We start from the raw sequence: 57,030 nt of genomic DNA, 5'->3' as shown, positions 1-57,030 counted from the left end.
GACTGCCACAAGGGCATCGCCCATCTGCTGCCCAACATGACCGGCATCGAGCCGGGCTGGAAGGAGGCGCCGGAGCTGCAGGGCAAGGGCAGCGCCTCCTGGCATGGTCCGGAGCGGGCGGTCAGCGCCTATCTGGCCGAGATCGAGCGGCGCTGAGGGTGCCGCGGACGGGCCTCATTCGTCCAGGCCGGCGAGCCTGCGCGTCAGGGCCGCCGACGACATCGCTCTGGCGAGCGGGAAGGCCTGCCCGGCCCAGAGCAGGGTGAAGTCGTCGCGGCCCGCCGCTTCGGCGGCGGCGCGCAGCGGCCCCAGCGCCGTGCCGGCGGTCGGGAAGGGCGGCGCGAGTTCGCTGAGCGGGCCGAGCTCCGCCATGGCGCGGTTGACGATGCCACGCGCCGGCCGGCCGGTGAACAGGTTGGTGATCGCGGTCGGGCGCTCGCCCATGCCGAGCGCCTTGCGATAGATCGGCGAGATGCCGGCCTCGGGCGTGAACAGATAGGCGGTGCCGACCTGCACGGCGGCGGCGCCGAGCGCGAAGGCGGCTTCCACGCCGCGCCGGTCGCTGATGCCGCCGGCGGCGATCACCGGCACGGACACGGCGTCGACGATCTGCGGCACCAGGGCGAAGGTGCCGACCTGTTCCGACATCCTGTCGGTCAGGAAGCTGCCGCGATGGCCGCCGGCCTCGGCGCCCATGGCGATGACCGCGTCGACGCCGCGCCCGGCGAGCCAGCGCGCCTCGGCCACCGTGGTCGCCGAGGCGATCACCCTGGCGCCGGTCCGCTTCACCCGCTCGAACAGCTCCGGCGCCGGCAGGCCGAAATGGAAGCTGACGATCTCGGGCCGGTAATCCTCGACCACGGCCGCCGAGGTCGCGTCGAAGGGCGCGCGCCCGCTCGGCGTCTTCGGCATATCCGGATCGAGCCCGGCCTCGGCATAGTAGCCGGACAGCCGCGCGAGCCAGGCCGCCTGGCGCGCCGGATCGTCCGCCGGGTTGGCATGGGCGAAGAAGTTGAGGTTGATCGGCCGGCGCGTCCCCGCCCGTACCGTGTCGAGAGCCGCCCGGAGGCCGGCCTCGTTGTACTGTGCGCTCGCCAGCGAGCCGAGGCCGCCGGCCTCGGCCACGGCGACGACCATCTCCGGCGTGGTCGAGCCCGCCATCGGCGCCTGGATGACCGGCAGCTCGACGCCGAGAAGGTTGAGCAGCCGGGACTGCGCTGTGCTGGTCATGAGATCGCTCCTCGTGCGGCGAGCGGCCAGTGTCCGTCCCGGCCAGCCGATTTCAAGGCGAAGGTCGGCGCATCCGGAGTGCGCAATTCAGCCGGCCCCGGTCCGGGCCCCTGACGGCCCATCGGCAAATCCCGAGCCCACCGAAATCCCGAGCCCTACGACGGATTCCGGCGCTCCGCTGCGCTGCGGCCGGAATGACGGCGCAAGATGGTGAAAGCGAAGCCATGCCGTGGGTTCGGCTGCCCTCAGGCCGGCTTGTGCGGCAGGACGAGGCCGTAGCCGCCGGCCGCGGGCTGCTCCTCCGTCTTGCGCAGCCGCGTGTCGCTGAGCTCGTCGGCGGCTTCCAGGATCGGATAGGCGATCGAGGTGATGTGAGCGTGGATGCGCTTCAGGTCGCGCAGCACGTCGAGATGGATCGAGGAGGTCTCGAGCGACTGTGGCACGCCGCTGCGCAGCCGCTCGTAATGGCTCTCGGTGGCCCGGCGCTCGGCGGCGCGCATCGCGCTCTTCTCGTCGAAGAGCTGGCGGGCGAGCGTGATGTCGCGCGAGGCGAGCACGTTGAGCGCGAGCTGCAGGCTGTTGCTGACGCGCCCATGCAGCTCGCGGATTTCGGCGAGGCCCTCGTCCGAGAAGCGGTAGCGCTTGCGGATCTTCTTCTCCGCCAGCTCGCGCAGGTTCTTGTCGATGATGTCGCCGATATGCTCGAGATTGGTGGTCAGGGTGATGATCTCGAACAGGCGCCGGCTGTCCGCCTCGCCCAGCGGGCGGCGCGAAAGCTGGACGAGATAGAGCTTGATCGCCTCGTGGATCGTGTCGACGCCGTCGTCCGCCGCGGCGATCTCGCGCGAGAGCGCGAGCTTGTCGTGCTCCAGCAGCGGCAGCATGTCCTTCAGCATGGCGCCGACCCGGTCGCCGAGATGCAGCGTCTCCCGCATCGCGCTGGCGAGCGCCTCGGACGGGCTGTCGAGCAGTCCGGGGTCGAGGTAGAGCGGCCGTGTCCGCTGCTCGGCCGCCGGCGTGGTCGGGGTCAGCCGGGTGACCAGGGCGGCGATCGGCCCGGTGAAGGGCAGGAAGACGAGCGCGCCGAGGATGTTCAGCGCCAGGTGGATCTCGACCGCGAGCCGCGTCGGATCCGCCGACCACTGCGCGAACCAGGCGGCGAGCGGTTTGGCGAAGGGGATGACGGCGAGCGCGATCACGACTCGCGTCAGGAGGTTGGCGAGGGCGACGCGGCGCTGGACGGCCGGGGCGCCGAGCTGGTCGACCACCGGCACCAGCGCGTTGCCGAGATTCGCGCCGACGATCAGGACGAGCGCGGTCGGGGCCGGGAACAGGCCGCCGGCCCAGAAGGAGGCGACCAGCAGGACGATGGCGAGGCTGGAATGGGTCAGCCAGGTCGCCGCGATGGTGATCGCCACCGCGAGCAGCGGCTCGCTCGCCAGCGCCTCGAACACGGAGCGGAAGACGGGCGACTGCGCCAGCGGGGCCGAGGCGGTCTTGAGCTCGGCCAGCGAGAGCAGGATCAGCCCGATGCCGACGATCAGGCGGCCGATATTGCGGGCCCGGTTCATCGCCTCGTTGGCGAGATAGAGCGCGACCCCGACGGCGAGGCAGGCCCCCCAGAGCCAGCCGAGCTCGAACGAGACCAGGAAGGCGGCGAGCGCGGTGCCGATATTGGCGCCGAGCAGCACCGCGAAGGCCATGGGCAGGCCGATCAGCGCCTGACCGGCGAAGGAGGAGAGCAGCAGCGTCGTCGCCGTCGAGCTCTGCAGGATCAGGGTGACCACCGCACCGCTCGCCATCGCCGAGACCCGGTTGCCGGCGAAGCGCGCGAGGCCGTGCCGGAGCGACGGCCCGAAGGCCCTGGTCGCCCCTGTGCGCACCAGCCGGACCGCCCAGATCAGCAGCGCCACCGCGCCGGCGAGGTGGATCAGGATGGCGGTGGTGCTCTCGGCGGCGTTCATCGTCGGAAGTGTGCTCCGTCGCGGGATTCGGAGGAGTGAAACGGTGGATAATGCCACCAAATTGATTAGCCGTCTTATAAAATCGGTGCGATGGCGCCGCCTTTGGACGGAATTGTCAAACTGCGGATAAGCTGTGCGCTTCCAATGATTTCGAGCGTTCTGGGAAACGTCGTTGCCGCTTTTCCGCCGGAGGCTCGGCTCCGACGACCGGCTTTGCCGAGCATCGGGCGGAGCGGAAACGCTCATCCAGCGAGCAAACGCGCGACGGCCGGCGATGGATCCAGGCTGCGACGTTTTCGACAGGGATGGAGCGCATGCGAGGCCCCGCCGGCTTCGCCCGACGCCCGGCTCGGTGCGCCTGCAATGCCGGCCGTGCGGGTGGCGGCGAGGGCGTCACGGCTTTTCGGCGGCGGAGGCCGCCGATCCGAAGCGGCTGCGGCGCCGGCCCGCCGCCTCGATCGGGATTTGGTCCAGGCCGGGCTCGCTCAGCCGGTCTTGGCCTGGTTGAAATCCGAGATGCCGCCATGCGCGGCCGACCATTTGGCCGGCTCGTTGAGGAAGCTCTCGACCTCCTCCAGCACCTTCGGCTCGAAATGGCCGCTCGCCTTGGCGACCTTGAGCACGTCCCACCAGGTGGTGAGATAGTGCAGGCCGACGCCGATCTCCTTCATCATCTCGCGTCCCTGCGGGAAGATGTCGTAGTAGAACAGCACGAAGCAGTGATCGACCTTGGCGCCGGCGTCGCGCAGCGCCTTGCAGAAATTGACCTTGCTGCCGCCGTCGGTGGCGAGATCCTCGACGAGCAGCGTGCGCGCGCCCTCGACCACCTCGCCCTCGATCTGGGCGTTGCGGCCGAAGCCCTTGGGCTTCTTGCGGACATACTGCATCGGCAGCGACAGCCGGTCGGAGATCCAGGCGGCGAAGGGGATGCCGGCCGTCTCGCCGCCGGCGACGATGTCGATCGATTCGTAGCCGATGTCGCGCACGATCGTCGTGGCGGCGAAGTCGATCAGCGAGGAGCGCAGCCGCGGAAAGGAGATGATCTTGCGGCAGTCGATATAGACCGGGCTCGCCCAGCCGGAGGTGAAGATGAAGGGCTTGTCCTGGTAGAAGTGGACCGCCTTGATCTCGAGCAGCATCTTCGCCGCTTCGAGGGCGATGGTGGCCCGGTCGACCGGCATGTAGAGATTGGGCATGGTCTTGTTCTCCAGGGCCAGCGCGCGCCAGCCTTCGCCGTTCGCAGGCGTTGGCGCGGGCTCGTGTCGACTTCGCAAACGGCCCCTTCTCGACAGGTTGCCGGCGAAGGTCAATCCCCGCGGCGCGCCGTCCCCGGATGATTGCGCGCGATGCTCGCATGGCTCGGGCAAGGCAGCTATGGAAAGGGCGGCCCTCGCGCGGATTCGGCGGGGCAGGTCAGCACAGGGGCAGGGTATGAGCGTCACGGAACTCTTCGGCGGCACGCAAGCCAGGGCAGCGGGTTCCTTCGAGACTCTGACGATCCGCCGTCCGGACGACTGGCACGTGCATCTGCGCGACGGCGCCATGCTGAAGGCGGTGCTGCCCTTCACCGCGGCGCAGTTCCGGCGCGGCATCGTCATGCCGAACCTGGTCCCACCGGTGACCGGCATCGCGGCGGCGAGCGCCTATCGCGAGCGCATCCTGGCGGCGCGGCCGGAGGGCAGCGACTTCACCCCGCTGATGACCTGCTATCTGACCGACATCACGGCGCCGGACGAGATCGAGCGCGGCTTCCGCGACGGCGTCTGGGCCGCCGCCAAGCTCTATCCGGCCGGCGCAACCACCAACGCCCATTACGGCGTCACCGATATCGCGAAGCTCGCGCCGGTGCTGGAGCGCATGGAGCGGATCGGCATGCCGGTCCTCGTCCATGGCGAGGCGACCGACCCGGCCGTCGACATCTTCGACCGCGAGGCGGTGTTCATGGAGCAGGAGATGCTGCCGCTGCTGCGGCGGCATCAGGGGCTGAAGGTCGTCATCGAGCACGTCACCACCGCCGAGACGGTCGATCTGGTGCGGGCCCATGCCGGCCGCGCCGCCGGCACGATCACGCCGCACCACCTGATCATCAACCGGACCTCGCTCTTCCAGGGCGGGCTCAGGCCGCATCTCTATTGCCTGCCGGTCGCCAAGCGCGAGCGCCACCGCCTCGCCTTGCGCAAGGCGGCGACCTCCGGCGACGGCAACTTCTTCATCGGCACCGACACGGCCCCGCATCTGCGTAGCGCCAAGCAGGCCGAATGTTGCTCGGCCGGCGTCTTCGGCGGCGCCACCGCCTTGCAGACCTATGTCCAGGTCTTCGACGAGGAAGGCGCGCTCGCGCATTTCGAGGCCTTCGCCGCGGAGAACGGCGCGCGCTTCTACGGCCTGCCGCTGAACGAGGGCACGCTCACGCTGGAGAAGCGGCCTTGCCGGGTCTCGCCCGCGGTCGCTGTCGGCGATGAGGACGTCGTCGTCTTCCGCGGCGGCGAGGAACTGCCCTGGTCGCTGGGCGAGGTGAGGGGCTGAGCCTCGCCGTCATGCTCGCCCTTGTGGCGAGCATCCACGTCTCGAACGCCGCCTTCGATTGTTGAAGCAAAGACGTGGATGGTCGGGACAAGCCCGACCATGACGGGAAAGCTGTGCCGTCGAGGCGACATTCGGCCCCCGGCCCCCCTCCCTCAACCGGTGAACACCACCGTCTTCTTGCCGTTGAGCACGATCCGGTCCTCGAGATGGTGCGAGACGGCCCGGGCCAGCACGCGCCGCTCGATGTCGCGGCCCTTGCGGACGAGATCGTCGGGCGTGTCGCGATGGCTGATGCGCTCGACGTCCTGCTCGATGATCGGGCCCTCGTCGAGGTCGGGCGTGACGTAGTGCGCGGTCGCGCCGATCAGCTTCACCCCGCGCTCATGCGCCTGATGATAGGGCTTGGCGCCCTTGAAGCCCGGCAGGAAGGAATGGTGGATGTTGATGCAGCGCCCGGCGAGCTTGGCCGAGAGCCCGTCCGAGAGGATCTGCATGTAGCGGGCGAGCACGACGAGGTCCGTCTGCGTCTCCTGCACGATCCGCCAGATCTCGGCCTCCTGCTCCATCTTGGTCTGCCGCGTCACCGGCAGGTGATGGAAGGGGATGTCGCCGATATCGGTCGAGGCGATCGCGGCGCGCTCATGGTTCGAGACGATGCCGACGATCTCCATCGGGAGTTCGCCGATGCGCCAGCGATAGATCAGGTCGGCCAGGCAATGGTCGAACTTCGAGACCAGGAGCAGCACGCGCTTCTTCGTCGCCTGCTCGCTGAGGTTGATCGTCATGGCGAAGCGCTGGGCCAGCGCCTGGATGCCGGCGGCGATGGCCGCCTGCGGCTGCGCGTCGTCGAGGCGCGCGAAGACGACCCGCATGAAGAAGTGGCCGGTTTCGGTGTCGTCATATTGCTGGGCGTCGAGGATGTTGCAGCCGGACTCGAACAGCAGGGTCGAGACGGCGGCGACGATCCCCGGGCGGTCGGGGCAGGAGAGGGTGAGCACGCTGGTGCGGTCGAGCATGGCACGATGCCGCCGGTCGGGCGGCCCTTCGATCTGGAAAGCCGGGTTCTGGGGCGACGAGGGGGGCGCGCGACGCGCTGCCGTCAACCTCGGCCGGTCAGGCGCGCGCAGCCGCGCGCGGCCACGAGGGCGGCGGCGGGCGATCCGTAATGGCTGCGCACGATCATGGCGGCTGAAGGGCCCGTTCCGGCAGGATTTGTCAAGGCGGTCGGGTCGACCAAGGAATTTCTCCCCCGCCGCAAGCGGGGGGCTTGCGGTCAGAGCCCGGCCGCCGCTGGCTCGATCAGCTTCGCCAGATTGAGCAGCTGCGCATCCCGCCCGGCGACGGCGCTCAGCATCAGGCCGCCGGAGAGCCCGTCGCCGAGCGGCATCGGCAGCGAGATCGAGCACAGGTCGAACAGATTGCAGAAGGCCGGATTGCGCAGGACGAGGCGGTTGGCCGTATGGAAGGCCTCGTCATCGGCCTCCATCGCGGCGATCGTCGGCGCCTCGATCGGAACGGTCGGCGCCAGGAAGCCGTCGAGCCCGTCGAGCATGGCGGCAAGGCGCGCGATCAGCGCCCGGCGCCTCTCCATCGCGATGATGTAGTCCACCGCCTTGCACGGCACGCCGATGGCGATGCGCGCCGCGACCCGCCGGTCGTAGCTCTCCGCCTTGCTCGCCATCAGATCGCGATGCACCGCCGCGGCCTCGACGGTGACGAGCGGGGACGGGCAGATCGCGAACATCTCCTTGTAGAGCGCGTCGAAATCGACCGGTTCGACCGCGATGCCGAGCCGCGCCACGCGCTCGACCGCCGCCTCATAGGCTTTGGCGACCGATGCGTCGGCCTCGGCCAGGAAGCCGCCGCGCGCCACGCCGAGGCGGACGCGGCGGGCGGACAGCCCGCCCTCCAGGTCGAAGGGTTTGTCGGCCAGCGCCGAGAGCAGGCGCGCGCAGCCGGCGACGTCCTTCGCCAGCGGGCCGATCGAATCGAGGCTCGGCGCCAGCGGGAAGCAGCCATCGGCGGGGACCGTGCCGTGGGTCGGCTTCATCCCGGCGATGCCGTTGAACGCGGCGGGGATGCGGCAGGAACCGCCGGTGTCGGTGCCGACCGCCAGCTCCGATGTCCCCTCTGCCACCGAGACCGCCGCACCCGAGGAGGAACCGCCGGGGATGCGCGCCTTGTCGGGGGCGCTGCCGGGCGTGCCGAAGCTGGCGTTGAGGCCGATGCCGGAGAAGGCGAACTCGGTCATGTTGGTCTTGCCGACGATCACCGCGCCGGCCCGGCGCAGCCGCGCCACCGACGGCGCATCCTGGGCGGCGGGAGCGGCGCCCTTCAAGGCGCTGGAGCCGGCCCAGGTCGTCATGCCCTTCACGTCGAGCAGGTCCTTGACCGAGACGATCGTGCCGTCGATCGGGCTCAGCTGCAGACCGGCTTCGCGCCTCCGGTCGGCGGCGTCGGCCTCGGCGCGCGCGCTGTCGGCGAGCAGCCTGGTGAAGACGGGGGCGCCGTCGCCGAGGCGGGCGAGGGTGGTTTCGAGCTTGTCGCGGACGCTGCGGGACATCGGGCGGGCCTGGCTGCTGGAGGGCGCGCGGCGGAGAGCCGGCGCCTCTGGTTAGGCCAGTTCGCGACCCGAGGGAACCGCTGGCCCGTCATCCCGGGGTTTTGCGATCGCAAAGAGCCCGGAATCCATGAACGCGAGGCTATTCCAGCTCGTCATGCTCGCCCTTGTGGCGAGCATCCACGTCTTGAACACTGCCTGTAATTGGCGAGGCGAAGACGTGGATGGTCGGGACAAGCCCGACCATGACGGGAAGGGCGGTGTTCATGGGTTCCAGGCTCAGCCCTGCGGGCTGCCCCGGAATGACGCCGCGTTCTCGTTACGCCGCCATACCGCCCGGGCAGGGCAGCAGCGGCTTGCCCTGGAGCTGCCCGTCCTGCGCGAAGAGCTCGGCCAGCCAGTCGACGAAGACGCGGACCTTGTTCGAGAGGTGCCGGTTCGGCGGGTAGATGATGTGCAGCGGCTTCGGCTTCGTGCACCAGTCCGTCAGGATCGGCACCAGCCGGCCGACGGCGATATGCTGCACGGCCATGAAGGTCGGCACCTGCATGACGCCGAGTCCGGCCAGCCCGGCGGCGACATAGCCGGTGCCCTCGTTCAGCGAGACGACGTAGTCGCCCTGGATCTCGATGGTCTCCTTCGCGCTGGCGAAGGTGAAGGGCAGGATGCGGCTGGTGCCGGCCCGGCGATAGCCGATGGCGAGATGGCCGTTCTCCAGGTCGCGCGGATGCCGCGGCGTGCCATGCTTCGCCAGATAGCCCGGAGTCGCGCAGGTGATCAGCATCATCTCGCCGATGCGGCGGGCGATCAGGCTCTGGTCGTCGATCGCGCCGGCCCGCACGGCGAGGTCGAGATTCTCGCCGACCAGGTCGGCCGGCCGGTCGGACAGGCCCATGTCGACCTGGATTTCCGGATAGCGCGCATGGAAGCCCGGCAACGCCGGCAGGATGATGTCGGTGGCCAGCGGCACGCTGACGTCGATGCGCAGGCGTCCGCTCGGCCGGGCCTGCGACGAGGCCATGCTCTGGTCGAGCTCGTCGATCTCGCCGAGCACGCGCAGCGCCCGCTCGTAATAGGCGGCGCCGTCCATCGTCACCGTGACCCGGCGCGTCGTCCGGTTGAGCAGCTGCGCCCGCAAATGCCCTTCCAGCTGCTGGATCAGCTTGGTCACCGTCGGCTTGGGCAGGTCGAGCAGTTGCGCCGCGCGGGTGAAGGTGCCGACCTCGACGACGCGCACGAAGGCGCGCATGGCGGTGAGCTGGTCCATCTTCTGTCCTCGGCCGATCCGGCGATTGTTTCCAGACAGAAACAAAGTGGGAGCGGATCGGCGGTTTATTAAGCCGGGAGCATCACCTAAATCGTGACGCACTGCAATATTCGTCAGCCGTCACAGCCATGCTCGCTCCGTCCATCCCCGAAAGCCGCTATCGCCGCGCCGTCTTCTGGCGCGATCAGAGTGTGCAGGCCGGGCGCGAGACGCTCGCCGGCCGGCTCTACGCGCCGGCGGCGGTGCCCGACGAGGCCGGCCTCGTCGTCCACCTCCATGGCGGCACGTTCGACAGCGGCTCGCTCGCCTCGGGCGAGGCGGTCGCGACCACGCTGGCCGAGGCCGGCGCGATCGTGATCTCGCTGCCCTACCCGCTGGCGCCCGAGCACCGCTTCCCGCAGGCGCTCGAGACCGCCTATGCGGCGCTCGAGCGCATCGGTCGCGACAAGGCGCGCTGGGTCGGCAGGCATGCGCCGCTCTATGTGGCGGGCGAGGAGGCCGGCGGCAACCTCGCCGCGGCGCTCGCCATGATGGCGCGCGACCGGCACGGCCCGCCGCTCGCCGGCCAGATCCTGTTCTCGCCGATGCTCGATTCCTGCCTCGGCACCTATTCCGTCCGCAAGGCCGAGGCCGGGCCGGTCGGCTGCCGCTGGGCCGATGGCTGGCATGCCTATCTCGGCTCGCCCGAGAAGGCGGCGCATCCCTACGCGGCGCCGGTCAATGCCGTCAGGCTTTCCGGCCTCGCCCCGGCCCTGATCGTCACGGCCGAGGACGACCTGCTGCGCGACGAGAGCATCAACTACGCCGGCCGGCTGAAGGCGGCCGGCGTCGACACCACCATCCGCGTCGTTCGCGGGCCGAGCCATTGGCCGGAGGCCTTCGCCGAAGGCCCCTGCGACGGCACCTGCCTGTGCGCGGCCTGTCATCACATCAGCGAATTCTACACCGCGACCGCGCCGTCCTAGCCGCGCGTTCGCCCCGCTCTTTCGACATCCACTTGAAGGAATGACCCGATGATTCAGGGAACGATGCGTCATGCCCTGTTGGGCGTTGCCGTCACCGCCGGCGTCTCGCTCGCGGCGCTGGCCGTCGCCGTCCACGGCTCGGACAAGGCGCAGGGCGATACCGCCCCCGCCGCCGCGGCGGCGACGCCGGTATCGGTCGCGACCGTCGAGCAGCGCGATCTGGTCAGCTGGGCCGAGTTCTCCGGCCGGCTCGAGGCGATCGAGCGCGTCGAGATTCGCTCGCGCGTCTCCGGCGTGGTCGAGCAGGTGCACTTCGCGCAGGGCGCGCTGGTCAGGCAGGGCGACCTGCTCGTCAGCATCGACCAGGCGCCCTACCAGGCCGAGTTCGAGCGGGCCCAGGCGCAATTGCTCGCCGCCGAGGCGCGCGTCGCGCTCGCCCGGACCGAGCATGAGCGCGGCCAGAAGCTGATGTCGACACAGAACGTCTCGCAGCGCGACCTCGATGCGCGGCTGAACGCCCTGCGCGAGGCGCAGGCGAACGAGAGCGCCGCCCGCGCCGCCCTGCAATCGGCGCGGCTGAACCTCGACTACACCCAGATCCGCGCCCCGATCGACGGGCGCATCGGGCGCCTCGAGGTCACCGTCGGCAATCTCGTCGCCGCCGGCGCCAATGCGCCGCTGCTGACCACGCTGGTCTCGGTCGATCCGATCTATGCCGGCTTCAACGCCGACGAGGGCTCGCTGCTCAAGGCGCTCGCGACCCTGCCGGCGGAAGGGCGGCGCGACCTCCGGCGTATCCCGGTGCAGATGACCACCGCCACCAACGAGGCCGCGCCGGTCTCCGGCCATCTCAACTTCGTCGATAACGGCATCGACGCCGCGACCGGCACGGTCCGCGTCCGCGCGATCTTCGACAACAGGGATGGCGCGCTGATGCCCGGCCAGTTCGTGCGCCTGCGCATGGGCCAGGCGAAGTCCGAGCCGGCGCTGGTCATCAACGAGCGCGCCGTCGGCACCGACCAGAACAAGAAGTTCGTCTTCGTCGTCGGCAAGGACCACAAGGCGCAATGGCGCGAGGTCACGCTCGGCACGGCCGCGCAGGGCCTGCGCATCGTCACCAGCGGGCTCCAGGCCGGCGAGCAGATCGTCGTCAACGGCCTGCAGCGCATCCGCCCGGGCGCCACCGTGGCCCCCGAGCAGGTGCCGATGGCCGAGCGCTCCGAGCTGAAGCAGCCGAAGACCGAGCTCGCGCAGCGCTGAACCTCTCCCGTCATTCCGGGGCAGGCCGAAGGCCTGAGCCCGGAACCCAGAACCGATGCCGGCTCTGGGTTGAACGACCCCTTAGCCGATGCTTCTCGAATAGGCGCATCGGTTCTGGGTTCCGGGCTCTTCGCTGCGCGAAGCCCCGGAATGACGGGGCGGTTTCTCACATTCCGTTTCCCGCCCCGCCGGCCGCTTCGGGGCCGGCGGGCAGCCGCCTTGAAGGGGCATCCCCATGAACCTCTCGAAGTTCTTCATCGACCGGCCGATCTTCGCCGGCGTCCTCTCCGTCCTGATCTTCCTCGCCGGCCTCCTGGCGCTGCGCGCGCTGCCGATCTCGGAATATCCCGAGGTCGTGCCGCCGACCGTGGTGGTGCGCGCGCAATATCCCGGCGCCAATCCGCGCGTCATCGCCGAGACCGTGGCGACGCCGATCGAGGAGCAGATCAACGGCGTCGAGGGCATGCTCTACATGTCGAGCCAGGCGACGACCGACGGCGTGATGACGCTGAACGTCACCTTCAAGCTCGGCACCGACCCTGACAAGGCCCAGCAGCTGGTCCAGAACCGCGTCTCCCAGGCGGAACCCCGCCTGCCCGAGGAGGTGCGCCGCCTCGGCGTCACCACCATCAAGAGCTCGCCGGACCTGACGATGGTGGTGCACATCACCTCGCCGAACGGCCGCTACGACATGACCTATCTGCGCAACTACGCCGTCCTCAACGTCAAGGACCGGCTGGCGCGCATCGACGGCGTCGGCCAGGTCCAGCTCTTCGGTTCGGGCGACTATTCGATGCGCGTCTGGCTCGACCCGCAAAGGACCGCCGAGCACGGCCTCTCGCCCTCCGACATCGTCCGCGAGATCCGCGCCCAGAACGTCCAGGCCGCCGCCGGCGTGATCGGCGCCTCGCCGAGCGGGCCGGGGCTCGACCTGCAGCTCTCGGTCAACGCGCAGGGCCGCCTCGCCAGCGAGGAGGAGTTCGGCGAGATCATCGTCAAGACCGCCCCGAGCGGCGCCGTCGTCAGGCTGAAGGATGTCGCCCGTATCGAGCTCGGCGCCGCCGACTACGCGCTGCGCTCGCTGCTCAACGGCAAGTCGGCCGTCGCCGTCCCGGTCTTCCAGGCGCCGAACTCGAACGCCATCGCCATCGCCGACCGGGTCCAGGAGACGATGCGCGAGATCAAGCAGAACATGCCGGAGGGCGTCGACTATTCGATCGTCTACGACACCACCCAGTTCGTCCGCGCCTCGATCAAGGCGGTGGTCACCACGCTGTTGGAGGCGATCGCGCTGGTCGTGCTCGTCGTCATCGTCTTCCTGCAGACCTGGCGCGCCTCGATCATCCCGCTGGTCGCCGTGCCGATCTCGGTCGTCGGCACCTTCGCGGTGATGTATCTCTTCGGCTTCTCGATCAACGCGCTCTCGCTGTTCGGCCTGGTGCTGGCGATCGGCATCGTCGTCGACGACGCCATCGTCGTGGTGGAGAATGTCGAGCGCAACATCGAGAACGGGCTCTCGCCGCGCGAGGCGACCTACAAGGCGATGCGCGAGGTCTCCGGCCCGATCATCGCGATCGCGCTCGTCCTCGTCGCCGTCTTCGTGCCGCTCGCCTTCATCAGCGGCCTGACCGGCCAGTTCTACCGCCAGTTCGCGCTGACCATCGCGATCTCGACGGTGATCTCGGCGGTCAACTCGCTGACCTTGTCGCCGGCGCTCGCGGCGCTGCTGCTGCGCGGCCACGACGCGCCCAAGGATGCGCTGACCCGCTTCATGGACCGCCTGCTCGGCTGGTTCTTCCGCGGCTTCAACCGCTTCTTCAACCGCTCCTCGCAGGCCTATGGCGCCGGCGTCAGCCGCATCCTCGGCCGCAAGACCGTGATGATCGTGATCTATCTCGGCCTCGTGGCGCTGACCGGCGTGCTCTTCCGCACCGTGCCGTCGGGCTTCGTGCCCGGCCAGGACAAGCAGTACCTCGTCGGCTTCGCCCAGCTCCCCGACGCGGCGACGCTCGACCGCACCGAGGACGTCATCCGCAGGATGGACGAGATCGCCCTGAAGCATCCCGGCGTCGAGAACGCGATCTCCTTCCCGGGCCTGTCGATCAACGGCTTCACCAACTCCTCCAATGCCGGCATCGTCTTCGTCGGCCTGAAGCCCTTCGACCAGCGCAAGGACCCCTCGCTCTCGGGCAACGCCATCGCCATGCAGCTCAACAAGGAGTTCGCCGGCATCAAGGAGGCGTTCATCGCGATGTTCCCGCCGCCGCCCGTCCAGGGCCTCGGCACCATCGGCGGCTTCAAGCTGCAGATCGAAGACCGCGCCGGCCTCGGCTACAAGGCGCTCGACGAGGCGACCAAGGCCTTCATGGCCAAGGCCGCTGCGGCGCCCGAGCTCGCCGGCATGTTCTCGAGCTTCCAGGTCAACGTGCCGCAGCTCTATGCCGACATCGACCGCACCAAGGCGCGCCAGCTCGGCGTGCCCGTCACCGACGTCTTCGAGACGCTGCAGATCTATCTCGGCTCGTCCTATGTGAACGACTTCAACAAGTTCGGCCGCACCTACACGGTGCGCGTCCAGGCCGACGCGCCGTTCCGCGCCTATCAGGAGGATATCGGCAAGCTCAAGGTGCGCTCGACCTCGGGCGAGATGGTGCCGCTCTCGGCCGTGCTCAATGTGCGCACCGATTCAGGCCCGGAGCGCGCGATGCGCTATAACGGCTTCCTCAGCGCCGACATCAACGCCGGCCCGGCCCCGGGCTTCTCCTCGGGCCAGGCGCAGGACGCCGTCACCCGCATCGCCGCCGAGACCCTGCCCAAGGGCTTCGCCTTCGAATGGACCGAGCTGACCTATCAGGAGATCCTCGCCGGCAACTCCGCCGTCATCGTCTTCCCGGTCGCGATCCTGCTCGTCTTCCTGGTGCTGGCGGCGCAGTACGAGAGCCTGACCCTGCCGGTCGCGATCCTGCTGATCATCCCGATGGGCCTGCTCGCGGCGATGGCCGGCGTCTGGTGGAGCGGCGGCGACAACAACGTCTTCACCCAGATCGGCCTCGTCGTCCTGGTCGGACTATCGGCCAAGAACGCCATCCTGATCGTCGAATTCGCGCGCGAGCTCGAATTTCAGGGCAGGACGCCGGTCGCGGCCGCGATCGAGGCCAGCCGCCTGCGCCTGCGGCCGATCCTGATGACCTCGCTCGCCTTCGTCATGGGCGTGGTGCCGCTCGTGCTCTCGACCGGGGCGGGCGCCGAGATGCGCCAGGCCATGGGCATCGCGGTCTTCGCCGGCATGATCGGCGTCACCGCCTTCGGCATCTTCCTGACGCCGGTGTTCTACGTGCTGATGCGGAAGCTCTCGGGCAACCGGAAGCTGCGGCAGCATGGGGTGGAGGAGAAGGGGGAGGGGGAGGGGGAGGTTGCGGAGGCGGCTTAGGGTGTGGCCGGCGGGGGCGGGCGGCCGCGATCCTGCCGGCACCTGCCTTGGTTGACGGCCCTGTCATGCCCGAGTGCATGGCGGGTCGTCGTCGTTTCGGTCTCTATCGCGCACCATTCCTATTCTTTTCCGATGCCGGGTAGCTTGCTTTGAGCAACGGCGATGGGATTGTCGTCGTGGCCAATCTCAAAAGGAAAGGCTTGGCGTTGGAACAGCGGTGAAGCGATATCGACCTCGATCCGTAAGCTATCCTTTGACTTGTTTGAAAGCTTGAATACATCGGCATCGGCACCAATCGTCGTTCGGGCAAGCGTGTTGAGCTTATCGTCCGAACTCGTGTTATCCATGGCGAGAAAGGCCGCAGTCAGAACGGCCCCCAATTTAGGTCGAAGCAACAGGTCTTCGTCGACGCGCTGATTGGGTGCGATTCGGTCAAGCGCTATAAGTACATCAGTGTAGTTTCGTCTCAAATCTCCAGCGCTTACCGCTTCGAAACTGGCGGCCTCCTCAGCAGCAAGCTCAGGTTTGCCGCGGTCTGCTGCCGCCGAATGATAATAGTTCTCGATCGCACCGCGGCGCAGGAAGTAACACCCTAGTTCAGAAAGTGCATCGAGCAACGCATCAAATCGCGTGCGTAGACTAGTGGCTTCGATTCCAGCCGCGGCACTAAAACTCTCTGGGTTCGTTAATATGCGTGCCAATGTAACCCTGCGTTTGCTAAGCGCCATCGCATCATTGCTCGACCAATCAGGGTAGGTCTGTGCGGCGGTATCAACGGCCGCTTGATGATCGGCCATGAATTTTGTCAGAGCGTTTCGTAGATCGTGATCCAAGTCGGCAAGATTGGTTCGGCCAAGCCGATCAGCTATTCCGGCGGCTTGCGGCAAATCACTGAAATGACATGCTAAACTGTTATCGTCCGCAAGTGCATCAAGATCTGCTAGTACCGCGACTTGCTTGTTCATCAACCGGAAGAGCTTCGCCGCTTCAGAAAATTCATTTTTCCCTGTAACCGGAAGCACTTGGGCATTCCGGGCCAGTAGCCGCAGGTTGAGATGACGCGCGAGTTGCGTGACAATGATTTCGTCGCTCGGTCCTTCGACTAGAAGCACGCGTTCGGCAAACATTGCCATACGATGCGTCGTGCTCAGCCGCGCCACCAGCGCTGCCAGCTTAGTTCGCTTTAGGATATCGGCTTCAGCAGGAACTTGCGCCGGTGCCTGATAGGCTGAGTTGAAGAACGCGATCCTAGGTAGCTCGCTGATCTTTCGAAGTGGTAGCAATGAAGCCGAATGTGTTGCGATTACAATGAGTTTACGGGTCGGGTCGGAAGGGTCGCCTGCGACTTTTTCTATCTCTTCAAGCAAAAATGCCTGATGCTGGGGATGAAGCGAAATTTCCGGCTCGTCGATCAATAGTGCGCCGATTTCTTCGTTGTGAATGGCGGCGAGGAGCGCAACGAGTTGGAGAATTCCGCTCGCCTCGTGGTTGGCCGCGTAGGACGTTCCGCCGGAGACCGGTGTAATTCGGACGGTAAGGCCATTTTGCGACCAACCGAGTTGAACACTTCTATCGAACAACTGCTGCAATCGGGCTTCGACCTTCAGTCGTAGATCAGCCCGGCTATCGAGCACGAGTAGACCGCCCGTAATACTTTCAATTTGCCACCATTGACTGCGGTAGCTGATATGGCCAACTGCCGCTTCTTGCGAGTTGAAGTCGCCGGGGCTGTTAACTGCGGCACGGTAATGTTCAAGCGGACTACTGCGCCCGGCAGCAAGGAAGTGTGTCTTGCGGCCATAAATCGCAATGCGGTTGGTGGCATCTAGCGCCGTCTTGATCGCCCGCAAGGCGCGGGTTTTGCCACTGCCATTCGGTCCGACGAGCGTGTTAATACCAGGCCGAACGTCAAACACCGCTTCGGTTCCGGTGTTGCCTAGTAGCCGGACCTTGACCCCAAGCGGCCAAGTTTGCGCACTCGTTTGTGTACCCGAATCCACTTTTGCAGCCCCGCCAACTTGTTTTGGAGATACCTTTTATGTGCTCCTAAGCATGTTTAGAAAAGGCGGAGAGGTTCGCACGCTCTTTGAGCGGACATGCGTTGTCCAAGAGAAGTTGAAAGCCCCACCTCCTACCCCAGCCCCTTCACCCACGGCCTCCGCACCCCCTGCTCCGCAAACGCACTCCTTCCACTCTCCCGCCGCTTCCTGATCTCCGCCCGCGCCACGGTGCGTAAGTGCACCTCGTCCGGCCCGTCGATGAAGCGCAGGGCCCGGCCCCAGCTGTAGATGAAGGCGAGGGGGGTATCGTTGGAGAGCCCGCTAGCGCCGAAGACCTGCATCGCCCGGTCGGCGATCCTGGTCTGCAGGCGCGCCGCGACGACCTTGATCGCCGAGACCTCGGTGCGCGCGGCCTTGTTGCCGTGCCTGTCCATCATCCAGGCGGCGCGCAGGCAGAGCAGGCGGGCCTGGTCGATCTCCATGCGCCCCTCGGCGATCCAGTCCTGGACATTGGCGTAGTCGGAGAGGCTGCGGCCGAAGGCCTTGCGCTCCAGCGCGCGCTCGACCATCAGTTCGAGCGCGACCTCGCATTGGCCGATCGTGCGCATGCAATGATGGATGCGCCCCGGCCCGAGCCGCGCCTGCGCCAGCGCGAAGCCGGCGCCTTCCTCGCCGAGCAGGTTTTCGGCCGGCACGCGGACATTGCTGAAGTCGGTCTCGGTGTGGCCCTCGATCGAATAATGGTTCAGCAGCGGCAGGTTGCGCATCACCGTCAGGCCGGGTGAATCCATCGGCACGATGATCATGCTGTGGCGCTTGTGCGGGTCGGCCTCGGGCCGCGGATCGGACAGGCCCATGACGATGCAGAACTTCACCTTCGGGTGCAGCGCCCCGGTCGTCCACCATTTGCGGCCGTTGACGACGTAATGGTCGCCGTCGCGGCTGATGGTGGTCTGAAGGTTGGTCGGGTCGGAGGAGGCGACGCCCGGCTCGGTGATGCCGACGCAGGAGCGGATCTCGCCGTTGAGCAGCGGGTCCAGCCAGCGCTCGCGCTGCTCCGGCGTCGCGAACATGTGCAGGATTTCCATGTTGCCGGTGTCGGGGGCGCTGCAATTGAACACCTCCGAGGACCAGAAGATCCGGCCCATGATCTCGGCGAGCGGGGCGTATTCGAGATTGCTCAGGCGCGTGCCGGGCTCGTCGGCCTTGAGCGCCGGCAGGAAGAGGTTCCAGAGCCCTTCCGCCTTCGCTTTGGCCTTGAGCCCGTCGATCAGCGCCGAGGGATAGCGCCCGGCCTCGACCTCGTGCTTCCAGGCCGCGTCGGCCGGCTGCACATGGGCGTCCATGAAGGCCTGCACCTTGGTGCGCAGTTCCTCGACCCTGGCCGAATAGGCGAAATCCATGGTGCTTCTCCTCAGATCCAGGCCAGTCGGGGAACCCCTCCCCCTTGTGGGGAGGGGCAGGGGTGGGGGGCGCAAAGTCGGGGCGAATTCGCCAGGACGTGAACCGATCCGTTTCTACGAGCCGCCGTGCACCCAGTCGTTCGCCCCCCATCCCCATACCCTTCCCCACAAGGGGGAAGGGAGGAGCTAAGGCGACCGGCGCTTCGCAGAGAAATCCACATGGGAGAACGGTTCCCAGCGCCCTTCACTGTGACGCCTCGACCAGCGCTTCCGCCCGCTGCGCAAAACTCTCCGCCATCGCGCCGACCGCCACCGCATTCTCCGCCGCCGCGTTCCCGGCCTTCGCCCGCGCCGCGATGCCGTCGAGGATGACGGAAAAGCGGAACAGCGAGAAAGCGAGGTGGAAGCGGCCGGGGCCCTCGGCCCGGCCTGCGGCGGCGCAATAGCGGGCGATGTACTCCTCCTGCGAGGGGATGCCGAGCGCTTCGCGGTCGAGCCCGACGATGCCGGCATACATCGCCGGCGTCGAATGCCAGGGCAGGCAGGAGAAGGCGGCGTCGGAGAGCGGATGGCCGAGCGTCGACAGCTCCCAGTCGAGCACGGCGACGATCTTCGGCTCGCCCGGCGCGAACATCAGGTTGCCCAGCCGGAAATCGCCGTGGACGATGGTGGTGTCCGGCGTCTCGTCGAGATGGGCGCCGAGCCAGTCGATCAGCCGGTCGATCGCCGGGATCTCGCGCGTCCTGGTCTCGCGCCATTGCCGGCCCCAGCGCGCCAGCTGGCGGGCATAGTAATTGCCGGGCCTGCCGAAATCGGACAGGCCGGCGCCCTGCCAGTCGAAGCCGTGCAGGGCGGCCAGCGCCTCGGCCATGGCGAAGTACATCGCCCGCCGGTCCTGCGGCGTCACGCCGGGCAGGGCGGTGTCGTGGAAGACGCGGCCCTCCAGCCGCTCCATCAGGTAGAAGGGCGTGCCGACGACGTCGTCCGCCTCGTGCAGCAGCAGCACCGGCGGCACCGGCACGGCCGAGCCGGCGAGCGCCTTCAGGATGCGGTATTCGCGCTCGACCGCATGGGCCGAGGGCAACAGCGGCCCCGGCGGCTTCTTGCGCAGCACCAGCCGCGTGCCGGCCTCCGCATAGGAGACGAAGAAGGTCGGGTTCGACTGGCCGCCGCCGATGCGCTCGATCGCCATGCGGCCCGCGGCGCGGCCGGGCAGGGCCGAGCGCAGGAAGGCGTCCAGCCGGGCGACATCGAATTCGGGCGGGGCGGAGGCGGCGGCCGGCATGGCCGGCATATTCGGAGGCGAGGGCGGGCAGGTCAACGCGGCTGCGGCATGGCGGGCAATCGCATGACGGCCGGGCTCTTTCCCTTGCCCCCGCTTGCGGTGGGGAAGGGTTAGGGATGGGGGGTCGGAAAGCAGGGCTCGCGCCTTTTTCCAGCGAAGCGCCGAGCGGCACTGCCCCCCCAGCCCTCCCCACCGCACGCGGGGGAGGGCTCACCCGCTGCGGGGCTCAGCGCGACGCATGTGAGCCACGATCATCGCCCAGGCCTCATCGGCCGGCACGGCGTTGCCTTGTCCAGAGGCGATCGCGTCGCAGATCGGGAGGACTTTCTTCCGAAGCCGTTTTTCCATGATCCGGTCACATGCGGCGGCTCTCATCGCTTCGCCGGGGTCGGTCTTGGCTTTCGTCATCTGTCTCGCTCCTCCGCCCCGCCCTTCACCCGGACGACCGAGACCGAGCAATGCGCCTCGGCGACGACCTTGGTCGAGACGCTGCCGAGATGGCGGCGCAGCGTCGAGGAGGAGCGGGCGCCGAGCACGATATGGTCGATGTCGTTGTGCTCGGCATAGCGCAGGATCGCCTCGGCGGCGCTGACCGCCTCGATGACATGGTAGCTGACCCGGTCCTCCGGCAGATGCAGCGGCCGCGCCCAGTCCTTCAGCGCGACCAGCCGGCCGATATAGAGCGAGCGCCCCTCGGCATCGACGGTCCTGGTCTCGCCGATGATCTCGGTCCTGAGCACGGTCAGGCAGGCGAGGGAGGAATCCGGGCGGGCGGCCAGCAGCCGGCCGGTCTCGGCGAGGATCGCCGCGGCGAGCGCGTCCGCGCCTTCGGACAGATCGACCGCCGTCAGCACCATCGACGGCCCGGCCTTGCGCCGCGCCACCGTCGGCGTGCCGGTGACCTGCGCCTCCTCGCGCTTCTGGAACAGGTCGACCAGCCGCCTGCCCAGGCCGCGCTCCGGCGTGCTCCGGCGCTTGCGCGCGAGCGCCACCTGCTCGGGATGGCGCAGGTCGAAGGCGAGCCTGGTCGCGTCGGCATAGCGCCGGCCGCGGTCGACCTCGAGGCAGCGCCCGACGATCTCCTCGAGCCAGGTGGGCGCCTGCGGATTGGCGGCGCGCAGGGGCCGGGGCGCGTGGTAGAGCCGCCGCTTCATGCCGGGCACGGTCTTCGGCCGGCCGAACGGTTCCTCGCCCGTCGCCATCTGGTAGAGCAGGCAACCGAGCGCGAACAGGTCGCTCGCCGGGTCCGAGCGCTCGCCCAGCACCTGCTCGGGCGCGATATAGGCCGACGTCCCCATCGGCTCGGAACTCTCCTCGCCGAGCAGGTCCGGCAGCTCGGCATGGCGGGCGAGGCCGAAATCGAGCAGCACCGCGCGCTCCCCGGCGAGGATCACGTTCTCCGGCTTGAGATCGAGATGGACGACGTTCTGCCGGTGCAGGTCGGCCAGCGCCACAGCGATCGCGATGCCGATGCGCTGGACGTCCGGGACGGGCAGGGGCGCCTGCCTGATCCGCTCGGCCAGGCTCTCGCCGGCGACGAGGCCCATGGCGATGTAGGGGATGGCGGCGAGATCGCCCGCCGCGACGAAGCGCGGCACATGCGGGCCCGACAGGCGCTTGTGGATCAGCACCTCGGTCTCGTAGCCGATGATGGCCGAGACGTCGGCGCCGGGGTCGAGCACCGGAATCTTCAGCACCAGCGGGCCGGGGTGATCGGGATGGCTGGCGTGCCAGAGCATCGCCATGCCGCCGGCCTTCAGCCGCTCGCCGAGCGTGAAGCCGTCGATGACCGAGCCGGTCTGCAGCCGTTCCATGCGCTCGCTCCTAGATCACGCTGCACTCGGACGGGATCGTCCAAATGCAGATAACGTGATCAATTCCAATCGTTTAGAGCATGCTTGGTGCGAAAAGCCGTTGCCACTTTTTCGCAGCATGCTCTACCTCCCGATCTGCAGGCGCAGGCCGAGCCAGTCCGGCAGGCCGGCCGCCCGGATCTTCCTTGCGGTTTCCTGGCTGTCGTAGGGCACGCGCATCATCGTGACCTCGCGCGCCCGCGTGTCGAGCAGCGCGAAGCAGGCGGCCGGGTCGCCGTCGCGGGGCTGGCCGACGGCGCCGACCACGACGACATGCCGGTGCGCGGCCGAGAGCGGCGCCGGAACGTCGCGCAGGGGGATGAACGCCACCGGCTCGCGCCCGGCCCTGGCGTAGAAGATCGCCGGCAGATGGGTGTGGCCGCAGATCACCATCCGGGCCTCGGTCGCCGCGAGGCAGGCCGCGGCGCTGCGGAGGTCGCGGACATAGTGCCAGGCGGCAGGATCGCGGGCGCTGGCATGGACGAGGAGCACGCCGTCGAGCTCGGCCGTCAGCGGCAGGGAGTCGAGAAAGGCGCTCTGTTCGGCGCCGAGCTGCGCCTTGGTCCACAGCGCCGCCTCATGGGCGTTCGGCGTCATTCCGGCGGGGCCGTGCACCGCCGCCTCGTCATGATTGCCCCGGATGCAGATCGCGCCGGCGGCGACGAGCTCTCGCGCCGCGTCGACGCAGAATCCGGGGTCGGGGCCGTAGCCGACGAGGTCTCCGAGCAGCACCAGCCGGTCCGGCGCCAGCCGGCGCACGGCCGCCAGCACCGCCTCGAACGCCTCGCGATTGGCATGGATGTCGGAGAGGATGGCGATCCGCATTCAGTGTCCGGGCCCGAATCCGGGGTTTCCCTATCGTGGCAGCCTCGCTCCCGGCTTGACCAGCGCGCCTTTCGGCTCAGGCGTCTGCCGGCGGGCTTGATCGCACCGCTGGCGGCTGCGATAGTCCGGCATCATGATGATGTTCGCCGTCTTCGATCTCGCCTGACCTCCCTGCGGGCCTGACGCGCGCTTCGCGCCCGGGCCTGCAAACGGACGAAAGCTCGCGTCCGCAGGTCCCTTGCCAGCCTGCCCGCCCCGCGGGCGCTTCGGCTGGCCGCTATCGAAAGACACTCGTCAATGGCTCCCGACCAATTCGCTGGGCGCGTCCTCGACGACGCGCAGATCGCCCATTTCATCGAGCGCGGCTATGTCCGGCTCGACCATGCCTTCCCGCCCGCGCTCGCAGAGGAGGCGCGCGCCATCCTCTGGCGCGATCTCGGCTGCGCTCCGGACGATCCCGCGAGCTGGACGAAGCCGGTGATCCGGCTCGGCCTCTACACCGACGCGCCCTTCGTCGCGGCGGCGAACACGCCGCGTCTGCACGGCGCCTTCGACCAGCTCGTCGGCGCCGGGCGCTGGTTGCCCTGCCGCGCCATCGGCACGTTTCCGGTGCGCTTTCCGTCGCCGGAGGACCCCGGCGATGCCGGCTGGCATGTCGATGTCAGCTTCGGCTTCGACGATCCCGACTTCATGAACTGGCGCGTCAATCTCGCCTCGAAGGGCCGGGCGCTGCTGCTGCTGTTCCTGTTCTCCGATGTCGGACCGGACGACGCGCCGACGCGCATCCGGGCGGGCTCGCATCGCGACATCGCCCGCCGGCTCGCCCCGGCGGGCGATGCGGGGCTGTCGCTGCGCGATCTCGCGGCCGACGGTTTCGCCGGCAGCGCCGGTCGCGAGGAGGTGCTGGCGACGGGGGCGGCCGGCACGGCCTATCTCTGCCACCCCTTCCTGGTGCACGCGGCGCAGCCGCATCGCGGCACGAGGCCGCGTTTCCTGGCCCAGCCGCCGCTGCTGCCGCGCGAGCCGCTCGTCCTCGACCGGTCCGACGGCGCCTGCTCGCCGGTGGAGGCGGCGATCCGGCAGGCGCTCTGATCCCTGCGCCACTCCGCCTCGGGCCGTGCCCGGGGCGGAGTGGTGACAAGGCGCCGCCGGCGACGCTACTGTCATGGCTCCGCACCGCCCAGTGGAGACGAGCCTTGGACGCCGTGCCGAGCGAGGAGGTTGCCAAGCCGGGTCAGGCCTCGCCTCCCGCGCCGCAGAAGCAGCCGCCACGCGAGATCGAGCTGAAGCTGGCCGTGTCGCCGGAGGCGCTCGAGATTCTGCGCGGCTCCGAGCTGGTCGCCCGCCATGCCCGCAACCGCGGCCTCACCCGCCGGCTCGATGCCGTCTATTACGACACGCCCGACCGGCTGCTCGACCGCAACGGCCTCGCGCTGCGCGTGCGCCGCAGCGGCAAGCGTCACGTCCAGACCGTGAAGCGCTCCGGCTCGGGCGATCCTCTGGCCCGTGACGAATGGGAGGTCGCGCTTCCGGACGGCTCGCTCGATCTCGCCCTCCTGCCGCTCGCCGAGATCGGCGAGCCGCTCGCCGGCCTGTCGTCGGGGCAGCTCGCGCCCGTCTTCGCCACCCGAGTCCGGCGGCGCCTTCGCCGGCTCGACTTTGCCGGCGCGCTGATCGAGATCGCCTTCGACGAGGGTGCGATCGAGGCGGGCGAGAACAGCCTGCCGGTCAGCGAGATCGAGCTCGAGCTCAAGGAAGGCGAGGCGGCGGCGCTCTATGAGCTGGGGCTCGCTCTGCTCGACATCGCGCCGCTGCGGCTCGAGACGCGGAGCAAGTCGGCGCGCGGCTATGGGCTCGCCTTCTCGCGCCCGCCTCGGGCGGTGAAGGCGAAGCCGATCGAGATCGGCGCGCATGACAATGCCGACGCGGCGATCGCGGCGATCCTGGGCGGCATCCACGGCCAGTTGCTCGGCAATCTCGCGCCGGTCGCGCTCCGGTCCGGGCCCGAGAGCGTCCATCAGATGCGCGTCTCGCTGCGCCGCCTGCGCTCGGCGCTCTCGGTGCTGAAGGGCGAGGTCGCTTCGCCGGCGCTCGTCCCGATCGCGCAGGAGGCGAAGCGCTTCGGCCAGGTGCTCGGCCCGGCCCGCAACTGGGACGTCTTCATCACCCAGACCGTGCCCGACATCGAGGCCGCCGGCCTCGACGATGCGGGGCTGGCGGTGCTCCGCACGGCGGCCGAGCCGTTCCAGGCCGCGAGCTACGCCGCGGTGCAGGACTGCCTGGGCGATCCGCGGACCAGCCGGTTTCTCCTGTCGCTCGGCGCCCTGATCCAGCGGCGCGGCTGGCGCAACGGTCTCGCCAGCGAAACCATGGCGGTGCTGGCCGGGCCGGCCGCCGACTTCGCGGCGCGGGCGCTGGCACGGGTCCATCGCAAGGCGCTGAAGGGCGGGCGCGGCTTCGGCAGGCTGGACGCCGGGGCTCGCCACGAGCTGCGGCTGGCGCTGAAGAAGCTGCGCTACACGGCCGAGTTCTTCCTGCCGCTCTTCGACGGCGCGCCGGCGCGGAAATATCTCGCGCGGCTCGCCCGGCTGCAGGAAGCGCTCGGCCTCGCCAACGACGCGGCGACGACGCAGCATCTTCTCGCCGAACTGCGGGGCGGCACGGCCGGGGCGGAGCTGCATTTCGCCGCCGGCGCCGTGCACGGCTGGCAGTGTCGGCAGGCCGTCGAGGCCGGCCGCGAGCTCAAGGTGCGCTGGCGGAAGTTCGAGGGAGCGACGCCGTTCTGGTCGTAGGCTGTCGACCGCGCCGCTCCGCGGCTCGTCAGCCGGCCTTCCTCGCGACGATCGTCAATTCGCCCTCGTTGCTCACCTGGGCCAGCACGACGTCGCGCGCGGAGAGGCCCTTCGCCTCGACGGCCGACTTCACCGCCGGCGCCTTCTCGACCGCCTGGCGAAGCTTCTCCAGCTCGTCCGCGGTCCGGGTCGCCACCAGCTGGTTGACCTGCGCCCTGGTCGCCTCCGGCAGCTCGTCGATCTCGACGACCTTGACGGAGGTGATCGTCGGTGCGTTCGCCGGGGCTTCCTGCGAGGAGGCCGGCGGCTGGCTCCGGGGGCGCTCGGTCGACGGCGCCTGGGCGCTGGCGGCGCCGGCCAGGAGAGTGGCGCCGGCGGCGGCGATCAGGGTCATGCGCATCGCGTGTCCTTCCATCGGTTGCGGATGAAGGGGCGATGCGACACCAGGAATGGGATCGGAGCCTGGAGGCGATCGGGTCATTTCGTGGTCATATGGCGGCGCCGGCGGGGCAGAGACCCGAGCGCCCGCCATGGGATCAGGCCGCGTCGAGCCCGTAGAGCGAGTGCAGGGTGCGGACCGCGAGCTCGGTATAGGCGGCGTCGATCAGCACCGAGAACTTGATCTCGGAGGTGGTGATGGCGCGGATGTTGATGCCCTTCTCGGCCAGCGCCCGGAAGGCGCGCGCCGCGACGCCGGCATGGCTCCTCATGCCGACGCCGATCGCCGAGATCTTCACCACGTCGGTCGCGCCCTGGATGTCCTGGTAGGCGATGGTGTCGTGCTTGGATTCGAGCAGCGCCTTGGCGCGCTCGTAATCGGCAGTCGGCACGGTGAAGGTGATGTCGGTGGTCGCCTGGTCGTCGGAGACGACCTGGATGATCATGTCGACATTGATGTTGGCGTCGGCCAGCGGCCCGAAGATCGCCGCGGCGACGCCCGGCTTGTCGGCCACGCGCCGGAGCGTGATCTGGGCTTCGTCGCGCGAGAACGCGATGCCGGTGACGATCTGCTGTTCCACGATGTCGTCCTCGTCGCAGATGAGGGTGCCTGGATTGGGGTTGTCCGGGTCGTCGAAGGAGGAGCGCACATAGGTCGGCACGCGCTGCACCATGGCGATCTCGACCGAGCGCACCTGCAGCACCTTCGAGCCGAGGGAGGCCATTTCCAGCATCTCCTCGAACGAGACCTTGTCCATGCGCCGCGCCTTCGGCACCACGCGCGGGTCGGTCGTATAGACGCCGTCGACGTCGGTATAGATATCGCAGCGATCGGCCTTGAGCCCGGCGGCGAGCGCGACCGCGCTGGTGTCCGAGCCGCCGCGGCCGAGGGTGACGATGCGCTGCGTGCGCGGATTCACGCCCTGGAAGCCGGAGCAGACGGCGATCTCGCGGTTGCGGTCGAAGCCGGCGAGGATGCCGGCGCCGTCGACGCCCTCGATGCGGGCCGAGCCGTGCGCGTCCGAGCCGTAGAGCGGGATCTGCCAGCCCTGCCAGGAGCGCGCGGGCATGCCCATCTCCTGCAGCACGATCGCCATCAGGCCGGAGGTGACCTGCTCGCCCGAGGCGACCACGGTGTCGTATTCGGCCTGGTCGTAGACGGAGGACGCCTCCTTGCACCAGGCGACGAGCTCGTTGGTCTTGCCCGACATCGCCGAGACCACGACCGCGACCTCATGGCCGGCGTCGTACTCACGTTTGACGTGACGGGCCGCGTTCTTGATGCGCTCGACAGTGGCGACCGACGTGCCGCCGAATTTCATCACCAGACGGGCCATGACGTCCAAGAGCTCTCAGCAACGGGCCCCGGCGCCGGGCCGGGACGAATAGCGCCCTCGCGCCAGGCGAAGGGCGGGTGTAGATGACGGGCAGCACCGAAAGTGTCAATGCGGCCGCGTTCGAGACACGCGTAAACGGGATATCAAAGGCGATGACGGCAGCGGCACGCGGAAGTTCCACCATCGACCCGGCCGAGGTCGCGCGCTTCGACGCGCTGGCGAGGAGCTGGTGGGACCCGAAAGGGCCGATGGCGGTGCTGCACAAGTTCAATCCGGTGCGGCTCGCCTTCATCCGCGACCTCGCCTGCGAGCGCTTCGGTCGCGATCCGAAATCGCTCGCGGCGCTGAAGGATCTCAGCATCGTCGACATCGGCTGTGGCGGCGGGGTGCTTTCCGAGCCGCTGGCGCGCCTGGGCGCGCAGGTGACCGGGCTCGACCCGGCCGCGACCAATATCGCCGTCGCCCGCGCCCATGCGCAGAAGGCCGGGGTCGCGGTCGATTATCGCGAGGAGACGATCGAGGCGGTCGTCGCCTCCGGAGCGCGCTTCGACATCGTGCTCGCCATGGAGGTGGTCGAGCACGTCACCGATGTCGAGGCCTTCGTCGCGTCCTGCTGCGCGGCGGTGAAGCCGGGCGGGCTGCTGGTCATGGCGACGCTCAACCGCACGCTGAAATCCTATGCGCTCGCCATCGTCGGCGCCGAATACATCCTGCGCTGGCTGCCGCGCGGCACGCATGATTGGGAGAAGTTCGTCACGCCGGCCGAGCTCGAGGCGGCGATCGAGGCCGGCGGGCTGTCGGTCTTCGCCCGCGAGGGCGTCGCCTATAATCCGCTCGCCGATCGCTGGTCGCTCTCGCGCGATCTCGACGTCAACTACATGCTGGCGGCGGGACGTTCGGCCTGATCGCCTTTCAGCCCGCGAGCCGGGCCTCGAGCGCGGCGAGATCGTCGACGAACCAGAGTGCCTGCCCCTGATTGCTCTCATGGACGAAGTCGCGCAGCGCCTTGCTCCGTGCGCACTGGGCCGAGATGTCGCCGACGATGGCGAGGCGGATGCGGTAGTTGACGAATTTCTGCGCGATCTCGCCGGCCAGCCGCGTGGCGAGCTGGAAGAAGGCGGGATCGAGCCGCCCGACCGGGATCGCCGCCATCTCGGCGCCTTCCGCCCAGGCAGCGCCGAGAACGTCGTTGGCGTCGCGCTCGCTGGCGAGCGGCGGGCCGTCCTGCGCGCAGATCAGCACCGTCGTGCCGTGAAGCTCCCGGATCGTCTCCATTGCGGTGGTATCGCCGCAGCGCCGATGTGAGGCAAGCGGTGCGGGAACTTGTCGGCCTCCCCCTTGTTTTTTGCGCTGCGGCATAATTCGATAGGCGTATGGCGCAGCGCAGCAATGGCCTGCATCATGCCGACAACGCCGCCGGACCACAGGCGTGGCGACAGGCCGGGGTGCGAACAAGGCGGGAACCGCTTTTCGCACGAGCCCGCCCTGGACCAGAGAAACGGTCGTGATGGTTCGGGCGTCCCCGCACCATCGGATCTTAGGGAGAGATCGGATGGCACAGCTCCAGCAGGTCGCGAAGCCCGCATTGAAGGATCTCTACGAGCTCGGCGAGTTGCCGCCGCTCGGCCATGTCCCGGCCAACATGTACGCCTGGACGATCCGCCGTGAGCGCCACGGCCCGCCGCAGGACAGCTTCAAGGTCGAGGTCGTCCCCACCTGGTCGATCGGCGAGGAGGAGGTGCTGCTTCTCGTGATGGCCGGCGGCGTCAACTACAACGGCATCTGGGCCGGCCTCGGCCAGCCCATATCGCCCTTCGACGTGCACAAGGCCCCGCACCACATCGCCGGTTCCGACGCCTCCGGCATCGTCTGGGCGGTCGGCTCCAAGGTGAAGCGCTGGAAGGTCGGCGACGAGGTCATCGTCCACTGCAACCAGGACGATGGCGACGACGAGGAGTGCAATGGCGGCGACCCGATGTTCTCGGCGAGCCAGCGCATCTGGGGCTATGAGACGCCGGACGGCTCCTTCGCCCAGTTCTGCCGGGTGCAGTCGCGCCAGCTGATGCTGAAGCCGAAGCACCTCTCCTGGGAGGAATCGGCCTGCTACACGCTGACGCTCGCGACCGCCTATCGCATGCTGTTCGGCCACGCCCCGCATACGATCAAGCCGGGCGACAACGTGCTGATCTGGGGCGCCTCCGGCGGCCTCGGCGTCTTCGGCGTCCAGCTCTGCGCCGCCTCCGGCGCCAACGCCATCGGCGTCATCTCCGACGAGAGCAAGCGCGATTACGTGCTCGGCCTCGGCGCCAAGGGCGTGATCAACCGCAAGGACTTCAACTGCTGGGGCCAGATGCCCAAGGTCAACTCGCCGGAATATGGCGAGTGGACCAGGGAGGCGCGCAAGTTCGGCAAGGCGATCTGGGACATCACCGGCAAGAAGGATGTCGACATCGTCTTCGAGCATCCCGGCGAGGCGACCTTCCCGGTCTCCTGCCTCGTCGCCAAGCGCGGCGGCATGATCGTCTTCTGCGCCGGAACCTCCGGCTTCAACATCACCTTCGACGCCCGCTATGTCTGGATGCGGCAGAAGCGCGTGCAGGGCTCGCATTTCGCCCATCTCAAGCAGGCGAGCGCCGCCAACCAGTTCGTGCTCGACCGCCGGGTCGATCCCTGCATGTCCGAGGTCTTCCCCTGGGACAAGATCCCGCTCGCCCACCACAAGATGTGGAAGAACGAGCACGCGCCGGGGAATATGGCCGTGCTGGTCTACGCGCCGCGCACCGGCTTGCGCACCTATGAGGACGTGGTCGAGGCGCTGGAGGGCTGACCTCTCCGCGCCGGCTCCCGCCCGGGCTCAGAGCGAGCTCAGCACGTCGCCGGGCGATTTTCCCGGCGCCCTGACCAGCGCGATCGCGGCGTTGAGCTCGGCGCCGTAGAGGAAGATCGCCGCGAGCCAGTACAGGAAGACGAGCGCGATCATCGCGGTGGCGAGGCCGGCATAGGTGGTGACATAGGCGCCGGCGAAGGAATCGAGATACCAGCCGAAGGCGACGCCGCCGATCAGCCAGGCCGCCAGCGTCGTCAGGATGCCGGGCCACATCGCGCCGATATGCGGGGCGCGGGCCGGCAGCAGCTTGTGCGCGACGCTGAGCGCGAGCACGACCAGCACGGTCGCCCCCGCGATGCGCAGGAAGGCGAGCAGGAAGCCGAGCGGGGCGAGGGCCGGCGCGAAGCCGACCAGGCCGCGCCAGATCAGCGGGCCGAGCACGACCAGCAGCGAGAAGGCCAGCATGAAGGCGGCGCCGCCGACGACATAGACGATCGATTCCAGCCGGGTGCGCCACCAGGAGCGCCATTCATAGGCCTCGTAGGCGCGGTTGAGCCCGATCCGCACCGCCTCGACCCCGGAGGAGGAGAAATACAGCGCCAGGATCGCGCCCAGCGTCAGCGCGTCCCTGCGCACCGCGGTCAGCACCGAGCGGATCTCGCGCGCGATCGGTTCCGCCACCTCGCGCGGCCAGGCCTCGAGCAGCAACTGCGCCGCTTCGTCGGCGGCGGCCTGCGAGCCGAACAGGCCGCCGAGCGCGGTGACGAGGATCAGGAAGGGGAACAGCGACATCAGCACCGAGAGCGCGATGTGGCTGGCGATCGCCCAGCCGTCATGGACGATGAAGCGCTCGAAGGCGAGGGCGGGGACTGAGCGCAGCGACATGGATGTCTCGGAAGGGACGGGGCGGTGATCTTTGGCGGTCGTGCCGGAGCTGGCAAGTCGGGTCCCCTCTCCCCTTGCGGGAGAAGGGAAGGACGCGTGTCAAACATGCCGCCACGGCGCCCATATGCGGCGACAAGCCCCGTCATCCGGCCTATCAGGCACCTGAAAGCCGCCATCATGTTCGATTCCCCGCTCTTCCTGCGCCTGTCGCCGGCGCTCTTCGTCCTGCTCTGGTCGAGCGGCTGGATCGTCGCCGGCTATTCGGCGCGCCATTCCGACGCGCTGACCTTCCTGTCGGTCCGCTTCGCCTGCGCCGGCCTCGCGCTCGCGGCGCTCGCTCTTGCCCTCGGCGCCCCCTGGCCGAAGACGCGGCGGGCGATCGTCGACTGCGCCGTCGCCGGCATCCTCCTCCACGCGATCTATCTCGGCGGCGTCTGGTGGGCGGTGCGCCATGGCCTGCCGGCCGGCGTGTCCGGCCTGATCGCCGGCTTGCAGCCGGTGCTGACCGCGCTGTTCGCCCCGTTGATCCTGGGCGAGCGCATCTCGGCGGTCCGCTGGCTCGGCATCCTCTGCGGCTTCGTCGGCATCGCGCTGGTGCTGGAGCCGAAGCTGGTCGGCGTCGCGCCCGAGGCGCTGCGGGCGGTGCTGCTGCCGGTGCTGGTCAACATCGTCGGCATGTTCGCCGTCACCTTCGGCTCGTTCTGGCAGAAGGCGCGCATCGTCGAGGGCGACCTGCGCACGGTGACGGCGGTGCAGTACATCGCCGCCTTCCTGTTCACGCTGCCTTTCGCCTGGCTGCTCGAGCCGATGCGGATCGACTGGAACCTGACCATGGCGCTGGTTCTGGCCTGGTCGGTGCTGGCGCTCTCGCTCGGCGGGATCGGGCTTTATCTCGTCCTGATCCGCCGCGGCCAGGTCTCGCGCCTCGCGACCTTCCTCTATCTCGTGCCGCCGGCGGTTGCGGTCGAGGCCTTTCTGCTCTTCGGCGAGACCCTGAGCCCGATTCAGCTCGCCGGCATGGCCGTCGCCGTGCTCGGCGTCGTTCTCGCCAGCCGGAAATGAGACCAGGGCAGGGCATGCGCCGTCGGCGATGACCGGCGGCGCGATCTCCGGGTTTCCGGAAGCCGGGCGATGCTGTAGCCAGAGGAGATGAGGCGGCGGGGTTCCGCCGGGACGGGGACGAGACGACCATGGCTGCGACGACCGAAACTCTTGCCGGCGCCTTCGTCGGCGCCCGCCGCGGCCACAGGCTGGTCGACATCGCGAGCTTGCCCGTGCCGGCCGATGTCGACGCCGGCTTCGCCGCCCAGGCCGAGGTCAACCGCGCGATGGGTTATCCGCGGGCCGGCTGGAAAGTCTCGATCGGCGAAGGCGGCCGGCCGATGGCGGGGCTGATGCCCGGGCCCTATCTCAGATCGGGCGACACCTATCGCGGCGTGCACGGCGCCGAGCTTCGCGTCGAGATCGAGCTCGCCATCCGGCTCGGCCGCGACATGCCGCTGCGCCCCGGCCGGCCCTACACGCGCGCGGAGCTGATCGACCATTGCGACGCCGCGCTCGTCGGCATCGAGATCGTCGAGAGCCGCATCGCCGACTGGACCAATGTGCCGTTCCCGCTCTGGCTCGCCGACGCCATGGGCCATGGCGGTTATCTGATCGGCCCGGAGGTTCCGTTCAGCATCTTCGACGACGTTCCGGCGCTGACCTGCACGGTCGAGCTCGACGGCGACGTGCTCTACGAGCGCCAGGCGCTGCATGCCAATGGCGACCCGCTGGTCACGGCGCTCGCCTGGGCCAACCGCCCGGCCGAAGGGCCGCTCGGCCCGCTCGAGGCCGGCCAGATCATCACCACCGGCAGCCTCTGCGGCGGCGTGCTCGCGCCGACGGTCGGGCCGGTGATCGCCCGGCTCGATCCGGTCACCGCGATCTCCTTCGCGCTGGCGGAGCAGGGCGATTGAGCACTGCGCACAGCACGGGCGACCAACGATTCGTTCAGATTTTGAGTTGACGGTAGCCTGACCCCGAGCGTCGAATTGTGATCAACTGGAGGCGCGATCACAAAATCAACGCATTCGCTGCGTTGTAGAGCACGTTCCGCAGAAGTGAGGACCGCTTTTGCGATCGGAACATGCTCCAGCATATTAGTCTGGCGTGAGTTCTCGTCGTTCGACGACGGTCGAACGGAAAGCGCGCCGGTTCGGTTGCGTTGGAGGTTTGATGCGGTCATGGCGGAGGCGGGGGATCGATCTAGCCGGCGGAGGCGTCTGCGCCGTCGCCGCGATTCTCGGCGGTGAGCTTTCGCCGGCGCGCGCCTTCGATCTGTCGTCGCTCGACGTCTTCAATCTCTTCGGGTCGAAGGACAAGCCGCCGCCGGTCAGCGGGACGGCGATTTCCTATGAGCTGCGCTTCGAACTCGGCGATGCGCCCGATGCCGGCACGCTGAAGCGCAGCCTCCAGGACGCCTCTCTGCTCTATCGCCTGCGTGACGACGCGCCGCCCGATGGCGAGACCCTGGCGCGCCGCGCCGCCGCCGACATCAACCCGCTGATCGACGCGCTCTGGGCCCAGGGCTATTTCAATGCCCGGGTCGCGATCGCCGTCGACGGCGTCGCGGTGACGCAGGCCGGCGAGCCGCCGCCCGGCCTGGCCCGCGCCGCCGAGCGCTACCGTAATCGCGCCCCGGCGCCGGTGATGGTCACGGTCGATCTGGGGCCGCAATTCTCGCTGCGCAACGTCGACATCGTTCCGGCCGGCCGGCGCGATCCGGCGGCGGTGATCCCGGATCCCGGCAAGGTCTCGGGCCTTGTGCCCGGCGCGCCCGCCACCTCCGCCTCGATCCGGGCCGCCCAGACGGCACTGGTCGACTATTGGCGCGACAAGTCGCGCCCGCTCGCCCGCGTGGTCGAGGTCCGTCCGGTCGTCGACCATGCCGCGCAGACGATGGATGTCGCGCTCGTCGTCGATCCCGGCCCGGTCGCCGGCTTCGGCGACGTCTCGATCCACGAGACCGGCGACATCCCGCCGGAGGTGATCCGCTCCTTCATCTATCTCGATCCCGGCGAGCCCTATTCGCCCAAGGCGCTCGCCGACACCCGCAAGTCGATCGCGACCATTCCCGCCGTCGGCTCGGTCCGCATCCGCGAGGGCACGCGGCTCGACCAGGCCGGCAACCTGCCGATCTTCGTCGAGGTCAACGAGCGGCCGAAGCATCTGCTCGGCTTCTCCGCCCGCTATTCGACCATCGACGGCCCGGCGGTGAAGACCTATTGGGAGCACCGCAACCTGTTCGGCGGCGCCGAGCGCCTGCGGCTCGAGGCCTCCGTCTTCTTCGCGCCGCGCATCGACGGCACCAAGGTCCAGCGCTTCGGCGATTTCGAGCCGACCGATCTCGGCGCGCGCTTCACCGCCAGCTTCCTGAAGCCGGCGCTCGGCGGCAGCCGCAACGACCTGCTGATCGACGCGAGCGGCGTGCGCGAGCGCGTCGGCACCAACCGCTATGGCGGCTATACCGCGCGCTACGCCAACGTCACCGCCGCGATCCGCCACCGCTTCAGCGACGTCTTCTCGATCCAGGCCGGCATCGAGGCCGAGCGCGGCCAGACCAGCGATGTCCTCGGCCAGGTCGACTACACGCTGCTCGGGGTGCCGCTGTCGCTGCGCTACGATTCGACCGACAGCCAGCTCGACCCGACCCGCGGCATCAGGGTCGCCGCCTCGGTTACGCCCTATGCCGCCTTCGGCGACAACGCTGCGCCCTTCATTCAGAGCAAGGCTTCGATCTCCGGCTATTACGCGCTCGACGAGGACGCCCGCTACGTGCTCGCCGGCCGGGTCGGGCTCGGCTCGATCGCCGGCGCCGATCTCGACGAGGTGCCGGCGACGCGGCGCTTCTATGCCGGCGGCGGCGGCTCGGTCCGCGGCTACGCCTATCGCACGCTCTCGCCACTCGGCCCGCTCAACCAGCTCACCGGCGGGCGCAGCCTGTTCGAGGCCTCGGTGGAGGCGCGGATCAAGATCACCAGCACGATCGGCATCGTGCCGTTCTTCGACGCCGGCATGGCCTTCGCCTCGCAGATTCCGAACTTCAAGGAGAAGATGCAGTACGCCGCCGGCCTCGGCCTGCGCTATTATACGCCGATCGGGCCGATCCGCGTCGATGTCGCCGCTCCGCTCAACCCGCGCAAGGGCGACAAGCCGGTCGCGCTCTATATCAGCATCGGGCAGGCCTTCTGATGAGCACGTTCCGTATCTCGCGACTGCTCGCCGGCCTCGCGGCCCTCGCCATCGCCGCGGTGCTGGTCCTCGTCACCGGCCTCGGCGGCTTCGCCCAGAACGCCGGCGAGCGCGGCGTCCTCGCCGATCTGATCTCGAAGGCGCTCTCGACGGACGGCAGCCAGGTCTCGATCGGTGCGGTCGAGGGCGCGCTCTCCTCGGACGCGACCATCCGCGACATCGTCATCTCCGACCGCGACGGGCCGTGGCTGCGGCTCGACCGCGCCCGGCTGATCTGGACCCGCTCGGCGCTGCTGCTGCGCCGGCTCGAGGTCAACCGGCTCGAGATCGGCAAGCTCGAGATCCTGCGCAGACCGCTGCCGGATCCGGCCGCGCCGCCGCCGGTCGATAATTCGCCGATCCTGCCCGAATTGCCGCTCAAGCTGATCGTCGAGGCCTTCCAGCTCGGCGAGCTGGCGCTGGGGCCGACCGTGATCGGCGCGCCCGCCAGGCTGTCGGCGACCGGGGCCGCCCGCCTCGGCCCGCCGAACGAGGGGCTCGATTTCCGGCTCGCCGGCCGCCGGCTCGACATGGGCGGCACGCTCGACGTCACCCTGCGCTTCGTGCCGCAATCGACGCAGCTCCAGCTCGCGCTCAAGCTCGACGAGCCGGCCGGCGGCCTGATCTCGACCATCGCCGATCTTCCCGACCGGCCGCCGGTCAGGCTCGACCTTACCGGCGACGGCCCGCTCGACCGCTTCCGGGCGACCCTCGCCTTCGCCGCCGGCCCGACCATCGGCGCCGACGGCACCGCCGATCTCACCCGCCAGGGCGCGGCACGCCGTCTCCTGCTTGCGCTCGATTCGCGCATCGCCGGCCTGATGCCGGCGCCGGTCGCGCCGGTGTTCGAGGGCTCGACACGGCTCGACGGCACGGTCGTCTTCGCCGACAGCGGCGCCATCTCGGTCGATCGGATGGCGCTGGTCTCGGCGCTGGCGCGGCTCGACGTGCACGGCCTCTACGGCGCCGACAGGACCCTCGATTTCAAGGTCACCGCCGCCGCCCGCCCCAATGCGGAAGGGCGCACCGTCGCCTCCGGGGCCGAGATCGCCAGGCTCGCCTTCGATGCGACGATCCGGGGGCCGGCCGCCGGCCCGCGCATCGACGCCAGCCTGCAGGCGGAAGGCGCGAGCCTTCCGGCCGGCAAGCTCGGCAAGCTCGATTTCACCTTCACGGCGACGCCGACGGGCGCGCTGAACGACCCGGCGACGCGCACCGTCCTGATCGCCGACGGCGAAGCCTCCGGCGTCGCGCTGGCCGATCCCGGCCTCGCCCGATTCGTCGGCGACCGTCTGCGCTTCACCTTGCGCGGCACGGCCTCCGAAGGCGGGGGCGGCGAGTTCGAGACGCTGAAACTGTCCTTCGGCGGAGCCGAGCTCGGCTATGCCGGGCGGCTCGGCCCGGCGCGCATTCTCGGCAAGCTGCAGGCCCGTCTGCCCGATCTGTCCCGGCTCGGCACGCTCGCCGGCCGCCCGCTCAAGGGCTCGGCCAACGTCACGGCTGATGTCGACGCCGAGCCGAAGAAGAAACTCTACGCCGTCAGGCTCGACGGCGGTGCGGAGTCCCTGTCGCTCGGCCAGGAGGCGCTGGATCGCCTGCTCGCCGGCAGGCTCTCGCTCGGCGGCGAGATCAGGGTGCCGGCCAGCAGCGGCCTCGTCGTCAACGGCCTGCGCCTCGCCGGGAGCCATGTCGCGGCGACGGCCGACGGCGCGCTCGGCGCACAAGGCTCCAGCCTGCGCGCCAGCATCGCGATCCCCGATCTGCGTCGCGCCGACCCGAAACTCTCGGGGCAGGGCGCTTTCGACGCCACGCTGACCGGGCCGCTCGACAAGCTCGACGCGACGCTGAAGGCGGCGATCAGCAATGCCACCGCGCTCGGCCGCCCGGTGCCGCGCCTGGCGCTCGACGCCAATCTCCGCGATCTGCAGGGAATGCTGTCCGGCGATGCCCGCCTGTCCGGCGAGATCGATGGCAAGCCGGCGACGGGAACCTTGCGCTTCGCGAAGGGCGACAGCGGCGGCTGGAGTGTGCCGCAGCTCGCCATCGCGATCGGTTCGGCCACGCTCGCCGGCACGCTCGATCTCGACGGCGCCAATCTCGCCGACGGCACGCTCAAGCTCGCCGCCCGCAATCTCGACGACCTCTCGGCACTGGCGCTGGCGAAGCTGGGTGGGCGCATCGAGGCCGATCTCAAGCTCACGCGCCCCGATGGCGGCCAGAATCTCGATCTCAAGGCTTCCGCCCAACGCCTTGTCGCGCCCGGCCTTTCGCTCGACCGGCTCGCGGCCGACATCGCGATCGCCGACGCGCTGCGCAAGCCGCTCGTCAACGGCAATGTCCAGGTCGATCGCGCCGTCGTCGCCGGCGAGCCGGTGAGCGCGATCCGCCTCGTCTCGACCGGCGGCGCGGATGCGAGCGACATCAGTCTCGACGCTACCGCGCGCGGCTTCTCGCTGACCTCGAAGGGCAGGCTCTCGATCGCCGGGCCGCTGCGCTTCGACCTCGCCAGCTTCACCGCGACGCGCGCCGGCCGCCGCATCGCGCTGGCCAGGCCGGCCAGCTTCACCGCGATCGACAGCGGCGTCGCCATCCGCGACCTCGCCGTCGCGCTCGACGGTGGCCGCGTCACGCTCGAGGGCGAGGCCGGCAAGGCGCTCGACCTGCGCTTCGCGGCGCAGAGCGTGCCGCTCTCGGCCGCGCGCCTCGTGTCGCCGACGCTCGACCTTTCCGGCACGCTCGACGCCGAGGCGACGATCAAGGGCACGCCGGAGGCTCCTACCGGTCCGTGGCGCGTCCGCATCGCCCGTCTCGTCGCGCCGCAGACGCGCGCCGCCGGCCTGCCGCCGGTCGAGATCTCGGGGCAGGGGGCCCTCGATGGCCGCCAGACCAGCCTCGACGCCAGCCTGAGCGCCGGCCGCTTCGTCAACCTGACCGCCAGGGGCACGGCGCCGCTCGGCGGCGAGGGCGCGCTCGACCTTTCCGTGCAGGGCCGCGCCGATGCGGCGCTCGCCAATGCCCGGCTCGCCGCCGATGGCCGGCGGCTGACCGGCCAGCTGGTGCTCGACCTGCGTGCCGGCGGCACGCTGTCGGCACCACGCCTGTCAGGTGGCGCGACGCTCTCCGGCGGCAGCTTCAGCGACGCCCTGCAGGGCGTGAAGCTCACCGGACTGGAGGCGCGCATCGCGGCCAACGGCCCCGAGCTCGCGATCGAGCGCTTCGCGGCCCAGACCCCGGGCGGCGGGACGCTCTCGGCGCGCGGCAATGTCAGGCTCGATCCGGAGGCGGGCTTCCCGGGCACGATCCGCATCGAGGGTCGGCGCGCCCAGCTCGTCGACAGCGGGCTGGTCCGGGCCGTCGCCGATCTCGGTCTCGACCTCACCGGTCCATTGGCGCAGCGCCCGCGCATCGCCGGCCGTATCGACGTCGTGACGATCGAGGTCGCCGTGCCCGACCGCCTGCCGTCGAGCCTGCGGCCTGTCGACGGCATCCGCCACGTCAACGCGAAGGGCCAGGCGGCGGCCCGCCTCGCCGCCGAGCGCAAGGCCCGCGCCGCCGCCGGCCGCAAGGGCGCCCGCGCGCCGGCCTTCGACGCCGTGCTCGACCTCACCGTCTCCGCCCCGGGCCGTGTCTTCATCCGCGGCCGCGGCATCGATGCCGAGCTCGGCGGCGAGCTGCGCGTCGCCGGCACTTCCGCCGCCCCGGCCCTGACCGGCGGCTTCGACCTGCGCCGCGGGCGTCTCAACATCGCCACCCAGCGCCTCGATTTCAGCCGCGGACGCCTCACCTTCACCGGTGACGTCATGCCGACGCTCGACTTCGTCGCCGAGACCCGCGCCGCCGACGTCACCGCGCGGATCATCGTCTCCGGCGAGGCCTCGGCGCCCGAGTTCACCTTCTCCTCCTCGCCCGAGCTGCCGCCGGACGAGGTCCTGTCGCGGTTGCTCTTCGCCCGCGCCTCCGGCGCGCTCTCGCCCTTCCAGGCGCTGCAGCTCGCCCAGACGGCGGCGCAATTCTCCGGCGCCGGCGGCGACGACGTCTTCGAGCGCATCCGGCGTTCCCTCGGCGTCGACAATCTCGATGTGCAGATGGGGGCGAACGGGCCGACGGTCGGCGTCTCGCGCGCGATCTCGGACAACATCACCCTCGGCGTGAAGGCCGGCGCCAAGCCGGAGGACAGCGGCGTCTCGGTCGGTATCGACGTGACCCGCCGGCTGAAGCTCCAGGCCGAGACCAATGCCGACGGCAGCGCCGCGGTCGGCGTCGGAGCCGAGTGGGAATACTGATTCTGCAACCCGGCGGCGCGGCGCGGCAGATTCGGCTCCCGGCGCGGGAGGTGGGGGCGTCCGGCGGGCCAGGCGGGCCTTCCCTGGTTAAGGCTCCGTTAAATTCGGCCCTCAAAGCGTGGCGCAGGTGCAACACCGGGGGGTAAAGCGGGGGCGGGACGGGGAGTGTGGCGTGATCGTGGTTGATCGCCGGCCGGCCATTCGTAATGGTGACTGTGCGGCGGGACGTTCCCGGTCGCTGTTTTTCGTCTTCGCCTCCGAACGGTTCGGGGACGCGGGCGAAAGACCGGGATAAGCGGGTTCGCTGGACAGGTCTCCTGGGGCCGCCGGAATGGAACGCGCCGACGCCCGAGGGTCTCGAAACTCTTTTGGAGGTAATCAAATGAAGCTCGTTAAGAGCCTCCTCCTCGGTTCCGCCGCCGGCATCGCCGCGGTTGCCGGGGCTCAGGCCGCCGACCTTCCTTCGCGGAAGGCCGCTCCGGTCGAGTACGTTCGCGTTTGCTCCGCTTATGGCGCGGGCTTCTTCTACATCCCGGGCACCGACACCTGCCTTCGCGTTGGTGGTCGTGTTCGCGCTGAGTACACCGTCGGCACCCGCTACGGCGATGCCCAGGACGCCTACGGCACCCGCTCGCGCGGCCGTCTGAACATCGACGCCCGCACCGCGACCGCCTACGGCACGCTGCGTACCTTCTTCCGCTACGAGCTGACCGTCAGCTCGGGCTTCTACGCCGGCACGCTCGGCGGCAACCAGGGCATCATCGCCCCGGGTCAGGCTCGCAACCTCGGCGCCACCACGGCTTCGAACCTCGACCTGGCCTTCATCCAGTTCGGTCCGATCACCGCCGGTCGCGCTCAGTCGTTCTTCGACTTCTACGCGAACGACCTGACCTTCTCGACGTTCCGTACGGCTGACTCGCGCCTCAACCTGTTGGCCTACACCGCCACCTTCGGTTCGGGCTTCTCGGCCACGGTCTCGCTGGAAGATCGCAACACCGGCACCGGCACCCGTGAGAACGGCGCTTTCGGTCGCTTCAATGGTGCTGCCATCGCCCTCGGCGGCCAGGACTTCCCGGACATCGTCGCCTCGCTGCGCGTCGATCAGGGTTGGGGCTCTGCCCAGCTGTCGGGTGCTCTCACCCAGCGCAAGGTTCTCTCGACCATCGCTGGCGGTGTCGTCACGCAGAACAGCGCGGATGAGTACGGCTGGGCTGTTCAGGGCGGCGTGAAGATCAACCTGCCGATGCTCGCGGCTGGCGATCACCTGTTCCTGCAGGCCGCCTATGCCGACGGCGCTCTCGGCTATCTCGGCTGGGGTGGTCAGTACGGCTCGGGCCGTATCGCCACCGCGGGCGTGAACCAGCTCGTGATCGGCGACATCGGCGTGACCGCGCTCGGTAACGTCAAGAAGTCGACCGGCTGGTCGGTCGTGGCCGCTCTGCGCCACTTCTGGACCCCGACCCTGCGTTCGGAGCTGGCTGCGTCGTATTCCGAGCTGAAGCTCGGCTACACCCAGATCGCCGGCGTCTACGCCCCCGGCGCTCCGATCCGCTCGCTTGACCCCAAGGAGCTGATCGTTGCCGGTAACCTGATCTGGTCGCCGGTCTCGGGTCTCGATATCGGTGTCGAGGTTCTCTACACCCGCACCGAGCTCGCCTCGCGCGTTCTCGCGGCCGACAACAGCGGCGCTCGCGTCGCCGGCTTCGGCATCAAGAGCGACGACGCCTGGGCTGGCCGTCTCCGCATCCAGCGCGACTTCTGATCGATCGTCCGATCGTTCAAGGGAAGCCCCGGGGAAACCCGGGGCTTCTTTCGTTTGTGCCGAGCGCGCAGCGCGAAACCGCCTCTGCCGCTCACAAGGGCGGACGGCGCCTTGCTTGACTCGGGTCCGCGATAGGGCGTGATTGCAGAGGGCCGCGGGCGTCCGGATTCGGCGCAGACGGTCCCGGACGAGACGAGGATTTCGGCATGGCGCGGCAGGCCGGGTGGCTCTGGGGACTGGTTCCGCTGGCTGCGCTCTGGGTCGCGGCGACCATCCTGAACAGTGAGCCGGTGCGCCGGGACATCGAGGCGAGGGCGCTCGCCGCCGGGGCTGCGGCCGGCAGCGCGGCCGGAGCCCGCGGCCTCTCCGTCCGGGTGAGCGGGCGCGACGTCTATCTCGACGGCGAGGCCGTCACCGCCGATGGCGCCAGCAAGGCCCTGGCGCAGCTTCAGTCGGAATTCGGTGTCCGGCGCGTGCTCGGCGGGCTGACGCAGGTCATCGCACAGAAGCCCTATAGCTGGTCGGCGACGCGACGGGGCGACCTCGTCACCCTCTCGGGCTTCGTCCCGGACGAGGCGACCGCGGCCGCGACCGCGTCGGCGGCCCGGGCGCTCGGGCCGGGCATCAGGATCGAGGACCAGCAGAAGGTCGCCTTCGGCGCGCCGCCCGGCTTCTCCGATCTCGTCGGCACATTGATGCGCGATCTCGGCCGATTGTCGGACGGCAAGGTCGGGCTCGACGATGCGCGCTTCTGCGTCGAGGGAACGGCCGCGACGCCGCAGGCCTTCCTCGCCCTGCGCGACGGCGCGGCCGCGGCCGCGCCGCAGGGCTTCACCCGCGTCGACTGCACGCTCGCCCCGCCGCCCGTCTCGCCCTATCGCTGGAGTGCCGAGAAGAACGCTTCCGGCACCGTCTCCGCCTCCGGCTACTATCCGACCGAGCAGGCGCGGCGCGAGATTCTCGCGTCGCTTGCGCGCGCCGTGCCGGGGGGCGGGGCCGTGGCGGACGGCATGCTGCCCGCCGCCGGCGAGCCGCCCGCTTTCGCCGCGAGGGTGGCGCGCGCCGTCGCCGATCTCGCCCGCCTGCGCAGCGGCAAGGTCGAGATCGAGGGCGACGCCTACCGCATTTCCGGGCAGGGTCCCGACGATCACGAGGCCTGCGAGACGCTGCGCCTGAACATCGCGCAGGGCGACGGTCCCGATTCGGTGGCGCTCGCCAGCATCTCCTGCCCGCCGCCGCCCCTTCTGCCGAAGAGCGAACCGGCACCGGCGCCCGCTCCGCCGGCCGATGCGAGCTCCACCGCGCCGCCACCAGCCGCTCCGCGTGAGACCGAGCCGGCCCGGATGCTGCAATGGCGCGCCGAGAAGTCCGCGGCCGGCATCGTCCTGTCCGGCGCCGCGCCGAGCGCCGCGGCCAAGGCGGCTGCCGCAGAGGCGGCCGGGGCGGCGCTTACCGGCGGCGAGGTGGTTGATCGCACCGTGCTCGACGAGCATTTGCGCGGCGCTCCGGATTTCGACGAGGCGACGCGCTTCGCCCTCGGTCTGCTCCGCTGGCTGGAGCAGGGGAGCGTCGCGTTGGCCGGTTCGAATCTGAGCCTCGCCGGCATGGTCGCCGATCGGCCGGGCTGGCTGGCCCTGGACGCGGCGCTGAAGGACAGGGCGCTTCCGGCCGGGCTGTCGCTCGCCGCGCGGCCGGCGCTCTCGATGCGGAATTATGGCTTCGCCGCCTCGCTCGACCGCTCGGGCGGCTACCTCACCGGCTACCTGCCGGATGCCGCCGCCCGGCAGGCGATCGCGGCGCTGATCGATGCGTCGCCGCTGCGCGGGCGCATCAACGACGAGACCGAGATCCTGCCTGCCGCGCCGACCGGCTTCGGCGTCGCCGCCCAGGGGGCGGTGCAGGATCTGCTGCGGCTCGATCTCGGCTCGGCGAGCGTGATCGGCCGGGACGTGTCCGTGCGCGGGCTGACCTGCCGCGCCCTGATCCGCAACGAGGTCGAGACCAATCTGGCCGGCGGCCTGCCGGACGGCTTCTCCGGCAAGGCCGAGATCGGCATGCGCCAGACCGGCTGCGTCACCGATCCGGCGAGCACCTGCCAGAACGAGCTCGATGCGCTCACCCAGCGCTACTATGTGATCTTCGCGATGGGGACGGCGGTCGCGACGCTCGACCCGGTCACCGAACGGGCGATGAACGAGGCCGCGGCGATCCTGAAGCAGTGCCCGGACTCCCGCGTGACCGTCGAAGGTCACACCAATCTCGACGGCGAGCGCAGCGGCTTCAACAATCTCGATCTGTCGAACCGCCGGGCGCAGCGGGTCCGCGAGGAGCTGATCCGCCGCGGCGTTCCCGCGGCCCAGCTCGAGATCAGGGCCTATGGGACGGACCGGCCTTTGGTCGCGCCGGGCGATCCCGAGGCGCGGGTCAGGAATCGCCGCGTCCAGTTCACCGTGGCGCGATAGGGGGTTCGGCGATGCTCTATCTCGCGCTCCAGTTCTCCTGGTTTCTCCTCATGGCCTTCGCGATCGGCCTCGTCTTCGGCTGGCTGACCCTTGGCGGCGGCCGCGGCGAGGCCGCGACCGGGCCGGTCGCCGGTCTGGCGATCCTCTGGCTCGCCCTGGCGGCGCTGGCCTGGTTCCGGCTCGTGAACGACCAGGCGGCATTCTGGATCGAGACGGCCCTGCTCCATCTCCTGGCTTATGCCGCGGGCTGCCTGGTGGGGAGCCTGTTCGGCGCGAGGGGCGCGGTGGCCGTCCCGGCGCTCGCTCCGCCGGCGCCGCTCCTCGCCTTGCCGCAGCCCGCGCCGGCCCTGCCGTCGCCGCCCGCCCGGGCGGCGCAGGGCGGTTCCGAGCCGATCGGCGCCGAAGCGAGCGTCGGCAAGTGCCCGGCCAATCTTCTGCCGGCGGCGCGCGGCGGCAAGCCGGACAATCTCGAGCTGATCGCCGGCATCGACGCGGTCGTGGCCGGGAAGCTCAACGCGCTCGGTCTCTGGCATTTCGACCAGATCGTCGCGCTCGCTCCGGAGGAGTTGCATTTCATCGCCCGTCACGCCGGCGTTCCGGACGGCGATGTCGCGCGAGGCTGGCAGGCCGAGGCGAAGATTCTCGCCGCCGGCGGACAGACCGAGCACGCGCGCACGGCTAAGGGCCGGCGCGGCAGGAAGAAGCGCTGAGCCGACGCTCAGGCCGCCTGCTTCTCCGCTTTCGCGATCAGCCGGCCGATGCGGCGGACCATGTCCTTGCTGCCGAGCAGGGGGGCATGGCCCTGGCCGGGCGCGGTGAAGGTCTCGCAGCGCGGATGGCGCGCGCCCATCTCGGCCAGCGTCCTCTCCGCCAGAAGGTCGGAATTCTCGCCGCGGATCGCCAGCAGCGGGACATGGTTCAGCGCGGCAAAATAGGGCCAGAGCTCCGGCAGCGGCGCCTCGAGGTCGAGCTCCTCCAGCGTCTTCAGCAGGCGCGGATCATAGTCCGGCACCAGCGCGCCGCCGCGCTCGGTCCAGGTCCGGCGCGCCATCATCTCCCATTCGGCGTCGCCGAAGAGCGGGAATTGCTGGTCCGACAGCCGCTTCAGGATCTCGGCGCCCTCGGCGAAGCTGCGCGGCGTCGGCAGCTTGCCGACATAGCCGCGAATCCGCAGCAGGCCGCGCGCGTCGATCACCGGGCCGACATCGTTGAGCACGACGCCGCGGATCGCCCCCGGCCGCGCCGCCGCCAGCGCCATGGTCAGGAGCCCGCCGCGCGAGGTGCCGACGAAGACGGCCTCCTCGACCCCGGCCGCGGCCAGGACCTGCATGAGATCGTCGAGCTCGACGCGGATGTCGTAGTCGCGCCAGTCCCTGGCGTAGTCGGAGCGGCCGCGGCCGCGATAGTCGAGCGCCAGCACGCGCCGCGGCCCGTCCTCCGCCAGAGCCAGGGCGAGCTCGTGGAAATCGGCGGATGTCCGCGCCAGCCCCGGCAGGCAGACGACCGGCAAGGCGGCCGCCGCCTGCGGCCCGTATTCGCGCATGTGCAGCTTCAGCCCGTCGCGGGCGCTGATGAACAGGGAGCGGAAGCCGGTATCGGACTGCATGGATGATCCTGCTGCGTGGCCGGCGAGGCTTGTCGCATGCTGGCTCGGCGAGGGCAAAGCCGCTTTCCCGTCATTGCGAGGAGCGCAGCGACGCAGCAATCCAGGGGCGGCAGGGCGAGACGTCCCGGATTGCTTCGCCGCGTTCGCAATGACGGCAGGAGGAGGAGGCCGCGCTCACTCCCGCTTGCCGCCCCGCTTCAGATCGTGGTCGATCATGTAGGCGGTGCGCTGGTTGAGGCGCTGGCGATAGACCTGCAGGTTCTCCATCACCCGCTGCACATAATTGCGCGTCTCGGTGAAGGGGATGCGCTCGACCCAGTCGACCGCGTCGACCTCCGGCGCGCGCGGATCGCCATAGGCGCCGATCCACTTCTTCACATTGCCCGAGCCGGCATTGTAGGCGGCGAAGGTCAGGACATAGGAGCCGCGCCAGTCGCCGAGCAGATCGTTGAGATGGGCGGCGCCCATCCTCGCCGAATAGAGCGGGTCCTTGGTCAGCTTGTCGAGCTCGAAGGGCATTTGCGCGCGCCGCGCCGTCTCGCGCGCCGTCGCCGGCATCATCTGCATCAGCCCGAGCGCGCCGGCATGCGAGACCGCACCGGGGTCGAAGGCGCTTTCCTGGCGGGCGATGGCGTGGACGATCGCCCGCTCCATCGGATCGCCGACCGACGGGAATTCCGGCACGCCGAAGGTCGGGAAGGCGGCCTCGTCGAGCGGGAAGCCGCGCTGCAGCGCCGTCTTGCCGATGGTGAGCAGGGTCTTGGCGTCGCCGCGCTGGCGGGCGAGATCGGCGATGGCCTCGAGCGCGGCGGCGTCGTGCAGGCGCTGGGCGAGGTCGATGAGCAACTGTCCCGCCAGGTCCGGCGCGTCGATCGCGTAGAGCAGCTTCGCCGCCTTGAAGCCGGGCAGATGCGCCAGCGGGGCCGCCATGGTGCGCCGGACCGGCAGGTCGCCGAGGCCGAGCCGGGCCCGGGCGAGCTGGCCGTAATAGGCGACCGGGTGCTCGCCGGCGCGGGCGTAGAACGTCTTCGCTTCCTCGGTCTTGCCGAGCGCATCGGCGGCGCGGCCCTGCCAATAGGCGGCGCGCGCCACCGAGATCGGCGTCTCGGCGATCTTCGCCGCCTCGGCGAAGTGCTTCGCCGCCCGCTCGGCGTCCTTCTCGAAGCGCAAGGCGATCCAGCCGGCATGCCATTCGGCATCGATGCGCTCGGCCGCGTCCTCGGCGCCATGGCCGGATGCGACCGCATAGGCGCCCTTGGCGTCGCCCTCGTCGAGCAGCTTGCGGGCGATCAGCCGGCGCTCCTCCCACCAGCCGTCGCCGTCGCCGAGCAGGGCAGGGTCGCGCGGCACCTCGGCGATCGCCTTGGCGGCCTCGGCCGGCTTGCCGGCGCGGCGCGCCTGCTGCGCCTGCAGGAAGGCGAAGGACATGTCCTTTTTCAGAGCCGCCGGCACGGCGTCGATCTGCTTCTGCGCGATCGGCCCCTTGGCCTTGGCGCTGGCGAGCCGGACCTTCGCCAGCGCGACATAGTCCTGCGAGACGCGGGCGGCATTGCGCAGCGCTTCCGCGCTCTTTTCGGCGAAGAGATAGCGCTCGGCGCGCAGGCGATGATCGGCCGCGGTGAGCTTGTCGCCGAAAGTGTCGAGCACGATCTGCTCAAGCCCGGCGCCGAGATGATCCTTGAGCCAGGCCCGGCGCGCCAGCGCGAAGGCTTCGTCCTTGCGCCCCTCGGCGGCGAGCGCGCGGGCGAGCGCGACGCGTCCGGCCGGGCTGATCGGCTCGCGGCCATGGAAGAAGGCGCGCACGGTCTCGGGAGCCCGCCGGTCGGTGATCAGCGCCGCTTCGGCGCGCCGGCGGAACGGCGTCGTGCCGGGATAGTTCGGGAAGGCGTCGAGGAATTCGGCGATGCGCTCGAAGCGGACGACATTGGCGAGGCTGCGCAGCGCCACCCATTCCAGCATGCCGCGCACCGCCTTGTCGTCGATGCCGCGCGCGATGGCGTCGCCGTCCTCGAGCTTGCCGGCGCGATAGGCGACGACCGCCTTCTTGAGCGGCTCGAGGTCGACGCGTTCTTCCGGCCGGGCGATCTCTGCCGGCGGCAGCGGCGATGCGGGGGGCTCGGCCGGCGGCGCGAGCGAGGCGGTCACGCCCACATCGACGCTCGCGCCGGCGTTCGTCTCGACACGCGCCAACTGCTCGATCTGCAGCGGATGCGAGCCGTCGGGGCCCGCGGAGCAGGGTCCGGCAGCCACCAGAATGAGCGTCAGGCCGGCTCCGAAGAACCGTCGGCCCGGCGATAGTGCCATATGAGGCATCCCCCCAAGCAAACCGGATCGTAGCAGTAGGCCATGCTCCCGCAGGGAGCTTTACGGAGTCCTAACCATGCCGCCACGATTTTTGATGGGTTGCCGGCTTTGCGGACTGTCGCTGAAAGGCTATGTCTGTCGCCCCTTTTCCGCGTAACTATGTCGTTTTCAGGACCGTCCATGACCAAGCATGCGCCCCTCACCGGTTCGATGCCCGCGCTGGTGACGCCGTTCAAGGGCGGCAAGGTCGACGAGGCGACGCTGCGCGCCCTGGTCGACTGGCAGATCGAGAACGGCTCCTCGGCGCTGGTTCCGGTCGGCACCACCGGCGAGAGCCCGACGCTCAGCCATGAGGAGCATGGCCGCGTCACCGAGATCGTCATCGACCAGGCCAGGGGCAGGGTGCCGGTCATCGCCGGCGCCGGCTCGAACAGCACCACCGAGGCGATCTCGCTGGCGAGGCACGCGGAGAAGGCCGGCGCCCAGGCCGTGCTCGTGGTCACGCCCTATTACAACAAGCCGACCCAGGAGGGCATGTACCAGCACTTCAAGGCGGTGAACGACGCGATCGGCATCCCGATCATCATCTACAACATCCCGCCGCGCTCGGTGGTCGACATGTCGGTCGAGACCATGGCGCGGCTCTACGAGCTGAAGAACATCGCCGGGGTGAAGGACGCGACCGCCAACCTCGCCCGCGTCTCGCAGCAGCGCCATGTGCTCGGCCCCGACTTCATCCAGCTCTCGGGCGAGGACATGACGGCGCTGGCCTATATGGCCGCCGGCGGGCATGGCTGCATCTCCGTCGTCGCCAATGTCGCGCCCAAGCTCTGCGCCGAATTGATGGCCTGCGCGCTGAAGGGCGATTATGCCGGCGCGCTGAAGATCCAGGACCGGCTGGTGCCGCTGCACGATGCGATCTTCAAGGAGCCGGGGCTCGCCGGCGCCAAGCACGGGCTCAAGCGCCTCGGCCGGATCGAGGAGGAGGTCCGCCTGCCGCTGCTGCCGGTGACGCCGGCGACCGGCGAAGTCATCCGTAGCGCCATGGTTCACGCCGGGCTGTTGAATGCCTAAGTAAGAGGGCTGCGTTCGTCGGTCTCCGGCGAAAGCCGCGAGGAGAGCGATGTCCGCACCACATTACGCATGCCGAGGCTTTGAGCGGTCATGAGCAAGCTCGACACCGACCGCTACAAGCTCGCGGCCGACAACCGCAAGGCGCGCTACAGCTACGCGATCGACGAGACCTTCGAGGCCGGCATCGTCCTCAAGGGCACGGAGATCAAGTCGCTGCGCGGCGGCAAGGCGACGATCGGCGAGAGCTATGCCGGCCCGATGGGCGACGAGCTCTTCCTGTTCAACGCCCATATCCCGGAATATCTCGAAGCCAACCGCTTCAATCACGACGTTCGCCGGCCGCGCAAGCTGCTGCTGCATCGCCGCCAGATCGACAAGCTGATGGGCGCGATCCAGCGCGAGGGCTACACCGTCATCCCGCTCAAGGTCTATTTCAACGACAGGGGCCGGGCGAAGGTCGAGCTCGGCCTCGGCAAGGGCAAGAAGCTGCACGACAAGCGCGAGACCGAGAAGACCCGCGACTGGAACCGCGACAAGGCCCGGATCCTGAAGACGGGCGGGTGAGGGCGCCTGGTGTCATTCTCGGGCGGAGCGAAGCGCAGACCCGAGAATCTCTTGCAGACGAGGGGCTGGTTGGCGCCTTTTCCGGCCTGAGATGCTCGGGGCAAGCCCGAGCATGACGCGCGTCTCAAGGGCTCGGACTACCCCATCGCCTTCTTGAAGTTCTCGTTCGCCTTGTCCCAGTTCACCGTCCGCCACCAGGCGGCGAGGTATTCCGGCCGGCGGTTCTGGTACTTCAGGTAATAGGCGTGCTCCCAGACGTCGACGCCGAGCACCGCCTTGGCGCCGAGCTCGAGCGGGGTGTCCTGGTTGGCGGTCGAGACGATGGCGAGCTTCTTGTCCTTGTCGACGACGAGCCAGGCCCAGCCCGAGCCGAAGCGCGTCGCGCCGGCCTGGTTGACCTTCTGCACCAGCTCGAGCACCGAGCCGAAGGCGCCCTCGATCGCGCTCCTGAGGTCGGCGCCGGGCTGCTGGGCCCCGCCCGGCGTCATCAGCTCCCAGAAGAAGCTGTGGTTCCAGTGGCCGCCGACATTGTTGCGGACCGCGGTGCGGACAGTCTCCGGCGCGGCCTCGAGGTCGGCCAGCACCGTCTCGATCGGCGTGGTCCGCAGGCCCTCCCATTGGCCGGCCGCCGCATTGGCGCCGTTCACATAGGCCTGGTGGTGGAGCGAGTGGTGGATGCGCATGGTCTGCGCGTCAATGGCCGGCTCCAGCGCCTCATAGGCGTAAGGCAGCTTCGGCAGGGTGAAGACCGGCGGCGGCGGGGCCGGAGGCGGCGCGCTCTGCGCCAGCACCAGGGCCGGGCGGGCGATGACGAGGGCGGAGCCGGCGGCGAGGCCGGTGAGAAAGCTGCGGCGTGTCATGACGTCCCTCCGGTCGATGCCTGTCCCAGATCACGCTGCATTTGGACGGAGTCGTCCAAATGCAGATAACGTGATCGATTCTAAGAGTTTAGAGCATGCTCGATGCGAAAAACCGTTGCCACTTTTTCGCAGCATGCTCTAGCGGAAACAGAGCTTGCCTGCCGCGCAGGCGGCGTCAAGCGGGCCGGGCGCGGATGCGCTCCGCCCATGCCGGCCCAACGCGGCAGGGAAGGGAGAGGTTCAGCCCTCCGGACTCTCGTCGCCCTGGCGGATGCCGTAGCGGCGCTCCAGTCCCGGATTGGCCGCGGCCGGCGCGCGCGCGGCGCGCTCGGCCGGGTCGCGCCCGACCTTCTGCATCAGATGGGCGAGCTCGACGAACTCGTCGCACTGCCGGCGCAGATCGTCGGCGACCATGGGTGGGGTGGTGTTGATGGTCGAGACCACCGAGACCTTGACGCCCTTGCGCTGCACCGCCTCGACCAGGGGGCGGAAATCGCCGTCGCCGGAGAACAGGTAGATGTGGTCGAGATGGGGCGCGAGCTCGAGCATCTCGATCGCCAGCTCGATGTCCATGTTGCCCTTGACGCGGCGGCGGCCCGTCGCGTCGGTGAACTCCTTCGCCGCCTTGGTGATGACCCTGTAGCCGTTATAGTCGAGCCAGTCGACCAGTGGGCGGATCGAGGTGTACTCCTCGCTTTCGACCAGTGTCGTGAAGTAGAACGCCCGGATCAGATTGCCGCGGCCCTGGAATTCCTTGAGTAGACGCCGGTAGTCCATATCGAAACCGAGCTGCTTCGACGTCGCATAAAGGTTGGCTCCATCGATAAAGAGCGCGATGCGCGGCTCACCTGCCATGTAATGGCTCCTGGCTCAAATGCGGTCGACCAATAAGAATCGGCACGGATCAAGGTTGAATAATGTCGGATTCGCGCTCCAAATCGAGCGCCTCCTCGGCGTTTATGTGGTGGATGCCAGGCAATGCGCAAGATATCGGCCGAATTTTGCCAGTCCTGCGTGCGCGGACGCGGCGGTTCAGTTTTTCGGAAACTCCAGCCCCATCTCGCGATAGCGCTCCGGATCGTCGCTCCAGTTCTCGCGGACCTTGACGAAGAGGAAGAGATGCACCTTCGCCTCCGCCGCCTCGGCGATCTCGGCGCGCGCCTTCTGGCCGATCGCCTTGATCGTCTGCCCGCCTTCGCCGAGCACGATCTTCCGCTGGCCCTCGCGCTCGACATAGATCGTCTGCTCGATCCGGACCGAGCCGTCCGGACGCTGCTGCCAGCTCTCGGTCTCGACGGTGGAGCGATAGGGCAATTCGTCGTGCAGCCGCTCGAAGATCTTCTCGCGGGTGATCTCGGCGGCGAGGAAGCGCAGCGGCGCGTCCGAGATCTGGTCCTCGGGATAGAGCCAGGGGCCGGGCTTCAGCCGGCTCTCCAGCCAGGCCAGGATGTCCTTGACGCCGTAGCCGGTCAGCGCCGCGACCATGAAGGTCGCCTCGAACGTCGCGCGTTCGTTCACCGCCGCCGTGATGGCGAGCAGCTTCTCCTTGGGGATCGTGTCGATCTTGTTGAGGATCAGGAACTTGGGCTGCCTGAGCTCGGAGAGCTTCTCCAGCAGAGCCGTGTTCTCCTCATGGTCGAAGCGGCCGACGTCGATCAGCACGCCGATCAGATCGGCGTCGGTCGCCCCGCCCCAGGCGCTCGTCACCATGGCGCGGTCGAGCCGGCGCTTGGGCGCGAAGATGCCGGGCGTGTCGACGAAGATGATCTGCGCCTTGCCGGAGAGCGCGATGCCGCGCACCTGGGTGCGCGTCGTCTGCACCTTGCGCGAGACGATCGAGACCTTGGCGCCGACGAGCTGGTTGAGCAGCGTCGACTTGCCGGCATTGGGCGCGCCGATCAGCGCGACGAAGCCACAGCGGGTCTGCTGGTCGCTTTCAGCCATGGTCCGCCTCCGCCCCCTCGTTCCACAATCCCTGCCGGCGCAGGAAGGCCTCGGCCGCCGCCTGCTCGGCCAGCCGCTTCGAGCGGCCCTCGGCCTCCGCCTCCGTCAATGTGCCGATGCGCACGGCGATGCGGAAGATCGGCGCGTGGTCGGGGCCGGAGCGGCCGCGCTCGGCATAGGTCGGTGTCGGGTGGCCCTGGCCCTGCGCCCATTCCTGCAAGGCGGTCTTGGCGTCGCGCAGCGGCGTCGCCGGCTTCAGCAGCCGCTCGCCGAAGCCGGCCTCGACCAGCTTGCGGGCGGCGCCGTAGCCGCCGTCGATGAACACCGCGCCGATGATCGCCTCGCAGGCATCGGCAAGGATCGCCTTGTTCTTGCGCGCGCCGGAGAGGATCTCGCCCTCTCCGAGGCGCAGATGCGACCCGACATCCCAGGCGCTCGCCACCGCCGCGCAGGTCTCCTTGCGCACGAGATCGGCGAGGCGGCGCGACATATCGCCTTCCTCGGCCTGCGGATAGGTGGTGAACAGCATGTCGGCGACGGAGAGGCCGAGCACGCGGTCGCCGAGGAATTCGAGCCGCTGATAGCTCGCGATCCGGCGTGGATCGGCGCTCATATGGGTGAGCGCCGTCTCCAGCAGGCCGCGGTCGCGGAAGCGGTGGCCGAGCCTGCTCTCGAGCCGCGAGAGCTCGGGCAGCTTGCGGCCGCTGTCGGGCGCCTTGCTCACTTGATCGTCGAGAACATGCGGTTCCAGCGCACCGTCCAGGGCCATTCCCAGATGCGCCAGGCGGACGCGCCCTCGTCGATCGAGAAGAAGATGATCTCGGCACGTCCGACGAAGTTCTCGAACGGCACGTAGCCGACGCTGCGGTCGCGCGAGTCGAGCGAGTTGTCGCGGTTGTCGCCCATCATGAAGAAATGGCCGTCGGGCACGCGGAAGACCGCCGTGTTGTCGAAGGTGCCGGTGTCGCCCTCGCGCTCGATGATGTTGTGGCTGACGCCGTTCGGCAGCGTCTCGCGATACTGGATCGCGGTGGTGGCGCGGCCCCAGGCGTCGGTGGTGACGAAATCGGCGATGCGCTCGCGCTTCACCGCCTGGTTGTTGATGTGCAGCACGCCGTCGATCATCTGGATGCGGTCGCCGGGCAGGCCGATGACGCGCTTGATGTAGTCGGTCGAGTTGTCGCTCGGCAGCTTGAACACCGCGATGTCGCCGCGCTTCGGCTCCGCCGCCCAGACCCTGCCCTGGAACAGCGGCGGGCTGAACGGCATCGAATGCTTCGAGTAGCCGTAGGTGTATTTCGAGACGAAGAGATAGTCGCCGATCAGCAGGGTCGGGACCAGCGAGCCCGACGGGATGTTGAAGGGCTGGAAGAGCAGGGTCCGGATCACCAGGGCGATCAGCAGCGCCTGGACGACGACCTTGATCGTCTCGAGGATGCCGCCTTCGTCCTTGGTCTTGCCCTTGATCTCGGCGTCGTTGGCCACACGTGGCTCCTGCTGGCTACTGTTCTCGTGCGCGGTCTAGAGCATGTTCCGGCAAAGTGGAAAGCACTTTTGCGCGGGCCGTCCGTGCTGCCCCGGCGGGGCGGCGACAATATGGTGGGTCCCCCGGCTCATTGCACCGTTGCCGCGGCGACGGCGGCGCCCTGCGCCGGCGGCGTCTGCTCCGCCCTGATCCGCGGCAGGGCGTGCGGATATTCGCGCTGCAGGAAGGCGACGAGCTTCTCGCGCATCTCGCAGCGCATGTCGAACACCTTCGGCGAGGTGCCGGCGCTGACCAGGATGCGCACCTCCATCGTCGATTGCCTGAAATCGGTGACCTGGACATTGACCACCCGCCGGTCCCACAGCTTCGAGGCGGCGGCGATCTCCTCGACCTTGCGCCGCACCGCCTCGATCGGCGTCGCGTAGTCGAGATAGATCATCACCGTGCCGATCAGCGCCGCGTCGTCGCGGGTCCAGTTCTGGAACGGCTTCTCCATGAAGTAGTTGAGCGGCAGGATCAGCCGGCGCCAGTCCCACAGCCGGATCACCACATAGGTCGAGGTGATCTCCTCGACATTGCCCCATTCGCCTTCGATCAGCACGGCGTCGTCGATCCGGATCGGCTGGGTCACCGCGAGCTGGATGCCGGCGAAGACGTTCTTCAGCACCGGCTGCAGGGCGAGGCCGGCGACGAGGCCGGCCGCGCCCGCCGAGGCGAGCAGGCTGACCCCGTATTGCCTTACGCCGTCGAAGGTCATCAGCATCGCCGCGAACGCGATGATCACGATCAGGATCTCGGCGATCCGGCGCAGGATGCGCGTCTGCGTCACATGCTTGCGCGCCAGCAGGTTGTCCTCGGCGTCCAGCTTGAAGCGGCGCAGATAGACGGTGGTCCAGATGTGCAGCGCGGTCTTGGCGAGCCAGGCGACGAGCGCGACGAAGCAGATCAGCAGCCCGTGCCGGATCAGCGCGGCCTGCGTGTCCGACAGCGGTGCGACCGAGGCGGCGAAGGAGAGGGCCAGCGTGATCACCGTGAACCGCGCCGGGCCGTAGGTGCGCGACACCAGCGAGCGCCAGAACAGATCCCAGCCGGCGACGATACGGGTCATGATCTCGTAGGCGATGCGGTGGACGGTCAGCGCCAGGGCGAGCGCGAGCGTGAACAGGGCGAGGCTGACGCTCCAGGCGGGCAGCCAGGAGAGCCGGGCTTCCACACCCGCGACGAACGCCTCGAACATGCCCGTTTCCCCTGCCTGAGCGCTTGCAGCCTCGCCTGCTGCAACGCCTCAACGGGCGAAAGGATGCAGCACACGCTGGGCGTGCGCCGCTCCGGCCGGATTTGCCGGCGCGCGGGCGATCTCCGGCGATTGACGCTCGTTCTCGACGGGATCACAGTCCCGCGATCGCAACCAAAGGGCGAATCGACATGAGCACCAGAAACTATGTCGCGGAAGTGATCGGGACCTTCTGGCTGACCTTCGCCGGCTGCGGCAGCGCCGTGATCGCTGCGGGCTTCCCGCAGGTCGGTATCGGCCTCCTCGGTGTCTCGCTCGCCTTCGGCCTGACCGTGGTCACCATGGCCTATTCGATCGGCCATATCTCGGGCTGCCATCTCAACCCGGCCGTCACGGTCGGTCTCGCCGTCGGCGGGCGCTTCCCCGCCGGCCAGGTCATTCCCTACATCATCGCGCAGGTCGTCGGCGCCATCCTCGCCGCGACCGTGCTCTACTTCATCGCGGTCGGCGCGCCCGGCTTCGACCTCGCCAAGGGCTTCGCCTCGAACGGCTTCGGCGAGCACTCCCCCGGCAAATACGGGCTGGCCTCGGCCTTCCTCACCGAGGTCGTGATGACCATGATGTTCCTGTTCATCATCATGGGCGCGACCCATGGCAAGGCGCCGGCCGGCTTCGCGCCGCTCGCCATCGGCCTCGGCCTCACGCTGATCCATCTCGTCAGCATCCCGGTGACCAACACCTCGGTCAATCCGGCGCGCTCGACCGGGCCGGCGCTCTTCGTCGGCGGCTGGGCCCTGCAGCAGCTCTGGCTGTTCTGGCTGGCGCCGATCATCGGCGGCGTGCTGGGCGGCGTCGTCTATCGCTGGCTCGGCGACGAGCCGACGGCGCAGATCACCGGCGTGACGCCGGCGCCGGCGGAGTAAGGCGCCGCTGTTTAGAGGTCGGGCCGGATCGGCCTGGCCTCGATCACCACGAAGGCCTGGGCGAGAGGCGGGTCGTCGGTCAGCGACACATGCAGGACCGCCTCGTGCCCGGGCGGCGTCATCTCGGCGAGGCGCGCCGCGGCGCCGCCGGAAAGCCGCATGGTCGGCCGCCCGCTCGGCAGGTTCACCACCTCCATGTCGCGCCAGAACACGCCCGACCTGATGCCCGTGCCGAGCGCCTTGGAGCAGGCTTCCTTGGCGGCGAAGCGGCGGGCATAGGAGGCGGCGCGGGTGGCGCGGCGATCGGATCTCGCCTGCTCCCCCTCGGTGAAGACGCGCTGCGTGAAGCGCGCGCCGAAGCGGGCGAGCGAGGTCTCGATGCGGCGGATGTCGCAGAGATCGGAGCCGATGCCGAGGATCATCCGGCCGATTTAACCGGCCGCGCGTCCCTCGTCCATCGCCCGCCGCATCGTGGCGATCGCGGTCTCCAGCCCGACGAAGATCGCTTCGCCGACCAGGAAATGGCCGATGTTGAACTCGGCGAAGGCCGCGACGCCGGCGAGCCGGCGGGCGGTGTCGTAGTCGAGCCCGTGCCCGGCATGCACCTCGAGCCCGAGCGATGCGGCGAAGGCCGCGCCCCTGGCGAGCCGCCGGAATTCCGCCTCGGCCTTGTCGCCATGGCCGTCGGCGACGGCATGGCACCAGGTGCCGGTATGGAGCTCGACCACCGGTGCGCCGAGCTTCGCCGCCATCGCGATCGGCGCCTCGTCCGCCTCGATGAACAGCGAGACGCGGCAGCCGGCGGCCTTCAGCCGGGCGATCGGCCGGCTGAGCGCGTCGGCCTGGCCGACCACGTCGAGCCCGCCTTCCGTGGTGCGCTCCTCGCGCTTCTCCGGCACCAGGCAGGCCGCATGCGGCTGCAGCGTCTCGGCGAGGCCGATCATCTCGGCCGTCGCGGCCATCTCGAAATTCAGCGGCTTCGACAATTCGGTCGCGAGCCGCGCCATGTCGGCGTCGCGGATATGGCGCCGGTCCTCGCGCAGATGGGCGGTGATGCCGTCGGCGCCGGCGGCGACGGCGAGGAGGGCGGCGCGCACCGGGTCGGGCAGGGCGCCGCCGCGTGCGTTCCGCACGGTCGCGACATGGTCGATGTTCACGCCCAGGCGCAAGCGGTTCTGCGTCATCGGATCGCCCCCTCGTCCCTCGCCGTCTACGCCGCGGCCGGCGCGGGTTCAAGGCAGGCGATGTGATCGACGCTGTCAGCATCCTTGATCGATGGCGCGCGTGGCAGGGCAGTCTTCCGGCGCCCCCCGGCCGCGTATGCCTGTTGTTAAGGGCTGGGCCCTAGCCTGTCCGCTCGCGCCAAGAGGTTCCGGGCCCGCCATGCAGCTTCCCGCCGACCATCGGCA

Annotated in this window: 46 protein-coding genes (2 of these 46 running past the window's edge); 20 read left to right on the top strand and 26 right to left on the bottom strand. The window is 69.3% G+C overall.

Going from position 1 to position 57,030, the window contains the following annotated elements; all coding sequences use genetic code 11:
- On the top strand, positions 1 to 156 hold the end of the coding sequence (locus CS1GBM4_RS21485) for a cytochrome c3 family protein (protein WP_186420801.1). It extends 558 nt beyond the left edge of the window; 156 of the gene's 714 nt are visible here — the last part of the coding sequence; its start codon lies off the left edge, out of view; it ends in the stop codon at positions 154 to 156.
- Between the two features lie 18 nt (positions 157 to 174).
- Here CS1GBM4_RS21485 and CS1GBM4_RS21480 read toward each other — a convergent pair whose 3' ends face one another.
- The 3 genes from CS1GBM4_RS21480 to CS1GBM4_RS21470 form a co-directional block, all read right to left on the bottom strand.
- The gene (locus tag CS1GBM4_RS21480; RefSeq protein ID WP_186420800.1) at positions 175 to 1,230 is read right to left on the bottom strand and encodes a nitronate monooxygenase family protein; all 1,056 of its coding nucleotides are present in this window, start codon (positions 1,228 to 1,230) and stop codon (positions 175 to 177) included.
- 245 nt (positions 1,231 to 1,475) lie between these two features.
- Positions 1,476 to 3,194, bottom strand: coding sequence for a Na/Pi cotransporter family protein (locus tag CS1GBM4_RS21475; RefSeq protein WP_186420799.1), 1,719 nt, complete (start codon positions 3,192 to 3,194; stop codon positions 1,476 to 1,478).
- Positions 3,195 to 3,679: 485 nt separating this feature from the next.
- Positions 3,680 to 4,390: an orotate phosphoribosyltransferase gene (locus tag CS1GBM4_RS21470; RefSeq protein ID WP_186420798.1), complete on the bottom strand. Its 711-nt coding sequence runs from the start codon at positions 4,388 to 4,390 to the stop codon at positions 3,680 to 3,682.
- A gap of 235 nt (positions 4,391 to 4,625) precedes the next feature.
- On the opposite strand from CS1GBM4_RS21470, the gene pyrC reads away from it, so the two are divergent.
- Positions 4,626 to 5,720 (top strand): dihydroorotase, encoded by a 1,095-nt coding sequence (gene pyrC / locus CS1GBM4_RS21465; protein WP_186420797.1) that lies wholly within the window; start codon positions 4,626 to 4,628, stop codon positions 5,718 to 5,720.
- Between the two features lie 152 nt (positions 5,721 to 5,872).
- On the opposite strand, the gene purU is transcribed toward pyrC, so the two are convergent.
- The 3 genes from purU to CS1GBM4_RS21450 form a co-directional block, all read right to left on the bottom strand.
- The gene (purU, locus tag CS1GBM4_RS21460; RefSeq protein WP_186420796.1) at positions 5,873 to 6,736 is read right to left on the bottom strand and encodes a formyltetrahydrofolate deformylase; all 864 of its coding nucleotides are present in this window, start codon (positions 6,734 to 6,736) and stop codon (positions 5,873 to 5,875) included.
- Between the two features lie 257 nt (positions 6,737 to 6,993).
- Entirely contained in the window at positions 6,994 to 8,283 is a 1,290-nt protein-coding gene (locus CS1GBM4_RS21455; protein WP_186420795.1) for an amidase, read from the bottom strand.
- 316 nt (positions 8,284 to 8,599) lie between these two features.
- Positions 8,600 to 9,547 (bottom strand): LysR family transcriptional regulator, encoded by a 948-nt coding sequence (locus CS1GBM4_RS21450; protein WP_186420794.1) that lies wholly within the window; start codon positions 9,545 to 9,547, stop codon positions 8,600 to 8,602.
- A gap of 128 nt (positions 9,548 to 9,675) precedes the next feature.
- On the opposite strand from CS1GBM4_RS21450, the gene CS1GBM4_RS21445 reads away from it, so the two are divergent.
- From CS1GBM4_RS21445 to CS1GBM4_RS21435, 3 genes are all read left to right on the top strand, one after another.
- Positions 9,676 to 10,512: an alpha/beta hydrolase fold domain-containing protein gene (locus CS1GBM4_RS21445; RefSeq protein ID WP_186420793.1), complete on the top strand. Its 837-nt coding sequence runs from the start codon at positions 9,676 to 9,678 to the stop codon at positions 10,510 to 10,512.
- A 48-nt stretch (positions 10,513 to 10,560) separates the two neighbouring features.
- Entirely contained in the window at positions 10,561 to 11,772 is a 1,212-nt protein-coding gene (locus CS1GBM4_RS21440; protein ID WP_186420792.1) for an efflux RND transporter periplasmic adaptor subunit, read from the top strand.
- A 235-nt stretch (positions 11,773 to 12,007) separates the two neighbouring features.
- Positions 12,008 to 15,202: a multidrug efflux RND transporter permease subunit gene (locus CS1GBM4_RS21435; RefSeq protein WP_186420791.1), complete on the top strand. Its 3,195-nt coding sequence runs from the start codon at positions 12,008 to 12,010 to the stop codon at positions 15,200 to 15,202.
- A 119-nt stretch (positions 15,203 to 15,321) separates the two neighbouring features.
- Here the strand turns inward: CS1GBM4_RS21435 and CS1GBM4_RS21430 are convergent, their stop codons facing one another.
- The 6 genes from CS1GBM4_RS21430 to CS1GBM4_RS21405 form a co-directional block, all read right to left on the bottom strand.
- Positions 15,322 to 17,202, bottom strand: coding sequence for an AAA family ATPase (locus CS1GBM4_RS21430; protein WP_186420790.1), 1,881 nt, complete (start codon positions 17,200 to 17,202; stop codon positions 15,322 to 15,324).
- A 131-nt stretch (positions 17,203 to 17,333) separates the two neighbouring features.
- Positions 17,334 to 18,605: an acyl-CoA dehydrogenase family protein gene (locus tag CS1GBM4_RS21425; RefSeq protein ID WP_186420789.1), complete on the bottom strand. Its 1,272-nt coding sequence runs from the start codon at positions 18,603 to 18,605 to the stop codon at positions 17,334 to 17,336.
- Positions 18,606 to 18,849: 244 nt separating this feature from the next.
- Positions 18,850 to 19,890 carry a phosphotransferase family protein gene (locus CS1GBM4_RS21420; protein ID WP_186420788.1) on the bottom strand — a complete coding sequence of 347 codons (1,041 nt, stop codon included), beginning with the start codon at positions 19,888 to 19,890 and terminating at the stop codon, positions 18,850 to 18,852.
- Between the two features lie 210 nt (positions 19,891 to 20,100).
- Entirely contained in the window at positions 20,101 to 20,298 is a 198-nt protein-coding gene (locus tag CS1GBM4_RS21415) for a hypothetical protein (RefSeq protein WP_186420787.1), read from the bottom strand.
- Entirely contained in the window at positions 20,295 to 21,704 is a 1,410-nt protein-coding gene (locus tag CS1GBM4_RS21410; RefSeq protein WP_186420786.1) for a bifunctional serine/threonine-protein kinase/universal stress protein, read from the bottom strand. Before CS1GBM4_RS21410 ends, CS1GBM4_RS21415 begins: the two co-directional genes overlap by 4 nt.
- Positions 21,705 to 21,827: 123 nt before the next feature.
- Positions 21,828 to 22,568, bottom strand: coding sequence for a metallophosphoesterase family protein (locus CS1GBM4_RS21405; RefSeq protein ID WP_186420785.1), 741 nt, complete (start codon positions 22,566 to 22,568; stop codon positions 21,828 to 21,830).
- Positions 22,569 to 22,865: 297 nt separating this feature from the next.
- On the opposite strand from CS1GBM4_RS21405, the gene CS1GBM4_RS21400 reads away from it, so the two are divergent.
- Together CS1GBM4_RS21400 and CS1GBM4_RS21395 are read left to right on the top strand one after the other, a co-directional pair.
- Positions 22,866 to 23,660, top strand: a complete 795-nt coding sequence (locus tag CS1GBM4_RS21400; protein WP_186420784.1) for a phytanoyl-CoA dioxygenase family protein — start codon at positions 22,866 to 22,868, stop codon at positions 23,658 to 23,660.
- 113 nt (positions 23,661 to 23,773) lie between these two features.
- The gene (locus tag CS1GBM4_RS21395) at positions 23,774 to 25,360 is read left to right on the top strand and encodes a CYTH and CHAD domain-containing protein (RefSeq protein WP_244607345.1); all 1,587 of its coding nucleotides are present in this window, start codon (positions 23,774 to 23,776) and stop codon (positions 25,358 to 25,360) included.
- Positions 25,361 to 25,388: 28 nt separating this feature from the next.
- On the opposite strand, the gene CS1GBM4_RS21390 is transcribed toward CS1GBM4_RS21395, so the two are convergent.
- The gene (locus CS1GBM4_RS21390) at positions 25,389 to 25,754 is read right to left on the bottom strand and encodes a hypothetical protein (RefSeq protein WP_244607333.1); all 366 of its coding nucleotides are present in this window, start codon (positions 25,752 to 25,754) and stop codon (positions 25,389 to 25,391) included.
- Positions 25,755 to 25,896: 142 nt separating this feature from the next.
- A complete protein-coding gene (locus CS1GBM4_RS21385) occupies positions 25,897 to 27,135 on the bottom strand; it encodes an aspartate kinase (RefSeq protein WP_186420781.1) in 1,239 nt (412 codons plus the stop codon).
- Between the two features lie 152 nt (positions 27,136 to 27,287).
- Here CS1GBM4_RS21385 and ubiG point away from each other — a divergent pair, with 152 nt between their 5' ends.
- Positions 27,288 to 28,040: a bifunctional 2-polyprenyl-6-hydroxyphenol methylase/3-demethylubiquinol 3-O-methyltransferase UbiG gene (gene ubiG / locus CS1GBM4_RS21380; protein ID WP_186420780.1), complete on the top strand. Its 753-nt coding sequence runs from the start codon at positions 27,288 to 27,290 to the stop codon at positions 28,038 to 28,040.
- 7 nt (positions 28,041 to 28,047) lie between these two features.
- Here ubiG and CS1GBM4_RS21375 read toward each other — a convergent pair whose 3' ends face one another.
- The gene (locus tag CS1GBM4_RS21375; protein ID WP_186420779.1) at positions 28,048 to 28,410 is read right to left on the bottom strand and encodes a DUF4180 domain-containing protein; all 363 of its coding nucleotides are present in this window, start codon (positions 28,408 to 28,410) and stop codon (positions 28,048 to 28,050) included.
- Positions 28,411 to 28,687: 277 nt separating this feature from the next.
- Here CS1GBM4_RS21375 and ccrA point away from each other — a divergent pair, with 277 nt between their 5' ends.
- Entirely contained in the window at positions 28,688 to 29,962 is a 1,275-nt protein-coding gene (ccrA, locus tag CS1GBM4_RS21370; RefSeq protein WP_186420778.1) for a crotonyl-CoA carboxylase/reductase, read from the top strand.
- A gap of 27 nt (positions 29,963 to 29,989) precedes the next feature.
- Here the strand turns inward: ccrA and CS1GBM4_RS21365 are convergent, their stop codons facing one another.
- A complete protein-coding gene (locus CS1GBM4_RS21365; RefSeq protein WP_186420777.1) occupies positions 29,990 to 30,847 on the bottom strand; it encodes a YihY/virulence factor BrkB family protein in 858 nt (285 codons plus the stop codon).
- A gap of 177 nt (positions 30,848 to 31,024) precedes the next feature.
- On the opposite strand from CS1GBM4_RS21365, the gene CS1GBM4_RS21360 reads away from it, so the two are divergent.
- The 7 genes from CS1GBM4_RS21360 to CS1GBM4_RS21330 all read left to right on the top strand — a co-directional run bounded on the left by CS1GBM4_RS21360 (position 31,025) and on the right by CS1GBM4_RS21330 (position 44,336).
- Positions 31,025 to 31,909, top strand: a complete 885-nt coding sequence (locus CS1GBM4_RS21360) for a DMT family transporter (protein WP_186420776.1) — start codon at positions 31,025 to 31,027, stop codon at positions 31,907 to 31,909.
- Positions 31,910 to 32,037: 128 nt separating this feature from the next.
- Entirely contained in the window at positions 32,038 to 32,805 is a 768-nt protein-coding gene (locus tag CS1GBM4_RS21355; protein ID WP_186420775.1) for a fumarylacetoacetate hydrolase family protein, read from the top strand.
- A gap of 259 nt (positions 32,806 to 33,064) precedes the next feature.
- Complete coding sequence (locus CS1GBM4_RS21350) at positions 33,065 to 35,080, top strand: autotransporter assembly complex family protein (RefSeq protein ID WP_186420774.1); 2,016 nt, start codon at positions 33,065 to 33,067, stop codon at positions 35,078 to 35,080.
- Complete coding sequence (locus CS1GBM4_RS21345; protein ID WP_186420773.1) at positions 35,080 to 39,402, top strand: translocation/assembly module TamB domain-containing protein; 4,323 nt, start codon at positions 35,080 to 35,082, stop codon at positions 39,400 to 39,402. The genes CS1GBM4_RS21350 and CS1GBM4_RS21345 overlap by 1 nt, the downstream gene beginning before the upstream one ends.
- A gap of 382 nt (positions 39,403 to 39,784) precedes the next feature.
- On the top strand, positions 39,785 to 41,164 hold the full coding sequence (locus CS1GBM4_RS21340) for a porin (RefSeq protein WP_186420772.1): 1,380 nt from the start codon (positions 39,785 to 39,787) through the stop codon (positions 41,162 to 41,164).
- A gap of 206 nt (positions 41,165 to 41,370) precedes the next feature.
- Entirely contained in the window at positions 41,371 to 43,626 is a 2,256-nt protein-coding gene (locus CS1GBM4_RS21335; RefSeq protein ID WP_186420771.1) for an OmpA family protein, read from the top strand.
- Positions 43,627 to 43,637: 11 nt separating this feature from the next.
- A complete protein-coding gene (locus CS1GBM4_RS21330; RefSeq protein WP_186420770.1) occupies positions 43,638 to 44,336 on the top strand; it encodes a hypothetical protein in 699 nt (232 codons plus the stop codon).
- Between the two features lie 8 nt (positions 44,337 to 44,344).
- Here CS1GBM4_RS21330 and CS1GBM4_RS21325 read toward each other — a convergent pair whose 3' ends face one another.
- The gene (locus CS1GBM4_RS21325; RefSeq protein WP_186420769.1) at positions 44,345 to 45,232 is read right to left on the bottom strand and encodes an alpha/beta hydrolase; all 888 of its coding nucleotides are present in this window, start codon (positions 45,230 to 45,232) and stop codon (positions 44,345 to 44,347) included.
- Positions 45,233 to 45,406: 174 nt separating this feature from the next.
- Complete coding sequence (locus CS1GBM4_RS21320) at positions 45,407 to 47,482, bottom strand: lytic transglycosylase domain-containing protein (RefSeq protein WP_186420768.1); 2,076 nt, start codon at positions 47,480 to 47,482, stop codon at positions 45,407 to 45,409.
- Positions 47,483 to 47,716: 234 nt separating this feature from the next.
- Between CS1GBM4_RS21320 and dapA the strand changes: the two genes are divergently transcribed.
- Together dapA and smpB are read left to right on the top strand one after the other, a co-directional pair.
- The gene (gene dapA / locus CS1GBM4_RS21315; protein WP_186420767.1) at positions 47,717 to 48,610 is read left to right on the top strand and encodes a 4-hydroxy-tetrahydrodipicolinate synthase; all 894 of its coding nucleotides are present in this window, start codon (positions 47,717 to 47,719) and stop codon (positions 48,608 to 48,610) included.
- 90 nt (positions 48,611 to 48,700) lie between these two features.
- Positions 48,701 to 49,174, top strand: a complete 474-nt coding sequence (gene smpB / locus CS1GBM4_RS21310) for an SsrA-binding protein SmpB (RefSeq protein ID WP_186420766.1) — start codon at positions 48,701 to 48,703, stop codon at positions 49,172 to 49,174.
- A gap of 137 nt (positions 49,175 to 49,311) precedes the next feature.
- Here smpB and CS1GBM4_RS21305 read toward each other — a convergent pair whose 3' ends face one another.
- From CS1GBM4_RS21305 to CS1GBM4_RS21280, 6 genes are all read right to left on the bottom strand, one after another.
- Positions 49,312 to 50,034: a superoxide dismutase gene (locus CS1GBM4_RS21305; RefSeq protein WP_186420765.1), complete on the bottom strand. Its 723-nt coding sequence runs from the start codon at positions 50,032 to 50,034 to the stop codon at positions 49,312 to 49,314.
- Positions 50,035 to 50,274: 240 nt separating this feature from the next.
- Complete coding sequence (locus CS1GBM4_RS21300) at positions 50,275 to 50,889, bottom strand: NYN domain-containing protein (protein WP_186420764.1); 615 nt, start codon at positions 50,887 to 50,889, stop codon at positions 50,275 to 50,277.
- Positions 50,890 to 51,066: 177 nt separating this feature from the next.
- A complete protein-coding gene (era, locus tag CS1GBM4_RS21295) occupies positions 51,067 to 51,978 on the bottom strand; it encodes a GTPase Era (protein WP_186420763.1) in 912 nt (303 codons plus the stop codon).
- Positions 51,971 to 52,702 (bottom strand): ribonuclease III, encoded by a 732-nt coding sequence (rnc, locus tag CS1GBM4_RS21290; RefSeq protein WP_244607332.1) that lies wholly within the window; start codon positions 52,700 to 52,702, stop codon positions 51,971 to 51,973. Before rnc ends, era begins: the two co-directional genes overlap by 8 nt.
- Positions 52,699 to 53,463, bottom strand: a complete 765-nt coding sequence (gene lepB / locus CS1GBM4_RS21285) for a signal peptidase I (protein WP_186420761.1) — start codon at positions 53,461 to 53,463, stop codon at positions 52,699 to 52,701. Before lepB ends, rnc begins: the two co-directional genes overlap by 4 nt.
- A 128-nt stretch (positions 53,464 to 53,591) precedes the next feature.
- Positions 53,592 to 54,701 (bottom strand): mechanosensitive ion channel domain-containing protein, encoded by a 1,110-nt coding sequence (locus CS1GBM4_RS21280; RefSeq protein WP_186420760.1) that lies wholly within the window; start codon positions 54,699 to 54,701, stop codon positions 53,592 to 53,594.
- Positions 54,702 to 54,889: 188 nt separating this feature from the next.
- Between CS1GBM4_RS21280 and aqpZ the strand changes: the two genes are divergently transcribed.
- Entirely contained in the window at positions 54,890 to 55,621 is a 732-nt protein-coding gene (aqpZ, locus tag CS1GBM4_RS21275; RefSeq protein ID WP_186420759.1) for an aquaporin Z, read from the top strand.
- Positions 55,622 to 55,632: 11 nt separating this feature from the next.
- Here the strand turns inward: aqpZ and acpS are convergent, their stop codons facing one another.
- The gene (acpS, locus tag CS1GBM4_RS21270) at positions 55,633 to 56,043 is read right to left on the bottom strand and encodes a holo-ACP synthase (protein WP_186420758.1); all 411 of its coding nucleotides are present in this window, start codon (positions 56,041 to 56,043) and stop codon (positions 55,633 to 55,635) included.
- 9 nt (positions 56,044 to 56,052) lie between these two features.
- On the bottom strand, positions 56,053 to 56,805 hold the full coding sequence (locus CS1GBM4_RS21265) for a pyridoxine 5'-phosphate synthase (protein ID WP_186420757.1): 753 nt from the start codon (positions 56,803 to 56,805) through the stop codon (positions 56,053 to 56,055).
- A 199-nt stretch (positions 56,806 to 57,004) separates the two neighbouring features.
- Here CS1GBM4_RS21265 and CS1GBM4_RS21260 point away from each other — a divergent pair, with 199 nt between their 5' ends.
- Positions 57,005 to 57,030 carry the start of an ATP-binding protein gene (locus tag CS1GBM4_RS21260; RefSeq protein ID WP_186420756.1) on the top strand. It continues 1,678 nt past the right edge of the window, so only the first 26 of its 1,704 coding nucleotides appear in the window; its start codon is at positions 57,005 to 57,007; its stop codon lies off the right edge, out of view.

Source organism: Allobosea sp. CS1GBMeth4 (genome assembly GCF_900185715.1).
Taxonomy (GTDB): domain Bacteria; phylum Pseudomonadota; class Alphaproteobacteria; order Rhizobiales; family Beijerinckiaceae; genus Allobosea.
Note: the sequence above shows the minus strand (reverse complement) of the source record. Positions and strands in the feature narration are given on the sequence as shown.

Coding starts and splice junctions, on each gene's coding strand:
- CS1GBM4_RS21480 (WP_186420800.1), bottom strand. CDS start 1,230: ATGACCAGCACAGCGCAGTCCCGGCTGCTCAACCTTCTCGGCGTCGAG.
- CS1GBM4_RS21475 (WP_186420799.1), bottom strand. CDS start 3,194: ATGAACGCCGCCGAGAGCACCACCGCCATCCTGATCCACCTCGCCGGC.
- CS1GBM4_RS21470 (WP_186420798.1), bottom strand. CDS start 4,390: ATGCCCAATCTCTACATGCCGGTCGACCGGGCCACCATCGCCCTCGAA.
- pyrC (WP_186420797.1), top strand. CDS start 4,626: ATGAGCGTCACGGAACTCTTCGGCGGCACGCAAGCCAGGGCAGCGGGT.
- purU (WP_186420796.1), bottom strand. CDS start 6,736: ATGCTCGACCGCACCAGCGTGCTCACCCTCTCCTGCCCCGACCGCCCG.
- CS1GBM4_RS21455 (WP_186420795.1), bottom strand. CDS start 8,283: ATGTCCCGCAGCGTCCGCGACAAGCTCGAAACCACCCTCGCCCGCCTC.
- CS1GBM4_RS21450 (WP_186420794.1), bottom strand. CDS start 9,547: ATGGACCAGCTCACCGCCATGCGCGCCTTCGTGCGCGTCGTCGAGGTC.
- CS1GBM4_RS21445 (WP_186420793.1), top strand. CDS start 9,676: ATGCTCGCTCCGTCCATCCCCGAAAGCCGCTATCGCCGCGCCGTCTTC.
- CS1GBM4_RS21440 (WP_186420792.1), top strand. CDS start 10,561: ATGATTCAGGGAACGATGCGTCATGCCCTGTTGGGCGTTGCCGTCACC.
- CS1GBM4_RS21435 (WP_186420791.1), top strand. CDS start 12,008: ATGAACCTCTCGAAGTTCTTCATCGACCGGCCGATCTTCGCCGGCGTC.
- CS1GBM4_RS21425 (WP_186420789.1), bottom strand. CDS start 18,605: ATGGATTTCGCCTATTCGGCCAGGGTCGAGGAACTGCGCACCAAGGTG.
- CS1GBM4_RS21420 (WP_186420788.1), bottom strand. CDS start 19,890: ATGCCGGCCGCCGCCTCCGCCCCGCCCGAATTCGATGTCGCCCGGCTG.
- CS1GBM4_RS21415 (WP_186420787.1), bottom strand. CDS start 20,298: ATGACGAAAGCCAAGACCGACCCCGGCGAAGCGATGAGAGCCGCCGCA.
- CS1GBM4_RS21410 (WP_186420786.1), bottom strand. CDS start 21,704: ATGGAACGGCTGCAGACCGGCTCGGTCATCGACGGCTTCACGCTCGGC.
- CS1GBM4_RS21405 (WP_186420785.1), bottom strand. CDS start 22,568: ATGCGGATCGCCATCCTCTCCGACATCCATGCCAATCGCGAGGCGTTC.
- CS1GBM4_RS21400 (WP_186420784.1), top strand. CDS start 22,866: ATGGCTCCCGACCAATTCGCTGGGCGCGTCCTCGACGACGCGCAGATC.
- CS1GBM4_RS21390 (WP_244607333.1), bottom strand. CDS start 25,754: ATGACCCTGATCGCCGCCGCCGGCGCCACTCTCCTGGCCGGCGCCGCC.
- CS1GBM4_RS21385 (WP_186420781.1), bottom strand. CDS start 27,135: ATGGCCCGTCTGGTGATGAAATTCGGCGGCACGTCGGTCGCCACTGTC.
- ubiG (WP_186420780.1), top strand. CDS start 27,288: ATGACGGCAGCGGCACGCGGAAGTTCCACCATCGACCCGGCCGAGGTC.
- CS1GBM4_RS21375 (WP_186420779.1), bottom strand. CDS start 28,410: ATGGAGACGATCCGGGAGCTTCACGGCACGACGGTGCTGATCTGCGCG.
- ccrA (WP_186420778.1), top strand. CDS start 28,688: ATGGCACAGCTCCAGCAGGTCGCGAAGCCCGCATTGAAGGATCTCTAC.
- CS1GBM4_RS21365 (WP_186420777.1), bottom strand. CDS start 30,847: ATGTCGCTGCGCTCAGTCCCCGCCCTCGCCTTCGAGCGCTTCATCGTC.
- CS1GBM4_RS21360 (WP_186420776.1), top strand. CDS start 31,025: ATGTTCGATTCCCCGCTCTTCCTGCGCCTGTCGCCGGCGCTCTTCGTC.
- CS1GBM4_RS21355 (WP_186420775.1), top strand. CDS start 32,038: ATGGCTGCGACGACCGAAACTCTTGCCGGCGCCTTCGTCGGCGCCCGC.
- CS1GBM4_RS21350 (WP_186420774.1), top strand. CDS start 33,065: ATGCGGTCATGGCGGAGGCGGGGGATCGATCTAGCCGGCGGAGGCGTC.
- CS1GBM4_RS21345 (WP_186420773.1), top strand. CDS start 35,080: ATGAGCACGTTCCGTATCTCGCGACTGCTCGCCGGCCTCGCGGCCCTC.
- CS1GBM4_RS21340 (WP_186420772.1), top strand. CDS start 39,785: ATGAAGCTCGTTAAGAGCCTCCTCCTCGGTTCCGCCGCCGGCATCGCC.
- CS1GBM4_RS21335 (WP_186420771.1), top strand. CDS start 41,371: ATGGCGCGGCAGGCCGGGTGGCTCTGGGGACTGGTTCCGCTGGCTGCG.
- CS1GBM4_RS21330 (WP_186420770.1), top strand. CDS start 43,638: ATGCTCTATCTCGCGCTCCAGTTCTCCTGGTTTCTCCTCATGGCCTTC.
- CS1GBM4_RS21325 (WP_186420769.1), bottom strand. CDS start 45,232: ATGCAGTCCGATACCGGCTTCCGCTCCCTGTTCATCAGCGCCCGCGAC.
- dapA (WP_186420767.1), top strand. CDS start 47,717: ATGACCAAGCATGCGCCCCTCACCGGTTCGATGCCCGCGCTGGTGACG.
- smpB (WP_186420766.1), top strand. CDS start 48,701: ATGAGCAAGCTCGACACCGACCGCTACAAGCTCGCGGCCGACAACCGC.
- CS1GBM4_RS21305 (WP_186420765.1), bottom strand. CDS start 50,034: ATGACACGCCGCAGCTTTCTCACCGGCCTCGCCGCCGGCTCCGCCCTC.
- CS1GBM4_RS21300 (WP_186420764.1), bottom strand. CDS start 50,889: ATGGCAGGTGAGCCGCGCATCGCGCTCTTTATCGATGGAGCCAACCTT.
- era (WP_186420763.1), bottom strand. CDS start 51,978: ATGGCTGAAAGCGACCAGCAGACCCGCTGTGGCTTCGTCGCGCTGATC.
- CS1GBM4_RS21280 (WP_186420760.1), bottom strand. CDS start 54,701: ATGTTCGAGGCGTTCGTCGCGGGTGTGGAAGCCCGGCTCTCCTGGCTG.
- aqpZ (WP_186420759.1), top strand. CDS start 54,890: ATGAGCACCAGAAACTATGTCGCGGAAGTGATCGGGACCTTCTGGCTG.
- acpS (WP_186420758.1), bottom strand. CDS start 56,043: ATGATCCTCGGCATCGGCTCCGATCTCTGCGACATCCGCCGCATCGAG.
- CS1GBM4_RS21265 (WP_186420757.1), bottom strand. CDS start 56,805: ATGACGCAGAACCGCTTGCGCCTGGGCGTGAACATCGACCATGTCGCG.